Raw genomic sequence first — 56543 nt, forward strand, 5'->3', positions numbered from 1 at the left:
CAACAAAGAGCTCCGCGACGCCGTCTGCGACTTCGCCGGCGACTCCCGCCGAGCCAACCCCTGGGCCGCGAAGATCTACAACGACGCCCTCGCCCGCGGCAAGGACCACCCCCACGCCACCCGCATCCTGGCCCGCGCCTGGCTCGGCGTGATCTGGCGATGCTGGCAGAACCAGACCGCCTACGACCCCCACCAGCACGGCGCCCTCCAGGCACTGCTCAGCGGTGTCGAAGCGGCCTGACGTTGACACAGGGCTACTCATCGCAGGCCGAGCAGCCGCAGCACGTGCTCGAAGAGCGTCTTGATCAGGCCGTCGCCGAAGCCGCCGCTGAGCAGCTTGAACAACAGGCCGGCGAACCCGGCGCCGGCTGCGGTGGCCACGGCGTACTCCGCGGTGGTGACGCCCCGCTCGGTGCGCTCCTGGCGGAGCCGTCGGATGGTGCGGGTCATGGTGTCCTCTCCCTTCGTCGGTGGCCACGGGCGTGGCCGGGTGCAGCAGCCTGCGCGGAGGCGGCGACGGGCCCGTCCGTCGGCTGCCCCGGCTGTGGAGGGGCGGGCGCCGTCCACAGCCTCCGGCGCTGCAGGTGGACGCCGGCGTGACCGGCGGGACGCCTGGTCAGCGGGTGATCGTCGTCGCGAGCGAGACGGCCAGCGGCACGATGCCGAGGAGCAGGAAGGACGGCAGCAGGCACAGCCCGAGGGGTACGGCGGCGCGGACCCCGACGGCGCGGGCGCGGTCCTCGACCTCGGCCCGGCCGCGGCGGGCCAGCTCCTCGCCGAGGCGCTCCACGGCGGCGACGACCGGCGCACCGCTGCGCTGCGCCCGGGCGAGGGTGCGGCCCAGCGGTGCGACCTCGGGGTCGGTGCCGAGCGCTGCCCACACGACGGCCGGGTCCGCGCCCAGCCGCAGCCGGGCGGCGACCGGGACCAGACGGTCGGCGGCCGCCCCGGGCAGTGCCCGGCAGACGAGCTCGACCGCGTCGGCAGCAGCCACGCCGGACTGCAGGGCGGCGGCGAGCAGGGACACGACGTGGGGCAGGTCCCGTCGTACCTCCTCACGCCGACGGCGTACGACGGTCGGCTCGATCCGTCCCGCGACGACGCCGACCACGGCCCCCGTCGCGATCCCGGCCGGCAGCGCCAGCAGGCCGCCGAGGAAGGCGCCCGCACCGGCACCGGCGAGCGCAGCCCACAGCCAGCGGCCGCGCCGCAGCAGGCCGTCGGGGTCGGGCTGCTCGGGCGCCGGTGTGGCCGGTGCGCCGACCGGGGGCGTGGCGGACGGACGCGGCCGGACGAGGAGTGCCACCGCGGTCGCGGCGAGCACGGCGATGACGGCGACCACGGCCTAGCCGCCGTCCACGCCGCGGGCGATGGCCTCGACCCACGCCAGCCCGGCCCAGGCGAGGCCGAGGCCGGCCGCGAGGCAGGCCAGGCCGGCCGGGTGGCCGAGCAGGAACGCCCACGGCTCGGCACCGGCGCCAGCACCCATCGCCAGCGCGAGGAACGGCAGCACCGCGAGCAGCCGGGCGGTTGCGCGGGCTGAGGCGAGCTCGCCGGCGACGACGCGCCGGGTCTGCTCGACGGCACGGAGGTCGTCAGCGACGCGGCCGAGGGCGTCCGCGAGGCCGTGGCCGGTGCGGTGGGCGACCTGCCAGGCGGCGGCGACGACGCGCAGGGACCCGGCGCCGGGCTCGGTCGCAAGCTCGCGCAGTGAGGCGGTGACGTCGCCACCACTGGCGGCGGCGCGGGCGGCCGGCCCGACGAGCGGCCAGTCCGCAGCGGCCCGGTCGAGGGCCTGGGCGGCGGTCTGACCGGCGGCGAGCTCGGCCTGCAGCGCGTCGCAGAGCTCGACGACCTGCGAGTGGTGGGCAGCGGCGACCCGGGCCTGCCGGGCGCGGCGGACCAGCCGGAGTGCCCCGGTGACGACGCCGACGGCGATCAGCGCGAGCACACCCGCGCGGGGTGACGACGCCGCGACGGCGCCGACCACGGCGAGGATGGCGAGGCGGGGTCCGAGGCGTCGTACCGACGGCGGGGCGGGACCGCCGGCCGGGGCCGCAGGGAGCGCCCCCGGCCCCCGGAGCACGAGGAACACGGCGAGCGCGGTGAGGGCCACCGCCACGGCCACCCCGGCGCTCACGGGCCCCGCCGCCCGTCGAGCAGGGTCAGCAACCGGCGCGAGCCCGGCCCGCGGCTGACCCGGCCGTCGGCGTCGAAGGCGACCGCCACCCGGGTCTCGACCCGGCCGGAGTCCTGCCGCTCCAGCACGGCGACCTCGCCGAGCCGGCGCCGACCGGTGGCGCGGTCCCGCTCGAGGTGGAGGACGACGTCGAGCGCCGAGGCGAGCTGGCTGTGCGCCGCGTCCCGGCCGAGGCCGGCCGTCAGGGCGAGGGCCTCCACACGGGCGGGGACGTCGGTCGCGGAGTTGGCGTGCAGGGTGCCGCAGCCACCCTCGTGCCCGGTGTTCATCGCGGCCATCAGGTCGACGATGCTGGTGTCACGCACCTCCCCGACCACGAGCCGGTCGGGTCGCATCCGCAGGGCCTGCCGCACGAGGTCGCGCAGCGGGACGGCGCCGGCACCCTCCAGGTTCGCCGGTCGCGACTCGAGGCCGACGACCTGCGGGTGGTCGGGACGCAGCTCCGCAGCGTCCTCGACGACCACGATCCGCTCGTGGGGGTCCACCGTCCCGAGCAGCGCCGAGAGCAAGGTGGTCTTGCCGGTGCCGGTGCCGCCGGAGACCAGGAAGGCGAGCCGCCGCGTGACCACCTGGCGGAGCAGGTCGAGGCCCTCCTCGGTGACGGCACCGGCGGCGTGCAGCTCCGCGAGGGTGAACCCGCCGCGGCGCGGCACCCGCAGCGAGATCGCCGTGCCCGGCTGGGCGATCGGCGCCAGCACGGCGTGGCACCGTGTGCCGTCGGGCAGGCGTACGTCGGCCCACGGGGCGGCGTCGTCGATCCGGCGCCCGCCGCTGGCGACCAGCCGCTGGGCCAGGCGCCGGCACTCGTCCTCGGAGCCGATCACGACGTCGGTCTCCTCCAGGCCGCGCCCGCGGTCGATCCGCACCGGGCCGGGGCCGTTGACCAGCACGTCGGTGACCCCGGGCAGGCCGAGCAGCGGTTCCAGCGCCCCGGCACCGAAGACCTCGCGACGTAGCCACTCGTAGACCGCGAGCACGGTCGCGTCGCCGACCGGGCGACCGGCCGAGCGGAGCGCGTCGGCGACCCGGTGCGGCGTCAGCGCCCCCGGCTCCGCAGCCAGCCGTCTCCGGACCTCCTCGACCAGGACCGCGACCTCACCGGGGCTCCCGGTGGCGCTGCTGCCGTCGCGGGTCATGCCGCCTCCCCCGCACCAGCCTGCGGATCGGGCACGTCGCCGAGCACCCGCGCCACGGCCCGGGCCAGCGGGCCGCGGAAGGTCCGCAACGGGCCGAGCCCCAAGTCGACCGCCTCGGCGAGCCCGCGCTGGTCACGCATCTGCGCCAGCACCGGCAGCCCGGAGGCACGCTGCACGTCGGTGACCGAGAAGGCCTCACCGCGCAGCACGGCGCCGATGTCCGGGTGGTCCGCGAAGCGAGCCCGCATCCGGGCCGCGCCGGCCACGCCGACGACGCTGCCGACGGTCATCACCAGCAGCTGGTCGCAGCGGGCGGCCACCTCGTCGACCAGCGCGTCGGGCGAGCGGGGAAGGTCGACGACCACCACCGCGTGCCCGCGGCGGGCGGCCGACAGGGCCTCACGTACGGCGAACGCCTGCAGGCTCTGGACCCGCCCGTCGACGTACCACGACAGCACGCCGAGCTGGCCGGTGTGCGGGAGTGCGTCGCGCAGCGCCCGCGCCGAGAGCCGCCCGGTGGTCTGGCACAGCGCGTCCCAGCGGAAGCCCTCCCGTCGCTCGACCCCGAGCATCCGGTCCAGGCCCGGACCCTGCGGGTCACAGTCGATCACCACCGCCGGCGCCGACCGTGCCGCCCACTGGCCGAGCGCACAGGCGAAGGTGGTGGTGCCCGCACCCCCGGTGCCGCCGATGACGCCCACGACGCGGGCGCGGCCGGGTTGCCGCTCGGTCAGGTCGGCGAGCAGCTCGACGAACCACGCCGACGAACCCGGCAGCTCGACGAGCTGCTCCCCGCCGAGGCGCAGGGTGGTGCGGAACAGCTCGTGCGGTGCCGGACCTGTCGTGACCACGAAGCAGTGCGCCCGTGGCTCCGGCGCGTGGCGCACCATCTCCTCGGCGAGGTCCGCACCGACCAGGACGACGGGGGCGCGGGCCCAGGCACGCAGCGCGCTGAGCGGGTCGCGGGCGACGGTGGGCGCCACGTCGGCCGCGGCGGCGAGCGGCAGCAGCGTGGCCAGCAGGTGCTCATCGGCGGTCACCACCAGGACGGGGGCGTCGGCCGGCGCGGGCCGGCGGACGGTGGGGTCGTTTCGGGTCATGACGAGGTTGTCGCCGCGGGCCGACACCGGCATGCCGGCGCAGCACCGGGCGGTGGACAACCCCGGCTCGGCAACCCGCTGTGGACGCGGGGTGGCCGATCCTGTGACGCCTGAGACCTACGATGACTGCATGGCCCGACCGGGTGCGGCGCCCACAGCGGCGTTCTTCGACCTCGACAAGACGATCATCGCCAAGTCGAGCGTGCTCGCGTTCAGCAAGCCGTTCCAGGCCGGCGGCCTCATCTCGCGCCGGGCGGTGCTCCGCTCGGCGTACGCCCAGTTCGTCTTCATGGTCGGCGGGGCCGACCACGACCAGGTCGAGAAGATGCGGCAGTTCATGTCGCAGCTGTGCGCGGGCTGGGACGTCGCCACGGTCCGCGAGATCGTTGCCGACACGTTGCACAACATCGTCGACCCGCTCGTGTACGACGAGGCGGTGCGCCTCATCGAGGAGCACCACGCCGCCGGCCGCGACGTCGTCATCGTCTCCACCTCAGGCAGCGAGGTCGTCGAGCCGATCGGTGAGCTGCTCGGTGCGGACCGGGTCGTGGCCACCCGGCTCGCGGTCGAGGACGGCCGCTACACCGGCGAGATCGACTACTACGCCTACGCCGAGGAGAAGGCGAACGCGATCCGCGACCTCGCGGAGACGGTCGGCTACGACCTCGAGCGCTCCTACGGCTACTCCGACTCGGTCACCGACGTGCCGATGCTCGAGGCCGTCGGGTTCCCGCACGCGGTCAACCCGGACAAGGAGCTGCGCAAGGTCGCCGAGGCCCGTGGCTGGCCGGTCCTGGTCTTCAACCGGCCGGTCGAGCTGCAGTCCCGGCTGCACCTGCCGCCGCCGAAGCCCACGCTCGCCGCGATCGCCGTCGGTGGCGTCGTGGCGGTCGGTGCCGCCGTGTGGATCGGCGCCCGCAAGCGTGCGCTGAGCGCCTGAGGACGGCGCTGCGGGCGCGGCCGAGGTACGCCCTGACCCGCGCCGTCGACTGCTGGACGCGGTCAGTGGAAGGTGGCCAGGTGAAAGGTGGTCCCAACCGGCCAGCGTTCCCCGGATCAAGGTAAAAGACAAGCCTTGAAGGTGGCCGTCCAGCGGCGTACAAAGGACATCAAGAACTCAAGAGCAGCACGTGATCCCGGTACCCACGCGGCGATCCACCCTTCCTAACAGGGCGCTGATCCTTCGGAAGACTTCCGGGGCAGCAATAGATGATGCACGCCTGGTAGCCATGGTTCACGTGTCAGCGGTGGCACCCGAGACACTCGATGGCTCGGGTGCCACCTGCATGTTCGGGGCCGTTCAGGGAACGGGCAGCTCCAGCACGGTCACCGGACGCTCGAACTCGCTCAGCGGCAGCGATACCTGCAGGCGCCACTCGCCTCCGGAGGGCAGCACCGCGGGCGCCGAGTAGATGCCCGGGCCACGCGAGGTGGCCGGCAGGTCGCCGAGGTCCAGCTCCGCGCCGTCGGAGAGGCGCAGTGAAGGCGCGGACCAGCCCTCGGTCGGCTGCCCGTCGGCGTCGAGCAGCTCGACGGTGATCGTCACCGGACCGGTGGTCGGTGGCGCCAGGGTCGCGCGGACCTCGATGTCGCCGACCCGGGTGGTGTCGACGACCGGCTCCGTCGCCACGCCCGGCACCTCGGGCTCCCGCTCGGGGCTGCGGTCGACCAGGAACCCCGTCACGAGCAGCACGGCGACCAGCACGCCCGCCTCCGCCGCGGTCGTGCGGCCGAGCAGCCCGGCGCCGGCGCGCCGCTCCCGGCGACGGGACGCGTCCTGGAGGCGCGGCACGAGGGCGAACCGGTTCCAGCAGGCGATGGCGACCGCGACCGCCGCGACGGCCACCTTCACCATCAGCAGCCGCCCGTAGCCGGTCTCGAGGAGCACGCCCCACGACCCGGCGATCCGCCACGCCAGCAGGGCGCCGGTCAGCACCAGCGCAACCAGGACGCCCGCGGCCACCACCGAGAAACGGGCGAGCACCTCGGCGGCGAGGGTACGACGCCCGCCGAGGTCGGGCAGGACGAGCACCAGCGCGACCAGGCCGCCGAGCCACGTGCTGCCCGCGAGGAGGTGCAGCACGTCCGCACCGACGGCGAGGACCTCGGGCGTCACGCCGCGGGTGTGCCCGGTGAGGGCGGGAGCCCCGACGGCGACCCCGCACGCGACGAGCGCCACCGTGCGCCGGGCCCGGTCGACCAGGCCGCGGCCGAGGAGCACGACCGCGAGGACCACGCCGCCGACGACGGCCGCCGCGACGCCGTACTCGAGCGGATCGAGGGAGGCCCACGTTGCGCCGTCGCCGAGCGCACCGAGGCCGTCGCCGACCTGGTAGACCGCGGTGAGCGGGACCCCGATCGCCCACGCGAGGCCGGCGGTGACGGCGCCGGCGCGGGACGCGCGGACCAGCCGGGCGCGGGCGCGGTCGGCGAGGTGGTGGTCGGGCAGGAACAGCACGACGAAGGCGACGAGGCCGGTCGTCAGCAGGAGTGCGGCGTACCCGAGCCACGTGACGATGCTCAGCCCCCACGGCGGTCCGGTGGCCGGGTCGTCGGCGACCTCGGGGGCGAGCACCTCGGCGCTCGGGGCGCCGATGCTGAAGGCCAGGGAGCCGCTGATCGGGTGGCCGTCCTCGGAGACGACCCGCCACACCACGACCAGGGTGCCGGCGCCCGGGTCCTCCTCGAGCGTGACGGCCAGCTCCGCGCCGCGGGCGGTGGCGTCGGAGGCGATCTCGTCGCCCGCGGCGTCGAAGACCCGCACGCCCTTCGGCACGAGGGAGACCCCCTCGCTGAAGGTCAGCCGTACGACGTCGGGTGCGTCCTCGACCACGGCTCCCTGCGCCGGGTCGGTGCTCACCAGGGTGGCGTGGGCGTGTGCGGGCGCGGGGAGCGCGAGCAGGATCAGCACGGCCGTCAGGAGCGCCGCGGCAAGTCGAGCGGCACGCTGCACGCTCCCGCGCATCGAGGTCGTGCCGGGTGCGTGCTCCACGTCCGCCACTGAATCAGCGGGCTGAACTGTTGTCAAGGACATGAACTAGCGCTGCGCCGTTTCGCCACCTAGACTCAGTTCACCATCCCGAACCAAGGTCGTCAGCGTGGATCGACCGGTCTGCGTCCGGCCGCGAAAGGACCGTCATGCCCAACATCACCGTCGAGCTGCTGGCCGGACGCTCCCTCGAGCAGCGCCGCGCCTTCGCCGAGGCCGTCGCCGACAGCGCGGTCGAGATCCTCGGCGCGCGGCGCCAGGACGTCCGCATGGTCTTCACCGAGCTGACGCCGGACCTCGTCGCCAACGGCGGCGTGCTGGCGAGCGAGGACGACAGCCGGGCGGGCGTGGTCGCCGCGCTGGCCTCGGACGGCTGAGCCGTCACGACCCACAGCACACCAAGGCGCCCCGGCCGTTCGGCCGGGGCGTTCGCGCGTCCGGCGGTCCGTCGTACCGCCACGAGGCACACCTCGCGCCGCCATTCCTCACACCTCGCGCCGCCATTCCTCACACCTCGCGCCGCCATTCCTCACACCTCGCGGCGCCATGCCTGACACTTCGCGGCGCCATCCTTCACACCTCGCGGCGCCATTCCTCACACCTCGTCGGGAAATGGGCGTGGGCCCGGAGGGCGGTTGCCTCCGGGCCCACGGTTCTCTCTTCAGGAGTCGGGTCTCCTCCCTCCCCCGCCCCCCTCCCCCGCCCGCTCCCTCCCTTCCCGCCCACCGCGAGGGTGGCGGGAGGGTCGGGGTCGGGCAGGGGTCGGGGGTGGGGTGGGTGGTCAGCGGCGGACGCGGATGTGGGCCACCTTGGTCGCCGCCTTGAGGTAGGCGCTGCCGCGGTAGGTCACCCGGACCGGGATCCGGCCCAGACGCGTGGCCTTGCCCAGGCGGATGGTGACCTTGCCGGCCTTGTTGACCTTCTTGCTCACCACCTTGCCGTTGAAGCTGACCCGCACCACACCGCTCACCGGGACCCCGCTGGGGCGGACGACGGTGACGGTGACCGACGGGCGCGCGTTCCGCTTGACCGAGGCCGGGGCGGCCACCCGCAGCTTCGCGGCGGCCTTGCGGACCACGACCTTCACCGTGCTGCTCGACGCCGCGTGGGTGGCGTCGCCGAGGTAGCGGAGGGTGACGGTGCGCGTGCCCGGCTTCAGCGACCTGGCCGGGAGGACCAGGGTCGCCTTGCCGGACGAGAGCGCCCGCGACACCAGCAGCGTCGACCCGGAGCGAGCCTCCACCTTGCCGGTGGCTGCGGCGGGGCTGACGGTGACGGCGAGGCTGGCCTTCTTGCCGTAGACGACCGTCACGGCCTTGGCCTTCACGGTCGTGGCGACGGGGTCGTCCGCCTCCTCGACCGTGATCGTGACCCTCGCGGGCTCCGACTCGGCGGTGCCGTCCGACGCCTCGTAGGTGAAGGTGTCGGTGCCGGTGAAGCCGTCCTCGGGCGTGTAGGTGAACGAGCCGTCGGCGGCGAGGGTGACCTCGCCGTGCTCCGGCTGCGTCGCACCCGTGGCCGTCAGCGGGTCGTCGTCGGCGTCGGTGTCGTTGGCCAGGACGCCGGGCGCGTCGACGGTGAGGGTGGTGCCCTCCACGACCGAGTACTCGTCCGCGGCTGCCTCGGGTGCGGCGTTCGGGAACGGGTGCTCGTTCAGCTGGGTGACTTCCTCGGCCGTCAGCTCGTAGCCGAAGAGCCGGAAGTCGTCCATCAGGCCGTTCCACCGGCCGTCCGGCCAGCTGGTGCCGCCCAGCATGTTCGCCGTGGTGTGGCCGTCGACCCCGACGTCACCGATGCCGATGGTGAAGTCGGTGCGGGTCCCGACGAGCTCGCCGTCGAAGTACAGCTTCCCGGTGGAACCGCTCATCGTGAACACGACGTGCGTCCACTCGTTCAGTGGTACGTCGTTGCCGGGCCCGAGGACCAGGCGCTCCTGGGCGCTGCCCGGGGTGCCGGGTGCCTTGAACGTGGCCGCGAAGCCCGTGGGTCCGTTGGTCTGGGTGTTCGACTGCAGCAGGAAGAAGGTGTCCGTGCTGCTGCCGATCTGGACCAGTGGGACCCACTGCGGCAGCGTGCCCGGCCGCACCCAGAGCGAGACGCTGAACTGCTCGTCCATGCCCTCGGCGATGTCGTCCGGCAGGGCCAGGTGGTTGCCCGTCGCCGAGCCGCCACCGGGGAAGCTCAGCCCCTTGCCGTACTTGCCGTCCTGGGTCCAGCCCACCGCCCCCTGCAGCTGGGCGTCGCCGACCAGCGGGTTGGTGCCCGAGTTGGCGGCGGTGGAGCCGCTGCCCTCGTCGAAGGTGTAGTGGACCGGGGTTCCCTCGCCGACCGGGGGCCGGTCGACGGTGTGGGTCACCGAGTCCCGCGAGTCCCGCCAGCCGTCGGCCGCCTGGAACCGGACCTCGAGCTCACGCTCGCCGGGCGGCAGGGTCAGCGCCGGGAAGGAGACCTCCCCGCCGGACACCGCGACCGGCTGACCGACGCGGCTGCCGTCGACCCACAGCTCGGCCGAGCCCTCGGCGTCGCCGCCGGACTCGTCCTCGACCTCCGCGGACACCGTGAGCGGCTCGCCCCACGGCGACGGCGACGGCAGGTCCACGGACACCGAGGTGGTGGTCCGCAGGGCCGCGCCCTCGTCGTACAGCGCTGCGACGTCGTCGTCGCTGAGCGCGCTGGTGTAGAGCCGCACGTCGTCCATCCGGCCGTCGTACGCCGGGTCGGGGTAGCCGTTGCGCCCCAGCCAGTTGTTCGACGTCGGACCGATGTCGGTCATGTCGATCGTGAGGTCGGTGCGCTGGGCGACCTGCACCCCGTCGAGGTACAGGGTCCCGGTGGCGCCGTCGCGGGTGAACACGACGTGGTTCCACCTGCCGGCCGCGACGTCCTTCGTCGGTACGGCGTAGACCCGCTCCTGGTCGCTGGACCCCTTCGCCTTGAAGGTCGCTGCCAGGCCGGAGCCGCCGGGGGCGGCGTCGGTCTGCATCTGCACCTGGAAGAAGCTGCCGGCGTCGCCGAGGCCGTCGCCGATGTGGAGCAGCCCGATCCAGTTCGCCTTCGTGTCCGGGCGGACCCAGAACGACGTGCTGAACGCGTCCTCGCCCTGCAGCAGGTCGTCCGGCAGGTCGACGGCGTTGGCGTTGTCGCCGCCGGGGAGCTCGAGGCCCTTTCCGAACACCCCGTCGTCGGTCCAGCCGGCGTCGCCGGTCAGCACCGCGTCGCCGACGGAGGTGTCGGTCCCGGTGTTCTCGGCTGTGGTGCCCGAGCCCTCGGAGAACTCGTAGTGCACCGGCGCCTCGTCGACGCCCGGGTCGGTCGAGATGACCACCAGGTCGTCGAGCATCAGCCCGCCGCCGCTGCCGGACCCGGACAGGGTCAGCACCTCCGAGCGCGCTGTCGCGGTGAACGTGTCGACCCACGTCCTGTAGGTCACCGCGTTGCCGGACGCCGAGGGCGTGTCGGTCCCGGCGGTGATCGTGGTGTCGAGGTCACCGACCTGCACCGACCCGACCGCGGGCTCGGTGCCGGCGGACCGGCTGTCGCGGGCGTAGCGCATCGAGATGCGGTACTCCCGGCCCGGGTCGAGGCCGGCCAGCGTGCGCTCCACCTCACCGGCGTTGCCCAGCGAGAACTGGTAGCCGGTCAGGCCGAGGCCGCCCTGGTTGGCGGACGCGCCGCGCACCAGCTGGACCGGCTCGTTGATGCTCCACGGCGCCATCCGGCCGTTGCCCGGCTCGAGGTCGATGACCATCGGCGGGTTGGCCGAGCGCCACTCGGCGGGCAGCTTCGGGTACTCGAACTGGTCGACGACCTTCGGCGCACGCTGGTCGAGCTTCACCGCCGGGTCGACGTCCATGATCTTCGCGACCGACGGGGTGCCGTCGGCGTCGTGGACGAACAGCATGTACGCACCCGGAGGGGCGTAGGTCGCGTCCTGCGGCGCGGTGACCGTCAGGGTGCCACCCGACTGCGTGAACTCCAGGTCCTGGAAGTTCTGGTCGTTGTTGAACCCGTGGGTGACCGAGCCGTTGCGGACCAGGGTGACCCGCGAGACGGGGCCGCCGCTGACGCTGACGTCGAACGTGCCGTCGTACCCGATCTTCTTCGGGCCGGCGGTGATCTCCGGCCGCTCGGCGAGCTCGTCGCCGTCGAAGAGGTACGCCGGGGAGTAGTACTCGACGTCGGTGTAGTTGCGCGGGCCCGGGGCGCCGCCGCCGCCGATCATGACCCGGCCGTCGGGCAGGAGCAGGGCGGAGGAGTGGTAGAGCCGGGCGTGCGCGTAGGGCGCCTCGATCGCGGTCCAGGTGTCCGTGTCCGGGTCCCAGACCTCGGCCGTGGTGACGTAGCCGCCGTTGTCGGCGTTGTCGCGGCTGCCGCCGGTGACGAGGACGTCGCCGTCGGGCAGCACCGTGGCGGTCGCCCAGTGCCGCTGGTACTTCATCGGCGAGGTCGGCTCGACGACCGGGTTCTCCGTGCCGCCGGTGATGTCGACGGTGAAGCCGGCGCGGGCACCGGCGGGACCGCCGCCGTTGGCCCACCAGCCGCCGCCGACCTGCAGGATCTTGCCGGGCCGGTACATCGCAGCCGTGGAGGTCGCGCCGACCGGACGGCCGTTCGCGCCCTGGTCGGCGACGTTCGCCGGCAGGGTGCCGCGCAGGGTCAGCTCGCCGTCACCGCTCGGGTCGAGCTCGAACATCTGGGTGCCGGAGATGTTGAACAGCGTGCCGCTGCCGGGCGCGACGAAGGCCCGCGGGTACCACCAGCGGTTCTCGTCGGGCTGGCCACCGCCGCCGTCGCCGTACGCCGCCGCGCTGGTCGCGCCGGTCAGCAGCGTCCAGCCGTTGCCCTCGTCGGGCCGGTAGACCTCAGGCGTGAGCACACCGGGACCGCCCGGGCCGCCGCGCAGGCTGCCGCCCTGGACCACGATCGAGCCGTCGGGCATCGTCGTGCCGGTCGGGTACCACCGCGGGATGTTCATCGGCGCCTCGTCGCGGAGCCCCTGCTTCGAGGAGAAGCTGGTGACGCCGATCGCAGCGTCGTTGGGGGCGTTGCCGCCGAGGGAGTCGTCGCCACCGACGGTCATGACGACCTTGCGGTGCGGGTTCTGCACCTGCATCGAGCAGAACAGGTCGGTGTAGGTCGTGTTCGGCGAGAGCCCGTCGCGGTAGTTCTCGAGCGTGCGCTCGACCGCGGGGTCCCACACGTCGAACTCGGTCTGGCCGCCCTGGAAGACACAGCTGTTGCCGGAGAAGTCGAAGGGCGTCGAGTCGGTGCAGCCGGACGAGACGCTGCCGAAGGACTGCACCTTGCCGTCCGCGGTCAGCGTCATGTTGATGGGCATCAGCGGCCACGGCGTGACGCCGCTCCAGCGTCCGTGCTGGTCCTTCGCCGGCGGGGAGCAGTCGGCCGCCACCAGGCCGCTGGCGTAGGCCAGGCCGTTGCGCATCTGGGTCCGCATCACCGGCTCGGAGTAGGCGGTGCCCTCGTGGCCCATCGCGGTGTACCAGGACCGCCCCGAGTCGATCTGCTGGCACCACGTGACGGGGTGGTTCGTGCCCTGCTGGCCGGCGCTGTTGTAGGACGACTCGTCCACCGACAGGATCGTGCGCACGTCCTGGGCCGGGTTGACGGTCCAGTCGTACCACTCGTCGCTGCGGGTGAAGTCGCTCGGCAGCCCCGCGGCGAGCGGGTGCGTGGCGTCGTTGACGACGACCTTGCCGGAGCGGATGGCCGGGTTCTCCGGGTGGCCCTCCGACATCGCGCCGACGAGGCGCAGGTAGAACGGGTTGACGTCGTGCTCGCTCTGGCCGACGGACCAGCCCGCGTAGTGCAGGCCCATGTAGCCGCCGCCACCGCGGATGTAGTCCTCGAGCGCCGCGCGCTGCTCGGTGTTGAACAGCACGCCGCCGGTCTGTGCGAAGACCACGGCGTCCTTGGTGGCGAGGTTGTCCGCGTTGAACGCACCGGCGTCCTGCGTCTCCTCGACCTGGAGGGTCTGGCCGTGCTCGCTGGCGAGGTCCGCCGCGAGCTCGTTCACCGCCTGGCGCGCCTGCACGTGCGAGGCGTGGAAGTTGTCCTTGTAGAAGAGCAGGACGCTCAGTACGTCGTCCTCCTCCGCCGCGTGCGCGGGCGCCGTCGTCGCCGTGAGCGGCAGCGCCACCGACATCGCGACGAGTGCCGCGAAGGAGTGGGCTGCGAGCCGTCGGGAGCGATGGCGCAACCGCGACCGGAGTGACCGGCGTTGCACTGTCATCTGGGATCCCCTGTCTCGGGTGGGTGTTCCGCGAGGGCCCCGAGGGTGTGGGCCCCCTGCCGGGACCGTATGACGCCCGTCACACAAATACAAGAACTACGTCCAGATTCGTGAACAAATAGCATGATCCGTTCATGTTCGTGAACGGATCGTGGTGGATCAGGCGCGTCCGGTCAGCGTCGCGTCCGGGCGTCCCCTCCGGTCGCGAGGGCGCGGACCTCGTCGAGCGAGGCCATCGACGTGTCGCCGGGGGTGCTCATCGCCAGGGCGCCGTGGGCGGCACCGAGCTCGACGCTGGATGAGAGGTCCTCCCCGGTGAGCAGGCCCCACGCCAGGCCGGCGACGAAGCCGTCACCACCGCCGACCCGGTCCAGGACGGACAGGTGCGTGCGGACGGTCGACGCGCACAGCCCCGGGCCGGGCGCCCAGGCCAGGCCCTGCCAGTCGTTGTCGCCGGCCGAGTGCACGACTCTCCGGGTCGTCGCGACCACGCGCAGGGTGGGGAAGGAGCCGGCGAGCAGCTCGGCGGCAGCGGCCGGGTCGTCGGGGGGCGGGTCGTCGCTGAAGTCGGACGGGTTGCCCACGAGGACGTCGACGAGGCCGGCCAGCTCGCGGTTCACCTCGCGGGCCCGCGCCTGGCCGCCCCGGTCCGCCCAGAGGCTGGGCCGGTAGTTGGTGTCGTAGGAGACGACGGTGCCGTGGGCGCGTGCTGCTGCCATCGCCTCGCGGGCGACCTCGGCGGTTGTGTCGGACAGGCCGGCGAAGACGCCACCGGTGTGCAGCCAGCGCACGCCGCGGCGCCCGAACAGGTCGTCCCAGTCGAGGTCGCCGGGCACGAGCTGGCTGACGGCCGTCCCGGCCCGGTCGGAGACGCCGAGTGCCGAGCGCACGCCGTAGCCCCGCTCGGTGAAGTTGATCCCGTTGCGGGCCGCCCGGCCGACGCCGTCGAACGCGCGCCAGTGGACCAGCGAGGTGTCGACCCCACCGGCCCGCACCAGCGCCTCGACCAGCCGGCCGACCTCGTTGTCGACGAGGGCCGTCGCGACGGCGGTGCGCAGGCCGAAGACGCTGCTGAGGGCACGCGCGACGTTGTACTCCCCGCCGCCCTCCCACACCTCGAAGCGGCGCGCGGCACGGATCCGGGTCTCGCCCGGGTCCAGTCGCAGCATCACCTCGCCGAGCGCGACGACGTCGAGCTCGCACTCGTCCGCCGGCCGGAGCGGCACCAGGCTCACGGGTCGCTCACCCCCGCACCGTCCCGGGGACGAGCGGCTCGAGCGCGCCGGGTACGGCGGCGACGGTGGTCGCGCAGAGGTCGGTGACCTCGTCCCACCGACCGGCGCGGAGCAGGTCGGGCGGGACCATCCAGCTGCCGCCGACGGCGGCCACGGCGGGGTGGGCGAGGTAGTCGGGCGCGAGACGGGCGGAGATCCCGCCGGTCGGCACGAAGGTCACCTGGGGGAAGGCGGCGGCCAGGGCACTGATCGCGGGCAGGCCGCCGCTGGGCTCGGCCGGGAAGAACTTCACCAGGTCGAGCCCCTGGTCGAGGGCCCGCATGATCTCGCTGGCGGTGCTCACCCCCGGCAGGACGGGGAGTCCGAGCGCCCGGCAGCGGTGGACCACGGCCACGCTCAACCCGGGGCTCACCACGAAGCCGGCGCCCGACCTGTGGGCCAGGTCCACCTGCTCCGCGGTGAGCACCGTGCCGGCGCCGACCACGAGGTCTCCGCGGTCGGCGAGGCGGCGCAGGACTGCCGCGGCGTCCGGCGACCGGAAGGTCACCTCCGCCACGGGCAGGCCGCCGCGGACCAGGGCCTCACCGAGGCCGTCGGCCCGGTCGACGTCGCCGAGGACGACGACCGGGACGACGCGGTGACGCCCCAGCACCTCTGCGGCGTGCGTCATCGGAGCTCGGCGATGACCGTCTTGAGCTCGGTGTAGTCGTCGAGGCCGAACGCACCGAGCTCGCGACCCCAGCCGGACTGCTTGAACCCGCCCCGGGGCAGGGTGACGTCGTCGGCGTGCCAGGTGTTGAGCCACACGGTGCCGGCCCGCAGGCGGCCGCCGACGCGGTGCGCGCGACCGATGTCCTTCGACCACACGCCGGCAGCCAGCCCGTAGACGGTGTTGTTGGCCGCGGCGACGACCTCGTCCTCGGAGTCGAACGGGATGGCGGTGACCACCGGCCCGAAGATCTCGTCGGTCTGCACCGCCATGTCCTCGGTCACGGAGGTGATCAGGGTCGGCTGGACGAAGTAGCCGCGCTCCCCCACCCGGTCCGCGCTGCCCGCGGTGACCTCGGCGCCGTCGGCGAGGGCGCTGCGGATGTAGCCGAGCACCTTCTCGTGCTGCTCCTGGGAGACCAGCGGCCCCATGTCGGTCGACGGGTCGAAGCCGCTGCCGACGCGGATCGCCCGCGCCGCGTTGGCGACGCCCTCGACGACCTCGTCGAAGACCGCCCGGTGGACGTAGAGGCGCGAGCCGTTGACGCAGCACTGGCCCTCGTTGAAGTAGCCGCCCAGCACGGCCCCGGCGATGGCGGCGTCGATGTCCGCGTCGTCGAAGATGATGTTGGGAGCCTTGCCGCCGAGCTCGAGCGAGACCTTCTTGAGGTTGCCCGAAGCGGCCGCGGCGATCTTCTTGCCGACCTCGGTGCTGCCGGTGAAGGCGACCTTGTCGACGCCGTGGTGGTCGACCAGGGCGGCGCCGGTGTCGCCGAAGCCGGGGACGACGTTGACGACGCCCGCGGGGACGCCGGCCTCGAGCAGCAGCTCGCCCAGGCGCAGCGCGGTGAGCGGGGTCTGCTCGGCCGGCTTGAGGATGACGGTGTTGCCCGCGGTGATCGCCGGGATGATCTTGAAGGCGGCCATCAGCAGCGGGAAGTTCCACGGCACGATGCCGGCGACGACGCCGATCGGCTCGCGGCGGGTGTAGGCGTGGAAGTCGCGGTCGGGCACCGACATCGGGATGGTGGTGCCCTCGATCTTGGTGGCCCAGCCGGCGAAGTAGCGGAACAGCTCGGCGGTGGTGGCGACGTCGCCGTCGCGGGCGGCCTCCACCCTCTTGCCGTTGTCCAGCGCCTCGAGCTGGGCGAGCTCGTCGGCGTGCGCCTCGACGAGGTCGCCGATGCGCCACAGCAGGTGCGAGCGCTCGCGCGGCGTCATCCGCGCCCAGGGCGAGCCGGCCTCGAAGGCGCGGCGGGCCGCGGCGACCGCCCGGTCCACGTCCGCGGCGGAGCCCTGCGCGACCTGGACGAGCTCTTCCTCGGTCGCGGGGTTGAGGGTGGCGAAGGTGCGCCCGTCCTGCGCGTCGACCCACTCCCCGTCGATGAGCAGCTGCCGGGGGGAGGAGAGGAAGGAGCTGACGGACGGGAGCAGGCTGGCGGTGTCGTTGCTGACGGTGGTGGTCATGTCGCTTTCCTTGGCGTCGGGAGTACGGACGGGTGCGGGTGGTGGCCGCACCGGGGATCTCGGGTGGTTCCGGTGGGTGGGGGCGAGGAGCGCTACTTGATGACCATCACCTTCGAGCGGTCGAGCGTCAGGGCGACGGCGGCGACGATGATCGCGCCGTAGAGGATCTGCTCGTACGCCGACGGGACGCCCACGATGGGCAGCCCGACCCGGAGCAGGGTGACCACGAGCGCCCCGGCCAGGCTGCGCCACAGGCTGCCGTGGCCGCCGGTGATCGCGGTGCCGCCGACGACGATCGCGGCGACCGCCGGGAGCAGCAGGTTGTCGGCCATGGACGGGTTCCCGCTGAAGTTGCGCGAGACGAGCATGACCGCGGCGAGCCCGGCACAGGCACCGGAGATGCAGAACGCGCCGACCTTGACCAGGTCGACCGGGACGCCGGCGAGGCGGGCTGCGGACTCGGAGTAGCCGGTGGCCGTCACCCAGCTGCCGAGCGGGGTGAACCGGACGACGCTGGCGATGGCGGCGACGACGAGCACCGCGACGGCCACCGACATCGGGACGTGCGTGGCGACGTACAGGTTCAGCCACGAGATCGACGAGTCGTCGAGGACCGGCACGGTGCCGGCGTCGGACACGACGAGGGCGACGGCGGAGAAGATGCTCATCCCGCCGAGGGTCACGATGAACGACGGGATCCGCAGCAGCACGTGGGCCAGTCCCTGCACGGCCCCGATCGCCCCGGCGACGAGGATGACCGCCGGGGTGGTGAGCCCGCCGAGGTCGGGCAGCCACAGCGCGAGCAGGACCGTCGACAGCGAGGCCATCGCGGCGATCGACAGGTCGATGCCGCCGCAGAGCACGACCAGCGTCGCACCGGCCGCGAGCACGATGAGCGGTGCCGCCGTCATCGCCGCCGCGGTGAGGCTGCGCTGGGTGAAGAAGCCCGGGTCGGCGATCGAGAGGGCGGTCAGCAGCGCGACCAGGGCGATCACCGGCATGAACGACGTCAGCCGCTCGCCGACGGTGGGGTGGTGCGCCGCGACCGCCGGCTCCGCAGCCGGCCGGGGGATGACGGGGGTGGTCATACCATCTCCTTGACGAGGTCCAGCGGCGTCGGCTTGGCACCCGAGGGGCAGGAGACCTCGGTCGCCACCCGGCCGTCGTTCATCACGAGGATCCGGTCGGCCATGCCGATCGCCTCCTCCAGGCTGTCGGCCAGCAGCACCGTCGCGACGCCGCTGTTCGACAGCTCGCGCATGAGGCGGTAGACCTCCGAGCGGGCGCCGATGTCGAGGCCGCGGGTGGGGTGGTCGAGCAGCAGCAGCCGGATGTCGCCGCCGACGAGCCAGCGGGCGAGCACGACCTTCTGCTGGTTGCCGCCGGACAGCCGCTGGATGGCGGTGCCGCGGTGGGGGGTGCGGATCGATAGCCGCTTGATCCACGAGTCGACGAGCGAGGCCTGCTTGCGCGGCGCGACCAGTGGACCGGAGCAGCGGCTCTTCTGCCGGGTCAGGGTCATGTTGTCGGCGACCGACATCGGCCCGACCATGCCCTCGGTCTTGCGCTCGGCCGGGACGTAGCCGATGCCGGCGGAGCAGGCGGCCCGGGTGCCGGAGAGGTGCAGCACCTCGCCGTCGAGGGTGACCTCGCCGGAGGTCGTCGGCTCGGCACCGAAGAGCGCCCGGCACACGTCCTCCCGGCCGGAGCCGTGGACGCCGACGATGGCGACGATCTCGCCGGCGGCGACGTCGAGGTCGACGTCGCGGAAGGTCTTGCCGGACAGGCCCCGCACGCTCAGCCGCGGGCGCGGCTCGTCGGGCCGCTCGGCCAGGTTGTCGTGGTAGTGGTCGTCCGACCCGGTCGAGCCGATCATCATCCGGTGCAGCTCGTCGGGGGCGGCGCCCTCGGTGCTCACCTCGCCGACGGACTGGCCGCTGCGCAGCACGGTGACCCGGTCGCAGACGTCGAGCACCTCGTCGAGCCGGTGGGACACGAAGACGACGGAGGCGAACTCGCGCAGGCGTCGTACCTGCGTGAAGAGGGTCTCGATCTCCTTCGACTCCAGCACCGAGGTCGGCTCGTCGAGGATGATCACCGGTGGGTGCTGGCTGCGCTGCTCGATGCGCAGCACCTTCGCGATCTCGACCATCTGCCGGTCGGCGAAGGAGAGCGTGTCCGTGCGGGCGAGCGGGTCGATGCTGGAGCCGATCTTGTCGAGCTGCTCCTGGGCGATCTGGCGCATCGTGTCCCAGCGGTAGACGCCGCCGCGCACGCCGCGACCCTCGGAGCCGAGCACGATGTTCTCCGCGGCAGTCAGGTTCGGCACCAGGGACTGCTCCTGGAAGACCATGCCGATGCCCTTGTCCGCCGCGTCGACGACGCTGCGCAGGCGCACCTTCTCGCCGCGGACCCAGATCTCGCCGGCGTCGGGCTTCACGAGCCCGACGAGGGCCTTGAGGAGCGTCGACTTCCCCGCGCCGTTCTCGCCGGCGAGGCCGAGCACCTCGTTCTGCCGGACGACGAGGTCGACGCCGTCGAGCGCCTTGACGCCCGGGTAGTGCTTCACCAGGCCGCGCACCTCGAGTGCCGGCACGGTCGCCGGGTTGGGCACGCGGGCCTCCTTGTCGAGATGGATGGTCACTTCACCACCTGGTTCCTGCGTCGCTGGGGGATCACTGCTGCGGCCACCGCGGCGACCACGATCAGGCCCTGCACACCGCCCTGCCAGTAGGGGCTGATCCCGATCTGGACCAGGCCGTTGGTCAGCACAACGATGAGCAGCACGCCGACCGCGGAGTGCAGGACGCCGCCCCGGCCGCCGGTGAGGAGGGTGCCGCCGACGACGGCCGCGGTGATCGCGGCGAAGTCGTAGCCCTTGCCGGCCTGGACGAGCCCCGCGCCGAGCTGGCTGGTGACCATGACGCCGCCGAGGCCGTAGAAGGCCCCGGCGAGGGTGAACACGGCGACCTTGTACGGCGCCACGCGCACCCCGGACAGGGCGAGCACCTCCTCGGCCCCGCCGATGGCGTAGGCGTAGCGCCCCAGTCGGGTGTAGCGCTGGACCAGCCAGCCGGCGAGGACGCAGCCGACGGCGATCCAGGTCAACCACGAGAAGCCGAGGAACCGGCCGGTCGCCCAGCCCTCGAGCATGGTGTCGGAGATGTTGGGCTGGACACCGTTGAACATGAGGGTGGCGACACCGAGGCCGACGGCCGAGACGCCGAGCGTGGCCATGAACGACGGCACCTTGAGCAGCACCAGCGCGAGCCCGCTCAGGGCGCCGAGGCCGGCGGCCAGCAGCACCGCGATCGCGATGCCCAGCAGCCCGAGGTCGTTGCCGTTGCGGTTGTTCTCGACCAGCAGAGCGACGGCGAGGGCGGAGGCCCCCATCACCCCGGCGGCCGAGAGGTCGATCGACCCCATCATCAGCACGAAGGTGATGCCGCAGGTGACGACCGCCAGGACGGCAGCCGCGTCGGCGATGTTCTGGAAGTTCGCGACGCTGCGGAACTGCGGGCTGAGCGCCGCGAAGACCGCGACGACGACCAGGAGGGCAGCCGGTGGGCCGGCGTCCCGGAGCGACACCCCCCGCCGAGGCTGGGGGCGCGCCGCGACGACCTCGGTGTCCCGGGCGTGCTCGGCGGGGGATGTCATGGTCACGACAGCGGACCTGCCACGCGGTCGAAGACGTTGTCGCACTCGAAGTCGGCCGCGTCGGTGGCCGGCGTCGCGAAGTCGGCGACGTTCTCGTCGGTGATCAGGAACTGCTCGGCGAAGAACGCCCGGTTGTCGGCCGGCAGGTCGGCGACGTCGATCTCACCGGTCGCGGCGCAGAATCCGATGGCGAGGCCGATGCCGCCCTGCCACGGACCGTCGCTGGAGACGGTCGCGGTCATCGTGCCGTCCTGGATCGCGGTGAGGGCGTCCGGAACGGCGTCGATGCCGACGACGGCGACGTCGTCGCGGCCGGCCTGCTTGAGCGCCTCGAGCGCCCCGAGGGCCATGTCGTCGTTCGCGGCCCAGATGCCCTTGACCGCGTCGCCGTGCTTGGTGAGCAGTGTCTTGGTGACCTCGAGGGCCTCGGCGCGCGAGAAGTTCGCCGTCTGCTGGTCGAGGAGCTTCACGTCGGGGTTCTTCTCCAGCGAGGCCTCGAGGCCGGCGAACCGGTCCTTGGCTGCGGCGGTGTCGAGGACACCCTGGAGGGCGATGATGCCACCCTTGCCGCCGATCGCCTCGGCAAGCGCGTCGCCGATCTGCTGGCCGGACTCGACGCCGTTGTAGGTGATGTGGCTGACCCAGCGGTCGTAGTCGGCCGGGTCGAGGTCGGCGGGCTTGTTCCACTGCGTCACGAGGTACGCGCCCGCCTGGTCGGCGCCCTTGACGATGGGGGTGGTGTCGGCGTCGCCGTTGGGGAGCACGTTCATCACGAGGCAGTCGGTGTCGCCGGCCAGGAGCTGGCGGACCTGCTCCTGCTGCTTGGTGGAGTCGCCGTCGTACGTCAGGCGCTCCTGCTCCAGCCCGACGGACTCGGCGAAGGCGTCGCCGCCGTCGAGCCAGGCGGCTTCGTAGGGGTTGGACTCGTTGCGGACCTGGCCGACCAGCTTGACGTCGGACGGCTCGCAGGAGCCGGCGTCCGCGCTGGCGGTGGATTCACCCTCGCTGCATCCGGCGAGCGCGACGGCCGCGAGGCCGAGGCTGAAGAGTGCAGCGACGGGGCGGGAGGTGCGGGTCATCGTTGATCCTCGTTTCTTGGTGCCGTGTGGTTCCGGCGGGTGGGGTGGGAGGAAGCGGTTGGGCGCCCCGAGCGGCGTCGACGAAGGGTGGACGGGAGTGGACGTGGTGGACGCGGTGGATCGGGTCAGCGGGCCATCCAGCCTCCGTCGACGACGAGGACGTGCCCGTTGACGTAGTCGGAGGCGGGGGAGCTGAGGAACACCGCGGCCCCGGCGACGTCGGCCGGGGAGCCCCAGCGCCCGGCCGGGATCCGCTCCAGGATCTGCCGCGAGCGGTCCGGGTCGGCGCGCAGCGCGGCCGTGTTGTCGGTGGCCATGTAGCCCGGGGCGATCGCGTTGACCTGGACGCCGGCCGGCGCCCACTCGTTCGCGAGCGCCTTGGTGATCCCGGCGACGGCGTGCTTGCTGGCGGCGTACGCCGGGACGCGGATGCCGCCCTGGAAGGACAGCAGGCTGGCGATGCTGACGACCTTGCCGCTGCCGCGCTCGACCATCGGGCGGCCGAGCTGCTGGCAGAGGAAGAACAGTCCGGTGAGGTTGACGTCGAGGACCCGCTGCCAGGCGGCCGGCTCGACGTCCACGGCGTCGGCGCGCTCGATGGTCCCCGCGTTGTTGACCAGAACGTCGACGCGGTGGCGCTGGTTGACCTCCGCGCAGACCTGCTGCACGGCGTCGAGGTCGGCGACGTCGAGGTCGAGCACCTCCACGTCACGGCCGAGCTCGCGCACCGCCTTCTCGGTGTCGACCTGGCTGCCCGGCCGCCCGAGGAGGACGAGGTCCGCCCCGGCGCGGGCGAGGCCGAGGGCGACGCCCTGGCCGAGTCCGCGGCCGGCGCCGGTGACGACCGCCCGGCGACCGGTGAGGTCGAAGGGCGAGCGCGTGGCGGCAGTGGTCACAGCTCCTCCAGGGGGACCCCGGACAGGTCGGTGTAGACGTTGTTCTCGCCGGTCATCGCCCAGATGAAGGCGTAGGACCCGGTGCCGGCCCCGGAGTGGATGGACCACGGCGGCGAGATGACGGCCTGCCGGTCGGAGACGACCAGGTGGCGGGTGGCGCCCGGCTGGCCGAGGAAGTGGAAGACCCGGTCCTCCTCGTCGAGGTCGACGTAGAGGTAGACCTCGGTGCGCCGGTCGTGCAGGTGCGGCGGCATGGTGTTCCACACCGAGCCGTCGGCGATGACCGTGACGCCGAACTGGAGGCCGTAGGTCTGCAGCTGCTCGCCCCACGCGTAGCGGTACAGGTGGCGGGCGCTGGCACCGGCGTCGGTGCCGATGGCGACCGGCTCGACCTCGGCGTGCTTGACGACGGTGGTCGGGTGCTTCGTGCCCGCCGGTGCGGAGACGAAGTAGAAGGCGGCGTCCTCCCCGGCGAAGGAGACCTCGCTGCCGCACCCGACGTAGAGGCCGTCGAGGTGGGCGAGCTCGAACTTCTCGCCGTCGACCAGGACGTGGCCGGTCTCGGCGACGTTGACGATGCCGAGCTCGCGCCGGGCCAGGTGGGAGTCGGTGCCGAGCACGTCCCAGGCGGGGAGCTCGAGCGGGCCGTCGGCCGGCACCGCGCCGCCGATGACCAGCCGGTCGTCGTGGGTGTAGGTGCCGCGGACCTCGCCGGCCCGGAACAGGTCGTCGACGAGGAAGTTCTCGCGAAGGTCCGCGGCGCGTGCGGTCTCCACGCTCGACGGTGAGGTGGAATAGCGGACCTGGATCACGGGGGCTCCTCGATTTCGTGAACTGTGTTCGTATCTGTGAACCGGGACGCTACAACGTGACGCGGGTCACGGTCAAGGGCCTGAAGCTCGTCCATGTATGCGAACAGCCGCTAGAGTCGGGGCGAGGACGCGTTGTGGGACGCGTCGACCGCACACCCTTGGGGGACCCATGGCCCAGCAGGCGACCAGCACGTCGAACGGCCGCGCCGGTGGCGCCGGCACGACGAGCACCACGAGCACCGGCACCGGTGGCGCCGCCGCCGGACCGGTGAAGTCCGCGGCCCGCGCGCTGGACCTGCTCGACGAGATCGCCGCGAACGGCCCCGGTACCCAGCTCCAGCTCTCGACCCGGCTGAGCATCCCCAAGTCCAGCCTGCACGCGCTGCTGCGCACGATGACCGACCGCGGCTGGCTACAGACCGACCCGACCGGCAGCATCTACCAGCTGGGCATCCGCTCGCTGGTGGTCAGCTCGGCCTACCTCTCCGGCGACCCGGTGCTGGCCCGGGCGCAGGGGATCATGGACGAGATCGCGTCCGCGACCGAGGAGACCGTCAACCTGGGCCGCCTCGCCGGCGCCGACGTCATCTACACCGCGAAGCGCGAGTCGCTGCACCCGCTGCGGATGCACACCCCCGTGGGACGCCGCCTCCCGGCGTACTCCACCGCACTGGGCCGTGCGATCCTCGCCGAGCACAGCCGCGAGGCGCGCGAGGCGCTCGTCCCCGACGAGATCGCCGCGTTCACCGCGAAGACGGTGACCGACCGCGACGCGGTGCTCACGATCATCGACGACGCCGAGCGGCTCGGCTACGCCTCCGAGAGCGACGAGTCGTGCATCGGCGTGCGCTGCTTCGGCGTGGCGCTGCCCTTCGCCCGGCCGGTCCAGGACGGGATCAGCGTCGCGGTCCCGATCAGCCGGCTCACCCCCGAGCGCGAGGACCACATCGTCGAGACCCTGCTGAGCATCCGCGCCCGGCTCTCGGCGGAGCACGACAACAGCTTCGTGCGCTGACCTCGAGCGCGACCGGGTGACGAACCCGGTTCCAGTATGCGAACATCGTTCGGCCCACTGCCTCTGCGAAAGGGCCAACGATGTCCCCCACCCGTTCCGCGCTCCGCGCCGCCCGGCGTGCCCGCCACCTCCTGCGCGACCGGCGAGGGCCGCTCGCACCGGTCGCCACCGCGCTGCTCGTCGTCCTCGGACTGCTCGCCGTCGCGCCGGCGCGGGTGGCCGCTGACGAGCCCGCGCCCCGCACCTGGGTGGTCGACGCCGTCGACGACGCCGACGGCAGCCGGTGGGAGTCGGTCGACACCGGGGGCAGCACGATCACGATCCGCCCCGGCGACACCGTGGAGTGGCGCTTCGACGCGGCCGCGATGGAGCACGACCTGACCTCCGAGGACGTCCGCAGCCCTTGGTCCGAGCCGGTGCGTGAGTACCGGGTCCCAGGCGACCCGCCGGTGCGTCGTACCTTCACCGAACCGGGGACCTACCACTACGTCTGCTCGCTGCACGGCACGGTGATGTGGGGCGTCGTCATGGTCGAGGAGGCCGCGAACGCACTGCCGGCCGGGACGGCAACGGCCTCACCCGACCACGGCCCGGCCCCCCTGGAGGTCGAGCTCACCGCCGACGTGACGGACCCCGACGGCGACCCGCTCACGCACCACTGGGACTTCGGCGACGGTGACCCCGAGGCTCCCGGCGGCAGTGCGTGGACGCCGCATGCCGTTCACACCTACACCGCTCCCGGCACCTACACGGCGGTGCTGACCGTCGACGACGGCAACGGCGGCGTGTTCCGCCAGGAGCTGGTCGTCACGGTCGGCGCCGACCCGGGCGGCCTGCCCGACGTGCACGCCCACGCCGACCACGCACCCGGCGCTACGGCGCCCCTGCCGGTCGCCTTCACGACCGAGGTCGGCACGGCTGGTTCCTTCACCGCGTACGCCGACGGGGTCGACACCTTCCCCGACCTGTCGGGCACCGCACGACTGGTCCGCTCGCGCGGCCGGACCCTGGCCGCGCTCGACGTCACCGGCCTGGCGCCGGAGGCGGCGCACCAGGTGCACGTGCACGAGCAGCCGTGCACCTCGGCGACCCGCGGCGGGGCGCACTTCCGGTTCGACGAGGGCCGACCCTTCGCCGAGGAGAACGAGGTCTGGCTGCCGTTCACCTCCGACGCGAGCGGCGCCAGCGGCGAGGTCGTGGTGGCGCAGCCGGTCCGGGCGGGGGCGAAGGCGGTCTCGATCGTCATCCACGACCCGGTGAACCCGGCGCTGCGGATCGGCTGCGCCGACCTGGTGCCCGGCACGGCCGACCTCGACTACGCGTGGGACTTCGGCGACGGGCACACCGGGACCGGCCCGGACCCCAACCACACCTACACCTCGCCGGGAACGCGCACGGCCACGGTGACGGTGACCGCACCCGGCGGCGAGAGCACCGCGGCGAGCGTCGACGTGGTCGTGCTGCCCGACACGGTGGCGCCGCGCACCACGCTCAGGGGCGGGCCGACGGGGACGGTGCGCGCCCGCAACGCGCGCTTCCGGCTCTCCAGCAACGAGCCGGGGCGGTTCCGCTGCCGGCTCGACGCGGGTCGGTGGCGCGACTGCGCCGCCACCCCCACCTTCGGCGGCCTGCGCGACGGGCCACACGTGCTGCGCGTGCGCGCCGTCGACCGGGCGGGGAACGTCGACCCGTCCCCGGCGGTGCGGCGCTGGCGGGTCGACACCCGGGGGCCGGCGGTGGCGCGGTTGCGGCCGGTCGGCGGCACCCGCGACCGCACCCCCCTCGTGCGCGCCCGGGTGGTCGACCGCTGGTCGGCCGTGCGGGCCCGCAGCGTGGTGCTGCGCGTCGACGGGCGCCGGGTCGCCGGGAGGTACGACGCCCGCCGGGACGTCGTGCGCTGGCAGGCCCGCAGGGCGCTGGCTCCCGGTCGGCACCGGGTCCGCCTGGTCGTGCGCGACGCGCTCGGCAACGCGACGGTGCGCACGTGGACCTTCCGGGTCCGGCGCTGACCGGCGGCGGCAGCGACCGCCCGGCGGCGTCCTAGGCTGGGCGGCATGATCCCCAGCGTCGAGATCGAGAACGTGCCGGACCCGCTGCCCGAGGAGCTGGTGGTGCTCGACGTGCGCGAGGACGACGAGTGGGCGGCGGGGCACATCGACGGGGCCGTGCACATCCCGCTGATGGAGCTGCCGGCGCGGCTCGGCGAGTTCGTCGAGCTCGAGGCGCCGCAGACGCTCGTCGTGTGCAAGGCGGGCGGCCGGTCCGCGCGGGCGGTGGCCTACCTGGCGCAGCAGGGCTACGACGTGGTCAACCTCGTCGACGGGATGATCGGCTGGGAGCGGGCCGGTCGGGCGATGGTGTCCGACACCGGCCAGCCGGCCACGGTCATCTGACCGCCCCCCGAACGACGTCCGGCCGACCCCCGTCGGGGGCCGGCCGGACGATGGCGCTCGGTGCGCCGAGGTCGTGCCGAGGACCAGCGACTCAGTCGCAGGTCTCGTTCTCGTACTCCTCGTAGGCCTCGATCTTCTTCTTGTCGGCGTCGGACAGGCCGGCCTCGAACGGGTCCTCCTGGCTCTCGACGGCCTTCTCGAGGTCCTTGGCGTCGATGTCCTTGACGGCGTCGAGCTGGATCTCGAAGCCCTCGCGCGCGTCGTCCGGGATGCCCTTGGGCGTGCCGACCTCCTCGACCTCGTCGGCCTGCTCCTTGAGCAGGTCGAGGAGCTTGTCCCAGTCGCCCTTCGAGGCGGCCTCGAAGGCCTCCTCGCCACCGCCCTCGTCGTTGACGACCTTGCAGAAGTCGGCCTTCGAGGCGTCGGTGGGCGCGCCGTCGCTGCCGCAGGCGGACAGCGAGAGGGCGAGCAGGACGGCGGCGCCGGCGGCAGCCAGCGGTCGCTTGATCGGAGTCATTCCGAGGGGTTCCTTTCTGGGGGGCACGGGCAGGAGCGCCCGCACATGGAAGAGGGGCACGGACCGGCGCCGTTCCCGGCCCGACCCTGCCCCGTCGGGCCACCCTACGCACCGGACGGCTCCGCCTGCCCGCGATTTCGCGGACAACCCGCCCCGGAGCGGGCGACCGGACGGTGGTGCGCAGGACGGGCCCCGCGGTCAGCCCCGGTCGCCCCGGTCACTCGGCGGGCGACTCCGTGAGCTTCTCCAGCTCCGACTGCAGGCTCTCCAGCTCCTCCGGCGAGAGGTCGGTCGGGAAGTCGGACGGCACCTCGGTCGGGACCTCGCTCGGGTCGGGGGTGCCGAGGTCGCTCGGCGGCGGCTCGACCGGGTCGGACGTCGCCCCGCCCGGCTCCAGCGCGTCGGCGCACTTCTCCTCGACGTACTCGAAGAACGCGTCGGCGTCCTTGTCCTCCTCCTCCGACACCCCGGGGATGCTGTCGTCCTCGCTGGCGAAGACCTTCTTGGCCTCGTCGTAGTCGAGGCCGGTGATCGTGTCGACCACGACCTCGAAGCCGTTGCGCTCCGAGTCGCCGATGTCGTCGGGCGTGCCGACCTCGCCGAGGTCGTCGTAGGCGTCCTGGATCTCCTCCCACTCGTCCTCGGTGGGCTCGTCGCCCTGGACCTCGCTCGTGGTCTCGAAGATGTCCTGCACCGCGTCACAGAAGTCACGGGTCGACGCGTCGGTCGGCGCGTCTCCGCCGCAGGCGGTGAGCGCGAGGGCGAGCAGTGCGCCGGCGCCGGCAGCCGCGAGCGGTCGCTTGATGGGAGTCATCCGAGAGTTCCTTTCCCTGGGGGGCGCGGGACGGGACGTGCCCGCGCGGGGACGCCGGCAGGCGCGGCCGGGTCCCCCCGTCCCTTGCCCGGTCCGGCTCAGTCCATGCACGGAGCGCGGAACTCGGCGTGCGGGACGGCGAGCAGCGCCTCCAGCCCGCTGACGTACGACGAGCGCGGGACCTGCTCCACCCCCAGGCTCGCCAGGTGCGGGGTCGCCCACTGCACGTCGACGAGCCGCCGCCCCGCCGCTCCGTCGTCGTCCGCGGACAGCAGGCGGACCAGCCCGAGCAGCGCCACCTTCGAGGCGTCGGTCTCCCGGTGGAACATCGACTCACCGGCGAACAGGCCACCGATCGCCACGCCGTACAGGCCACCGACCAGGCGCCCGTCGCGCCAGGTCTCGACCGAGTGCGCCCAGCCGAGGCGGTGGAGCTCGGTGTAGGCGCGCTTGATGCGGCGATCGATCCACCCGTGCGGGCGGCGCGGGTCCGCGCAGCCGGCGAGCACCTCCTCGAAGGCGGTGTCGACACGGACCTCGAAGGTGCGCGCGGAGCGGCGCAGCGACCGCGACACCTTGAACCGGTCCAGCCGCAGCACGCCGCGCCGGGCCGGGCACCACCAGCCGACCGAGCGACCCTCGGGCATCGGGAACAGGCCGCGCCGGTAGGCAGCGAGCAGCGTGCCGGGCTCGAGGTCGGCCCCGACCGCGACCAGGTCGCTCGAGTCGTGCGCGGCGAGGTCGGGGTCGGCGAGCTCCGGGTCGTCGAGGTCGAGCGGCGCATCGAGGACGGGCAGCGCGGCCAGGTCCTCCCGGCTCGGGAGGACCCACGACGTCGGCGGGGGTTCGACGGGGCTGGTCACGGCTGCCTGTCAGGTGGTCACTGGGTGGTGACGGAGCCCTCGGGGTCGCCGGTGCCGAGCACGGAGGGGCACTGCTGGCCGGACCAGGCGAAGAACTCGCTGGCCTTCGCCTGGTCGTCGTCGGAGAGCCCGGGGACGCGACCGCTCGGGTCGTCGAAGGCCTCCTGCGCCTCGCGCCAGCTGAGCGAGGTGATGGCGCCGACCGCGGCGTCGCGGCCCTGCCGGTGGCGGGCGGTCGCGCCCTTCGGCAGGTCGGCGTCGCCGAGGGCGGCGTACGCCTCCTGGATCCGGCCCCAGTCCGCCTCGTCCGGCTCGCCCTGGATCGGCGCGACGACCTCGAGCACGCCCGACAGGGCGGTGCACAGGTCGCTGTCGGCGGGCTGCGGGGCGCTGGTGCTGCCGGGCTCGCCCGGCTCACCGTCGGTGGACGCGGCGCCGGGGCCGTCGGAACCCTCGCTGCCGTCCGACCCGTCGGCCGACCCGTCGGTCGAGCCGCCGTCCGACCCGCCGTCCGACTCCGTGGCACTCGCCGACGCTCCCGGCTCCCCGGGATCGTCGCCTCCCCCGCCGCAGGCCGTGAGGGAGAGCGCCAGCGCCGCGGCCGAGGCGGCAGCGGCGAGGGAGCGGACGGTCAGGCGCATGGCAGGAACCTCGGCGTCGGGGAGCGGGACGCCCCCCAGCGTAGGGCCCGGGTGCCCGCCCGCTCTCTAGGATCGACGCATGGCTTCCCGTCTGAAGAAGGGCCTCGCCGTCGAGGCCGCCCGCCAGCTCGCGCCGCGGGTCACGCAGATGGCGCCCGGACTGACCCAGTCGTTCGTGCGCGAGGCGCTGCACCGGGCGATCAACGGCGTCGGCCCCCTGCCGCCGGCGGCACAGGCTGCGGAGGAGCAGCTGCGCGAGCAGCACGGCAACGTCGACAAGGCCGTGCGCGAGGTCATCGAGAACCACGTGCTGTACGCCGGCGTGGGGGGCTTCGCGACGAACCTCGGCGGCCTGCTCACCGCTGCCGTGGTCGCGCCTGCGAACATCGCCGGCCTGGCCCTCATCCAGAGCCGGATGGTCGCCGGCATCGCCCACCTGCGCGGCTACGACCTCGACGACCCCCGCGTGCGCAACGCGATCCTCGAGACCATCCTCGGCGAGGACACGGTGCAGCGGATGGTGAAGAAGCGCCAGCTGCCGGCGCCGCCGATGGCCGTCGCGACCGCGCCGCAGCACGACCCCACGCTGGACCAGACGATGACGACGGTGCTGGCCAACGAGCTGATCGGCCGGGTGATCGGCAAGCGGATCGCCACCACCGTCGGCAAGCGGGTGCCCGTGGTCGGCGGCGCGGTCGGGCTGGGCGCCGACGCGTGGAGCACCTGGCGGGTCGGCCGCTACGCCGACAGGGAGCTGCGCCCGCGGGCCCGGCGGTAGACGCCGAGCGCCTGCCGTCCGCGCGGGCTGTCCTCGAGCCGGCGCACCGTCCACTCCATCGTGCGCATCAGCCGGGGCGAGCGTGAGCGGATCAGGTCGCGCCGGGCGTCCTCGAGCTTCGCCCGCAGCCGCTCCGCCTCGGCCTGCCGCTCGGCAGCCTCGACCAGGAGCGCCCGGATCGCGTCGAGCGCGGCCTTGTTGACCTCCCGCTCGCGCGGGCGGTCGGGGTCGGCCCAGGTCTCCGCGTCCGGCTCGTCCCCGCGCAGCTCGGCGAGGTCGCCGACGACGTCGTACCCCCGCTCGGCGAGCTCGGCGATCCACTGCTCGGTCAGCTCGGCGACCCAGGGGTACTCGCTCGGTGGCAGCCGCAGGCGCGGCGAGTCGGTGCGACGCGACAGGGTCTGGTGGGCGAGCAGCTCGCGCACCAGTGGCCGGTAGTGCACCGGCGGCAGGTCGCGGGTGCAGGCCTGGTTGATCCGGCGCAGCAGCGCGGACTCGGGCACGCCGAGGCTGGGGTTCGATCGCTCGGTGCCGAGGTCGAGGTCGAGGTCGTCGAGGCCGAAGACGCTGCTGAACCGCTGCCAGAGCACCTCCCTGGGCCCGCCGGGCCGCGGGACCGTGACGACGTGGACCCGCTCGGGCGGGATCGTCGCGCCCCAGCGGTCGAGGATGTCCGGGATCTCCTGCACGCCCCAGAACCACGCACCCACGCGGTGGTTGCGCTCGGGGTCGCGGATCAGCTCCAGGAAGCGGGAGAATTTGAAGCGCGCCCGGTGCTTGACGTTCTCCTGCCACTCGGCGGGGATCTGGCGCACGAGGTCGCGCACGGAGATGACCAGGTGCACCTCGGTGCCGCCACCGCCGGGCTCGTGGCCGAGCGAGGACAGCGCGCGCTGGACCTGGCTGCGCGACGCGGTCGCGAGGATCTCGTGGCTGATGATGGCGGTGCCGTCGTGCTCGCGGACCTGCTGCGCGAGCCGGTCCCAGGCGCCGACGGCCTCGCGCTCCAGCCCGCCCCAGCGCAGGCGCATGAGGTCGAGCGCGGCGAGGAAGTGCTCGTCGAAGCGGTCGGCGGGGTAGAGCACGCCGTTGCGCAGCAGGGTCGGCCGGTTCTGGAAGAGCACGTCCTGGAGGTACGACGTGCCGGTCTTCGGCGTCCCCACGTGGAGCAGGATGCGGTCCGCCATCCCTACGCGCCCTCCTTCTGGCTCGCGCTCACCGGGTCGAGGAGCAGCCCGAGCGCGAGCGCCAGCACCTCGGCGTCGACCGGCACGACGGGCTCCTCGGGGAGGTCGCCCGGCAGCAGCCGGTCGAGATCGCCGAGCACAGGGTAGCCAGCAGCGGCGAGGTCGTGGCGGGTGCGCTCGGCCATCGTGCTCAGCCAGACGGCGTGGCGGGGCGGCACGGTGAGCCGCGCCCCGCCCTTCCCGTCGAGGCGGCGGCCGAGGGTGGCGCGCAGCAGGCCGGGACGGCGGGCGTGGTCGACGAGCAGGCCGAGCGGCTCGCCGACGCGGCGGACCAGGTCGACCGCGTGCGCCCCGAGCCGCGGCGGCTCCTGCAGCCGCGGGACGCCGAGCTCGCTCGCGAGCTGCGTCGGGTCGAGGACGACGGTGACCCGGTCGGCGCCGTACTTGTGGGCGGCGGAGCGGGCCATCCGCGCGAGGTCGGCGCGCGGCGGCAGGTGGCCGAAGCTGGCGGAGTTGCGCAGGAACTCCGGCCACGTCGGGCCGCCCTGGTCGAAGGCGCGGGCGGTCCAGGCGTCGGCGAGGACGGCGCCGAGGTCGTCGGCGAGCAGGTAAGCCGTGGGCCGGCGGCCACCCTGCGGTCGCCCCTCGGCGGCGAGGCCCGCGCGCACCGAGTCCGCGCGCCACTGCACGCCCACGACCACGAACGAGCGCACCCACGGGCGGTGCACGGTGCGGACGCGCTCGCCGAGGCTGCGCTCGTCGACTGCCTCGTCCGCGGCCGCGGCGACGTCATCGGCGATGAGGGCAGCGGCGACGCGGAGCAGCTCGCCGTCGGGCAGCGCGTCGGGGTCGACGGGTCGGGGGCCGAAGGGGCCGGGCCGGTCGTCGCCGAGGACCGGCAGGTCGCGACGGCCGCGGCCGGTCAGGCCGGCGGTCAGCACGCGGTCAGAGGTGCCGGGCGGCAGCCGCCGGCCGGCGGCGTCGGCGGCGAGGTTCAGACGCCGGAGCAGGCCCAGCTGCTGCGCGCCCGGGAGCTCGTCGGCGAAGGCGGGGCCCTCACCGGACGCGTCGTCCGGCCACTCCTCCCACGGAGTGGTCGATCCCTCCCGCAGCGCGGCTGCCCATCCCCAGACGCGAGCTCGACCCATGGCCCAACGGTACGGGTGTCCGACTGCCGTGCTGCCGACAGGTCGGCCCGTCCGGCCCCGGGTGGGGGCCGGGCCACAGCGTCAGGCCGTGCCGAGGGCGCGGACGACGGCCGAGGGGCTCGGTCGTCCGAGCTGCCCGGCCATCCACGTGCTGGTCGCGACGACGGAGCCGAGGTCGACGCCGTGCTCGATGCCCAGGCCGGTGAGGAACCACACCAGGTCCTCGGTGGCGAGGTTGCCGGTGGCGCTCTTCGCGTAGGGGCAACCGCCGAGGCCGCCCGCGGAGGCGTCGTACGTCGTCACGCCGGACTGCAGGCCGGCGTGCACGTTGGTGAGCGCCTGGCCGTAGGTGTCGTGGAAGTGCAGCGCGAGCCGGTCGGCCGGCACGCCGGCGTCGACGAAGGCCGCGACGAGCGCGCGGACGTGGCCGGCGGTGGCGACGCCGATGGTGTCGCCGAGGCTGAGCTGGCCGACGCCGAGGTCGAGCAGCCGCTTGCCGACGGCAACGACCTGCTCGACGGGGACCGCGCCCTCCCACGGGTCGCCGAAGCACATCGAGACGTAGCCGCGCACGTCCATGCCCTCGGCGAGGGCACGGTCGATGGTGGGCTCGAACATCTCGAACTGCGACTCGAGGGTGCGGTTGAGGTTGCGCTCGGCGAAGGTCTCGGTCGCGGAGGCGAAGACCGCGACGTGGCGAAGGCCGAGCTCGACGGCGCGGTCGAGGCCGCGCTGGTTGGGCACCAGCACCGGCAGCTCGCGCGCCCGGTCGCCGAGGTCGGCGGTGAGGCCGGTCATCAGCTCGGCGGCGTCGGCCAGCTGCGGCACCCACTTCGGGTGGACGAAGCTGGTCGCCTCCACCACCGGCAGGCCGGCCTGCAGCAGCCGCTGCACGAACTCGGCCTTCACCGCGGTCGGCACGGCGACCTGCTCGTTCTGCAGGCCGTCGCGGGGCCCGACCTCGTAGATGGTGACCTTCGCCGGCAGCCCCGGCTCGGGGACGACCATCGGCAGCGGCGCCTGCACCGTCACTGTCCCTCCTCCACGACGAACAGCACCGCGCCCAGGGCGACCTGCTGGCCGACCGACGCGCTGACGGTGGCCACCGTGCCGTCGTACGGTGCCTTGAGCGCGAGCTCCATCTTCATCGCCTCGACGACGCCGAGGACCTGGCCCTCGGTGACCGCCTCGCCCTCGGCGACGCGGACGTCGAGGACGGTGCCGGGCATCGGGGCGACGATCGTGCCGTCACCGGCGGCGACGCCGTGGTCGGTGCTCGCGTCGGGGCGGGTGAACACGAACCGCTGGCCGTGGTGGGCCAGCTCGACGTGGTGGCCGGTGACCCGGGCGACGGTGCCGGCAGGGACCCGCGGGGCGGCGGTCGCGACCTCGTCGAGCTCGACGGTCGGCGCGGCGGCAGGGCCGCCCATCCGGAAGCCGTCGCCGGCGAACGGGCCGGACCGCTCGCTGTGCGTGTCCAGCCAGAGCCGGGCGGCGATCGCGCGGGCCGGAGCGGCGTCCGGCGCCGGCACCTCGTGCCGGTCCAGCCAGGCAGTGTCGATGCCGCCGGGCTCGGCGAAGGCGTCGCTCGCGGCGAGCTCGCGCAGGAAGCCGGTGTTGGTGGTGAGGCCGAGGATCGCGGTGTCGTCGAGCGCGGCGACCAGCGCGCGGCGCGCGGCCTCGCGGTCGCGGCCGGAGACGATCACCTTGCCGAGCATCGGGTCGTAGGACGTGCTGACGACCTGGCCGGACTCCAGCGCGTGGTCGACCCGCGCGGCCGCCGGCCAGTGCACGACGTCGGCGCGACCGGCCTGCGGCAGGAAGCCGCCGAAGGCGTCCTCGGCGTAGATGCGGGCCTCGATGGCGTGCTCGCCGAAGGCGATGCCGGCCTGGTCGAACGGCAGCGGGGCGCCGCCGGCGACGGCGAGCTGCAGGGCGACCAGGTCGGTTCCGCTGTGGATCTCGGTCACCGGGTGCTCGACCTGGAGGCGGGTGTTCATCTCGAGGAAGTAGAACTCGCCGGTGCCCGACTCACCTGCGTCGAGGAGGTACTCGATCGTGCCGGCGTTGACGTAGCCCACCGACGCGGAGAGGGCGACCGCGGAGGAGTGGATCCGCTCGCGCAGCTCGTCGTCGAGCGCGGGGGCGGGGGCCTCCTCGATGACCTTCTGGTGGCGCCGCTGCACCGAGCACTCACGGGTGCCGAGGTGCACGACGTGGCCGTGGGCGTCGCCGAGGACCTGCACCTCGATGTGGCGGCCGCGCTCGACGTACTTCTCGATGAGGATGGTGTCGTCGCCGAACGCGCTGGCCGCCTCGCGCTTCGCGGCGGCGATGCCCTCGGGCAGCTCGGCGGCGGAGCGGACCACGCGCATGCCCTTGCCGCCACCACCGGCGGCGGCCTTGACCAGCACCGGGTAGGCGAAGCCGGCCGGGTCCTCGTCGAGGGCGTACGACGGCACGACGGGCACGCCCGCGGCGACGGCGAGGTCGCGCGCGGCGTCCTTGCGGCCCATCTGCTCGATGACCTCGGGCGTCGGGCCGACCCACGCCAGCCCGGCGCCGGTGACGGCGCGGGCGAAGGCGGCGTTCTCGGACAGGAAGCCGTAGCCGGGGTGGATCGCGACCGTGCCGGCCGGGCCGGCCTCCTTCGCGGCGGCGAGGACGGCGTCGGCGTCGAGGTAGCTCGGCACCCGGATCGCGACGTCGGCGTCGTGCACGTGCAGCGCGTCGGCGTCGAGGTCGGTGTGCACCGCGACGGCGCGCAGGCCGAGGGCGCGGCAGGTGCGGAACACCCGGCGGGCGATCTCGCCGCGGTTGGCGACGAGGACGGACTGGATCTGGGTCATCGCTCGCTCACATCCGGAAGATGCCGTAGGACGGCTCGGGGGTCGGGACGGCCGTGGTGACCTCGAGCGCCATGCCGAGGACGCGCCGGGTGTCGGCCGGGTCGATCACGCCGTCGTCCCAGAGCCGGGCGGAGGCGTAGTAGGGCGAGCCCTGGGTCTCGTACTGCTCGCGGATGGGCTCCTTGAACGCCTCGTCGTCCTCGCGGCCGGCGACGGTGGCGAGCACGTTGGCCGCCTGGTCGCCGCCCATCACCGAGATCCGGGCGTTGGGCCACATCCACAGGAAGCGCGGGTCGTAGGCGCGACCGCACATGCCGTAGTTGCCGGCACCGAACGAGCCGCCGATGACGACGGTCAGCTTCGGCACGACCGAGCAGGCGACCGCGGTGACCAGCTTGGCGCCGTCGCGGGCGATGCCGCGGTTCTCGTACTCGCGGCCGACCATGAAGCCGGTGATGTTCTGCAGGAACAGCAGCGGGATGCCGCGCTGGTTGCACAGCTCGACGAAGTGCGCGCCCTTGAGCGCCGACTCGCTGAACAGGATGCCGTTGTTGGCGACGATGCCGACCTGGTGGCCGTGGATGCGGGCGAACCCGCAGACCAGGGTCTCGCCGTAGAGCTGCTTGAACTCCTGCAGCCGGCTGCCGTCGACGAGGCGGCGGATGACCTCGCGGACGTCGTACGGCGTGCGGGTGCTCGACGGCACGACGTCGTAGATCGTCTCGGGGTCCTCCAGCGGCTCCTCGACCTCGACCCGCTCGCGCGGCGCCGGGGCCGGCAGCGTGTCGACGATGCCGCGCAGGATGCGCAGCGCGTGCGCGTCGTCGTCGGCCAGGTGGTCGACGACGCCGGACCTGCGGGCGTGCACGTCGCCGCCGCCGAGGTCCTCGGCGCTGACGACCTCACCGGTCGCGGCCTTCACCAGCGGCGGGCCGCCGAGGAAGATCGTGCCCTGCTCCTTGACGATGACGGTCTCGTCCGACATCGCCGGCACGTAGGCACCGCCGGCGGTGCAGGAACCCATGACCGCGGCCAGCTGCGGGATGCCGCGGGCGGACATGTTGGCCTGGTTGAAGAAGATCCGGCCGAAGTGCTCGCGGTCGGGGAACACCTCGTCCTGCATCGGCAGGAAGGCGCCGCCGGAGTCGACGAGGTAGATGCACGGCAGGTCGTTCTCGGCCGCGATCGTCTGCGCGCGCAGGTGCTTCTTGACCGTGATCGGGTAGTAGGTGCCGCCCTTGACGGTCGCGTCGTTGGCGACGACGAGGCAGTTGCGGCCCTGCACGCGGCCGATGCCGGCGACGACGCCGGCCGACGGGACGGCATAGTCGTCGCCGGGCTTGCCGTACATGCCGTAGGCCGCCAGGGGCGCCACCTCGAGGAACGGGCTGCCCGGGTCGAGCAGGCCGTCGACGCGGTCGCGGGGCAGCATCTTGCCGCGCCCGGTGTGCTTGGCGCGGGCGGACTCGGTGCCGCCCTGGCGCACCCGGGCGAGGCGCTCGCGCAGCTCGGCGCTCAGCTCGCGCAGGCTGGGCTGCGCGCCGGCGTCGGCGCTGGTCTCGTCGCCGGCCGGGGTCTCGGTGCTGGTCTGGGACACGACCTCAGGTTAACGATCATTAACCTCTCCTGACAAGCCCCTCGCCCGGGCTGCGAGCGGTCCTAGCGGACCCGGAGCAACGCGCCGGGTCCGAACAACGGACCGGTGACGTAGACCTTCCCTCCGACGGCGTCCACGCCGCCGGGCAGGACCAGCTGGTCAGCGGCCAGCTCGCGGGCGTGGGTGTGCCCCCGGTGGCGCCAGAGCCGGAACAGGCCACCGACCTCGGCGCCGGCCAGGCCGAGCTCGAAGGCCAGCCAGCTGGCCTTCGACAGCTCGAGGGCCAGCACGCTGTACCGGTCCGCGGCCAGGTCGACGATCGAGGTCCGTCCGTCGGCGTACCTGCGGCAGGCGCCCTGGTGCGGCGCCTCCGGGTCGCAGGTCGCGTCCACGCTGCCGGGCCTGATCCGCCAGACCTGCGAGGTGCCGGGCGTGGCCGGGAAGCCGCGCAGCTCGCCGACGTACCAGTAGCCATCGGGACCGACGGCGACCGACGTGGCCACGGCCTCGGAGAGGATCGGCGTGCCGGCCGGCGGCAGCGGTCCGCCCTCCTCGGGCGGGATGTCCGGCAGCCCCTCGGGCACCTCGACGAGGCGCGGCTTGAGCCGCGCGACCGTGCGGATCGTGCCGTCGCGCCACACCCGGAGCAGGTCGTTGCCCGCCGCGTCGGCGACCAGGACGCTGCCGTCGCGCAGGGCCGCGAGACCGTAGGGGTTGCTGTCCTCGGGGAAGTCCTCCTGGTCGTCCGGGTCGGGGTCGGTGGCCTGGTAGGCCGCGATGTCCGCCACGGGCCGCGGCGCGCTCCACCCGGGGCGCCACTTGAACAGGGTCGCTCCCGCGGCGGGCTCGCCCGGCTCCCCGGAATCGTCCGGCTCCTCGGCGGAGCTGCGCAGGAGGCCGGCCGCCTCCTCCGGCGGCGGCCCGGCCGCCCCGGTCAGCAGGAAGACCGTCCCGTGGCGACCGAGGGCGATGGCCGGCGGGAAGTCGGTGGCCAGGTTGCCGAGGGGTATGACGCGCGCCGGCTTGCCGCGGCGCTCGACGACGAGGCTGAAGTCCCCGCCGGTCTCGGTGACCAGGGTGCGGCCGCCACCGAGGGCGTCCACGCCGCGCGGGCCGTCGAGAGCGGTGATGGTGCGTGGGGCGTGGCCGTTGCCGCTGCCGCCGGTGGTGCCGGCCAGGGCGGGGGCAGCGGCGGCGGCCAGCGCCAGCGCGACACCCCCACCCCGAGCCGGACGTTGATCGGTGCCATGTGGAGCTCCCTCCGAGGTGTCGGGGAAGCCTCCCTCCCCCACAGGCCTGCCTAGCAAGCCGGGACGGCCCGGGTCATGCCCGATCTGGGGCACGTTGGCCCCCGGTCCGGTGGCCAGCGGTCCCCCACCGCGCCGGTGAACGACCGCTAACCTGTGGCCATGAGCGAATCCCGGCGCGAGCAGATCCTCGCCACCGCGGCGGACCTGTTCGCGGCGCGCGGCTTCCACGGGGTCTCGGTCGCCGAGCTCGGCGCCGCCTGCGGGATCTCCGGACCGGCGCTCTACAAGCACTTCCCGTCCAAGCAGGCGATGCTGGCCGAGATGCTCACGTCGATCAGCGAACGGCTGCTCGAGGTCGGCCGCGAGCGGGTCGCCGCGGGCGGGGGCGACCCCGCCGCCGCGCTGCGCGGCCTGGTCGACTGGCACCTGGAGTTCGCGCTCACCCAGCGCGCGCTGATCGTCGTGCAGGACCGGGACTGGGAGTCGCTGCCCGAGGACGCCCGGGCCCAGGTCCGCCGCCTCCAGCGCTCCTACATCGCGCTGTGGGCCGACCAGCTGCGCGCGCTGGACGCCCACCTCGACGAGCCGTCGTCGTACGCCGCCGCCCAGGCCGCCTTCGGCCTGCTCAACTCCACCCCCCGCGCCGGCCACGCCGTCCCCGACGCCCGCCTGCGCGACCTGCTGGCCGCCATGGCCCTCGCCGCCCTCGGCGTCGCCCCCGCCCACTGACCCCTCAGCTCACCCGCCGTCCCCGGCTGGTGACAGGCAGGGCCGCCGGGGCGGTAGTCCCTGACGAAAAGCACCGTCGTACGGCGTGTCGCGGTGCTTTTCGTCAGGGACTACCGTCGTTCGCCGCCTCCCGCCGAGGGGTCTGGCCCGGGGTCCGGAGCGGGGTAGTCCCGGGTCAAAAGCACCGAAAACCCTGTGGAAAGGTGCTTTTGACCCAGGACTACCGCAGCAATTCCGCCCCGTCTCAGGCCCTGTCTCAGAACCCGGGCTCGGTGCGGTCGAGGATCGGGGTGAGGTCGAGGCCGGCGGGCAGGGTGCCGAAGGCGCTGCCCCAGTCGCGGGCGAGGCGGGTGGCGCAGAAGGCGTCGGCGACGGCGGCGGGTGCGAACCGGAGGAGCAGGCCGGCCTGGAAGACGACGGCGATCTGCTCGACGAGGCGGCGGGCGCGCAGCTCGATGTCGTCGAACTGGGTGAGCTCCTTCTTCAGCGAGGCCACCGCGTCGTCGTAGCGCGGGTCGGTGCCGACGGCGAGCTCGGCCTCGACGAAGAAGGCGTCGAGGGACTCGGGCTCGCGGCCGATGGCGCGCAGCGCGTCGAGGGCGGCGACGTTGCCGGAGCCCTCCCAGATCGAGAGCAGCGGCAGCTCGCGGTAGATCCGGGCGAGGTCGAAGTCCTCGGTGTAGCCGTTGCCGCCGAGGCACTCGAGCGCCTCGTTGGCCAGGACCGGTCCGCGCTTGCAGACGTAGTACTTGGTCGCGGCGAGGGCGAGGCGGCGCAGCGCGGCCTCACCGGCGTCGCCGTGGATCGCGCGGTCGTTGGCGCCGGCGAGCCGCATCATCGCGGTGGTCGCGGCCTCGGACTCGACCGCGAGGTCGGCGAGCACGTTGCGCATCAGCGGCTGGTCGATGAGGAGCTTGCCGAAAGCGGCACGGTGGCGGGCGTGGTGGGCGGCCTGGACGAGCGCGAAACGCATGCCGGACGCGGAGCCGATGACGCAGTCGAGGCGGGTCATGTTGACCATCTCGACGATGGTCTTGACCCCGCGGCCCTCCTCGCCGACGAGCCAGCCGACGGCGTTGTCGTACTCGATCTCCGAGGAGGCGTTCGACTTGTTGCCGAGCTTGTCCTTGAGCCGCATGAAGCGGATCGGGTTGGCGTCACCGCCGGGCAGCACCCGCGGGAGCAGGAAGCACGACAGCCCTCCGGGCGCCTGGGCGAGGGTGAGGAACATGTCGGACATCGGCGCCGAGGTGAACCACTTGTGCCCGACGATGCGGTAGCTGCCGTCGGGCTGCGGGGTCGCGGTCGTGGTGTTGGCGCGGACGTCGGAGCCGCCCTGCTTCTCCGTCATCGACATGCCGGCGATGAGACCGGCCTTGGCCTCGGGGTCGCGCAGGCCGAAGTCGTAGACCCGGTTGGTGAGCAGCGGCTCGAAGCGGGCGGCGAGCTCAGGGTTCGCCCTCAGGGCGGGTACGACGGCGTAGGTCATCGAGACCGGGCAGCCGTGCCCGGCGTCGACGTTCCAGGCGTAGAACTTCGCGGCGCGGGCGACGTGCGCCCCGCGGCGGTCGTCGGCCCAGGGCGCGGCGTGGACACCGTGGCTGACCGCGGTCTCCATGAGCTGGTGGTAGGCCGGGACGTACTCGACCTCGTCGACGCGGCGGCCGTAGCGGTCGTGGGTGTGCAGCCTCGGCGGCACCCGCTCGGCGAGCCGGCCCCAGTCCATCGCCTCCTGCGTGCCGGCGAGGCGGCCGAGCTCGCGGATCTCCGGCAGCGCCCACGCGGCGCCCTCGCGCTCGATGCCCTCGAGGAGCGCGGGGTCGGCAGAGGTGTCGTGGCCGACGAGCGGCGGGACCTGATTGGTGACGTCGTGCGTGCTGGACATGGTCATCCCTCGCTGCTGGTGTGCTGGTTGGTCACGTTGCTGGTGCGCGGGCCGTGGTCGTCGTACGGCGCGGCGTCGCGCTCACGCACCGCCTGGCGGAAGCCGACCTCGGCGGCGCGCTGCTGGAAGGCGTAGCCCTCGCGGGTGTGGCGGGCGACGCCATCGAGGACGGTGCTGATCATCTGGCTGTTCTGGACGCCCTGGGCGAGCAGCGCGGAGTTGAGCGCGAGCTTGACCATGACGAGCTGGTTGAGCGGCATCGCGGCGATGCGCTGGACCAGAGCCTCGGTGCGCTCCGCGAGCTGCTCGGGCTCGGGCGCCTCGACCGCCAGGCCCCACTCGGCGGCCTCGCGGCCGGTGAGCGTGTCGCCGGTGAGCAGCAGCCGCTTGGCGCGCTGGTCGCCCAGCCGGTGCGCCCACAGCCCGGCGGACGGGATGCCCCAGACCCGGGTCGGCGGGTAGCCGATCTTGGCGTCGGCCGCGACCACGATCTGGTCGCAGTGCAGCGCGATGTCGGTGCCGCCGGCCACGCAGAAGCCGTGGATGCTCGCGACGGTGGGCTTGTTCGCGTGCAGCAGGCTCGCGAAGCCGCGGGTGAAGCGGCTCATCATCGCGTAGTCGACCATCGGGTCCCAGGTGCCGGCCGGGTCGTGGTTGTGGGCCTGCACGGTCGGGTCGAGCACGGTCCCGACCTGCGGGGCGCCGCCCACGAGCCCGCCGTCCATCAGCCCCTCGGCCGAGGCGGCGAGGTCGTAGCCGCCGCAGAAGCCCTTGCCGCGCCCGCTGAGCACGATGACGTGCACCCGCGGGTCGAGGTCGGCGCGCTCGACGGCGTCGGCGAGCTCGACCGGGGTGTCCGGGGTGATCGAGTTGCCCTGCTCGGGGCGGTTGAAGGTCAGCCGTGCGACCCGGCCGTCGACCTCGTAGGTCAGCGTCCGGTAGGCGGGCACCTCCTCGCTCGGCGGCGGGGCGTCACGGTACGGCGAGTCGGGGCCCTCGTGCGCAGGCCGGCGCCACCCGGCGGGTTCGGTCATGGCACGACATTACGCGTCGGGAAACAGTTGTGTCGAGATCTGTAGCGTGGAAGGATCCCGGCCGTGGCCGTCGACCTCGCCCCGCTGCCGGCCCGCTCGGTGGTGCTGAGCCTGCTGCTCGGGTCGCACCCGCACCGGATGTCGTCGGCCGAGCTGGTCCGCGCCGGCGAGCACTTCGGCGTCCCGGCCTCCACCACCCGGGTCGCGCTCACCCGCGCGGTCGCCGCCGGGGACCTCTACCGCGAGGACGGCGACTACGTGCTGGGCGAGCGGCTCGCGCGGCGCCAGCGCCGGCAGGACGAAGCCGTCCTCGACGCCGAGACGCCGTGGGACGGCAGCTGGGAGCTCGCGGTCGTCGTGGTGGCCGGTCGCCCCGGGCCGGAGCGCGCGGCGCTGCGGGACCGGCTGGCGTCGTACCGCCTGGCGGAGCTGCGCGAGGGCGTCTGGACCCGGCCGGCCAACCTGTCGCGGCCGCGGGGGTACGCCGACGACCCGGTCCTGCGCTGCTTCACCGCCGTCCCCGACGACGACCCGGCGGCGATGGCGTCCGGGCTGTGGGACCTGCCCGCGTGGGCCGCGACCGGCCGCGAGCTGCTCGACGCGCTGGGGTCGACCACGGACCCGGCCCCGCGGCTGGCCGTCGCCGCGCAGGTCGTGCGCCACCTGGCCGGCGACCCGCTGCTCCCCGCCGCCCTGCTGCCGCACGGCTGGCCGGCCGCGCAGATGCGGGCGGCGTACGCCGGCTACCAGGCCGAGCTGCGCGCGCTGGCGATCGGGCGGTAGGGCTGGGCGAGTCCGGGACGTCGCGACAGTTTCGCCGGTCGACCGGCGAAACTGTTGCTTGACCGACGAAACTTCGTCGGTCAGGTGTGAGTTTTGCCGGTCGACCGGCGAATCCTGTGACTGGTGGGGCGATCTGGGCGCGCCGGCTCAGGCGTCGTCCGGCTCGCCGAAGTCGCGCAGCAGGGACTGGGCGCGCAGGGCGGCGTCGACCGCGAGCTCGACGTCGTCGGCGAGCTCGCCGACGACCGGGGTGGCAGAGCCGTCGGGCTGGTCCGCGGCGCGGGCGTGGAGGGCGGCGAGCAGGGCCTCGCGGTGCAGGCCGCGCAGGGCGAAGAGGACGAGCGGGTCCTCGTCGACCAGCCAGCCGGCCTGGACGAGGACGGCGATCGCGTGCTTGCAGGGGTCGAGGTAGTGGTCGCAGGTGCAGCGGGCGGCCAGCTCGCCGCCGTAGGGCAGCAGCTCGACGCCGACCTCCTCGGCGTGCTCGACGAGGTCGTGCGGCAAGGTGCCGGAGAGCAGGTCGGCGATCCGGCCGGACTCGGCGGCGACCACCTCGACGAGGGCGGTGCGCACCTCCGGCTCGAGGACGGGGACGTCGACCTCGACGGTCCAGGCGTCGTCGCCGTCGCGGACGGCGGCGAGCAGGGAGCCGTCGTCGACGCTGATCCCGCCGACGTCGCCGCGGCGGGCGGCGGCGCGGCCGGGCTTGAGCTCGGCCTCGGAGTACGCCGCCTCCTCGACCGCACGCTGCCACGCCTTGCCCCACCAGGTGCGGACCCCGCGTGGGGGCTGGGAGAGGCGGGCGTAGGTCGTGCGCATCAGTCGGCGTCCTGCTCGGCCAGCAGCGCCTCGCGGCGCTGCTCCTTGCGGAGGGTGACGAGGTCGCGCAGCTCCTCGTTGCTCAGCTCGGTCAGCGCCGCCTCGCCGCGGGCGAGCACGGCGTCGGCGAGCTGGCGCTTGCGGGTGAGCAGCTGGGCGACCCGCTCCTCGATGGTGCCGCGGGTGACCATGCGGTGCACCTGGACCGGCTTGGTCTGCCCGATCCGGTAGGCACGGTCGGTGGCCTGCTCCTCGACGGCGGGGTTCCACCACCGGTCGACGTGGATGACGTGGTCGGCGCGGGTGAGGTTGAGGCCAGTGCCGCCGGCCTTGAGGGAGAGCAGGAAGACGGGCACGCCGTCAGTGGCGTCGGCGTCCTGGAACCGGCGAACCATCGCCTCCCGCTGCGCGACGGGGGTGCCGCCGTGCAGGAACTGGTGTGGCACCCCGACGCTGGTGAGGTGCTGCTCGATGAGGCGGGCCATGGCGACGTACTGCGTGAACACGAGGACGGCGCCGCCCTCGGCGAGGACGGTGGCGACCAGCTCGTCGAGGAGCTCCAGCTTCTCCGAGCGGCCGGTGAGGCGGACCGCGCCGGACTGCTTGAGGAACTGCGCCGGGTGGTTGCAGATCTGCTTGAGCCCGGTCAGCAGGGCGAGCACCAGGCCGCGGCGGCTGTCGGGGTCGGCACGCTCGATGCGCTCCATCGAGTCGCGGACGAAGGCCTCGTAGAGGACCACCTGCTCGCGGGTGAGGCCGAGCAGGTGGTCGGTCTCGGTCTTCGGCGGCAGCTCGGGCGCGATGCCGGGGTCGGACTTGCGGCGGCGCAGCAGGAACGGGCCGATCAGGTCGGCGAACTGGCGGGCCTTGGTCGGCTCGGTGCCGGACTCGATCGGCGCACCCCACACCCGGCGGAACGCCTGACGGCTGCCGAGCAGGCCAGGGACGCACCAGTCGAGGATCGACCACAGCTCAGTGAGGTCGTTCTCCACCGGCGTGCCGGTGAGCGCGACGCGGGCGCGGTTGGGCAGCTGCCGCAGGGCACGGGCGGTGGTGGTGCGGGAGTTCTTGACGTGCTGCGCCTCGTCGGCGACGACGAGGTCCCACTCGACGCCGGCGAGGGTGGCGGCGTCGCGACGCAGCGTGCCGTACGTCGTCAGCACGAACCCGCCGCCGAGGTCGTCGAGCGAGCGGGAGCCCCCGTGGAACCGGCGCACCGGCACGCCGGGGGCGAACTTCTCGACCTCGCTCTCCCAGTTGCCGAGCAGGCTCGCCGGGCACACGACGAGGGTGGGACCGTCGCCGGCGAGCCCGGCGGCGCGGCGGTGCAGGTGCAGCGCGATGAGGGTGATCGTCTTGCCCAGGCCCATGTCGTCGGCCAGGCAGGCGCCGAGGCCGAGGCGGGTGAGGTCGGCGAGCCAGGTCAGCCCGTGACGCTGGTAGTCGCGCAGGGTCGCGGCCAGGCCCGGCGGCTCGGGCAGCGGGTCACGGGTGGCGGCGGCGAGCACCTGCTCGCGGACCTTCAGCAGGCTGGCGCCGACGACGACGACGGCCGTGGCGGGCTCGTCGTCGACGGCGGGGACCTCGGTGGTGCCGGTGAGCGCGGCGGCCAGGGCCTGCGCGCCGGTCGCCTTGCGGATCAGCCGCTTGCGGGCGCGCAGCGCCGTCGTCGGGTCGACGACGGTCCACGCGCCGCGCAGCTTGACCACCGGGCTCGCGGCCCGGGCGAGCTCGGCCACCTCCTCGTCGGTGAGCGGCTCGCCGTGGAAGGCGACCTGCCAGGAGAAGGCGAACAGCCCCTGCGCCGAGAACGGGCTCTCCTGCAGCGGCAGCTCCTCGGGACCGCGCTCCCCCGCCTTCGGGTCGCGCTGCCGGTCGAGGACCGCGCGGGTGGTCAGCTCGGGGCCCAGCGAGCGGGGCCAGTGCACGTCGACGCCGACCTCGCGCAGCGCGCCGACCCGCTCGAGGAGGCTGGAGATCTCCTCGCCGTCGAGGGCCAGCTGGTCGGGCACCGACAGGGCGAGGAAGCGGTCGAGCACCGGCCACACGTCGGCGGCGGCGCGCAACGCGATGCTGGCGTGGATCCGCGCCCGGGCACCGAACCCGTGGTCGTCCTCGGAGCCGGTCCACAGCAGGGCGGCGTCGCAGACGTGCAGCGGATCGCGCTCGTCGTGCACCTGCAGCACCACCCGCACCGCGCCGGCGACCAGCTCCTCCTCGTCGGCCTCGACCCGCAGCGAGACCCGCACCAGGTCGGGCAGCTCGGCACGACGCGAACGGCGCTCGGCCTCCTCCTCACGCGCCGCCCGCTCGGCGAGCCGCTTGCGGACCCGGTCGGCGAACTCCTCCGGGTCACGGACGGCCGCCGCCGCGGAGGCGGCCGTCGTCGCGGCAGCACTAGCTGCTGACCGGCCCGGCCGGGTGCGCAGTGCCGGGGCCGCGCGGGGCATGGCGTCGGCGACCGCGTCGAGGACGTCGCGGACCAGCCGGGCTGCGTCGTCGGCGGAAAGGCCGTCGTGGGCACGGGCAGCGGCGAGGCGTCGTACGGCGTCGCGGTCGGCGTCGTCGAGACCCTCGACGCGCCACCCGGGCCGCTCGTCATCGGTGGGCGCGACCTTGCCGGCAGCGACCAGGCGCAGCCCGAGCAGCGCGGCGCCGCTGAGGAGCGCGACGCTCGGGTGGGTGTCGTCGCGGGTGTGCGCGCGGCTGAGCACGGGCAGCGCGGCGCGCACGGGCAGCGACACGCTGCGGCCGGCGGGCGCGGCGTCGGTGAACTCGATCAGGGCCGGGCCGTCCTCGTCGCCGGCCCGGAAGGTCGCCGGGCCGGTGACGGGAACGAAGCTCACATGGGGACGTTAACGCCCGGGTCAGACAGTTGGTTCCGCGGTCAGCTCGGAGGCGGTACGACGCCCGCGGACCCGCGCGAGCAGCGCGGCCCCGATCAGCACCACACCGCCGGTGGCGGCCAGCACCGCGGCCCACACCGACGGACGCTCGACCGCCAGCGCCGCCGCCGTGAGCGGCACGAGCACGCCGGCCGCAGCGATCGCGAGGATGCTGAAGCCGGAGTGGTTGGACAGCGCAGCGGCCAGCGCCCACAGCACGATGAGCAGCGCGAAGAGCGCGACGACCCACCACACGTCGGACTCCTGGAAGCCGGCCCGGCCGAAGAGGTCGGCGTCGCCGAACCCACCCAGGCCGCCGCTGTCGTCGAGGCCGCCCGCACCGCCGGTCTGGTCGGAGGTCCCCGGCAGGTCGCCGAAGCCGCCGAGGAACCCGCCGAACAGGCCGCCCAGGAAGCGGGTGACCACGAAGGACGCCACGATCCCGACGAACACGGCGAGCCCGAACCCACCGACGACCACGCCGGTCACCGCCCGGGTCGGCAGCGCCCAGCCGAGGAGGGTCACCACGACCACGAACAGCGCCACCAGCACGGCCATCACGACCTGCGGGTGGCCGTCCCCGACCGCGTCGGAGACCACGCCGTCGAGCGCGACGCCGTAGACCAGCGCGAGGCCGAGGATCGCGAGCAGCACGAACGCGGCCCGTCGGGCGGCGAGGTAGCCGAGCGCACCGAGCACCACGAGGACGGCGCCGATGAGGTAGGCGACCCAGTCGTCGTCCTTGTCGATGCCGATGCCGATGCACAGCGCGGCGCCGAGGCTGCCCACGACACCGGGCCAGGTGACGACCTCCTCGCGGGCGCGGCCGCCGGCGCGGCGGCTGGACACCGCGCCGAGGACCGCGATCAGCAGGAGGCCGGCGCTGGCGCCCAGCGCGACGGCGTAGTGCGACCAGTCGATGTCGCCGTTCTCGTCGCGGGCGTTGAAGCAGGCGATGACGATCGCCGCGGCCAGCAGGCCGGTCCCGATCGCGACGACCGCGCCGGTCAGCCCCGCCCGCGAGGCCCGCATCGGGAACTCGGGCCGCACCGGCCCGCCGGCGTGGCCGGGCGGCGTGCCGTCGTACCCCTCGGCGGGGGTGCCGTCGGGCGCCGTCGGCACCATCGTGGTGGTCGGGGAGGCGGGCGGCGCCGGCTGCGCGAGCTCGGTGTCCGGTGCGTCGGCCGGGGTCATCATCGGCGGGGGCGGCGGCGGGCCGTCTGCACGGATCGGCTGGGTCTCGCCGCGGTCGCCGGGGTCGCCGGCAGCGTCAGGGGTGGCGTCGGGCGTGACCTCGGGGGTGTCGTCGCCGTCGTCGATCGCGCCCGAGGGCGGCTGCGGCTCCCGCGGGCGCACCACCGTCTTGTCCGGCTCGAACGGCGGCGGCCCGTCGCCACCTCCGGCCGTCGGACGGGACGCGGGCTTGTCCTGGGACGGGGAGTCGTCACTCATGCGCGTCAATCTAGGGCGTGGCGGCGCCGGGGCGGGGGAGGTCGGGGTGGGCTCGCGGGTCAGGTCGCGGGGCACCCCAACCGTCACACCAGTCACAAGTTTCGCCGGTCAGCCGGCGAAACTCACACCTGACCGTCGAAGTTTCGTCGGTCGAGAATTAGTTTCGCCGGTCGACCGGCGAATTTGTCGGGACGCCCGGCTCAGGCGTTCACCGCCAGCACGAGCGGTACGACGCCCGCCGCTCCGGCCTGGTGCAGCGCGACCGATGCGAGCGTGGTGGACCAGCCGGTCACGACGCGGTCGTCGACGAGCAGCACCCGGGCGTCGCGGACCGCGTCGGGGGTGTCGAGGCGCAGGGCGCAGCGGCGCTGGACCGCGGCGACGCGCTGGGCGGAGTTGGTGGCGCCGCGGTCGGGGCCGACGGTGGGGTCGACGACGGCCCACTGGCCGACGACCGGGACCTGCAGGAAGCGGGACAGGCCGGAGGCGAGGTCGGCGACGAGCTGCGGGCGCTGCTCGGACTCGGCGACCACGATGGCGTCGACCCTGGGCTGCCAGTCCTGCAGCATGCCGACCATCGCGCGGGCGAGGGAGTCGGGGACCGGACCGTCGTAGCGGGTGCCGTCGGGGCCGGGCGTGAACAGGGCGCGCAGGGCGGGGCCGTGGCCGAGGTCGGTGAGCCGGGCGATGGCGCGGCCCTCCTCGGCGGGCGGGTTGATCCGGCCGGAGAGGTCGATGCCGATCGCCTTCATGCCGGTCGGCCAGAGCTTGCGGGGCTCGATCGGGACGCCGGGGCGGGCGAGCCGGTCGGCGGCCTGGGCGACGGCCTCGGTCGACACGTCGACGGACAACGCCAGGCCGCCGCAGTTGTCGCAGCGGCCGCAGCGCCAACCGGGGTCGGCGAGCACCTCGGGGTCGTCGAGCTGGCGGCGCAGGTAGAGCATCCGGCACTCGTCGGTCTCGAGGTAGTCGAGCATCGCGCGCTGCTCGACCTCGCGGGCAGCGCTCACCCGGGCGTAGCGCTCGGCGTCGTACTCCCACGGCCGACCGGTCGACTCCCAGCCGCCGCGCACCCGGCGGACCGCGCCGTCGACGTCGAGCACCTTGAGCATGGTCTCGAGCCGGTTGCGCGACAGGTCGACGCGCGGCTCGATGGCGGCGGTGCTGAGCGGGCGACCCTCCTCGGCGAGCACGGCGAGGGTCTCGCGGACCAGCTCCTCGCGCGGGAAGGCCAGGGACGCGAAGTAGGCCCAGATGTCGCGGTCCTCGACGGCCGGCAGCAGCACGACCGACGCGCCCTCGGGCGGCAGGTTGCCGCCGCGGCCGGCGCGGCCCACCTGCTGGTAGTAGGCGACCGGGCTGTTGGGTGCGCCGAGGTTGACCACGAAGCCGAGGGAGGCGTCGAAGCCCATGCCGAGCGCGCTGGTCGCGATGAGCGCCTTGACCTCGCCGTTGATCAGCGCCTGCTCGAGGGCGAGTCGCTCGGTCTGCTCGGTCTGGCCGGAGTAGGCCGCCACCTGGTGCCCGCGACTGCGCAGGTAGTCGGCGACCTCCTGGGTGGCCGCGACAGTCAGGCAGTAGACGATGCCGCTGCCGGGCTGCTCGGAGAGGTGGTCGGCGAGCCAGGCCAGCCGCTGCTCGGCGGTCGTGAGCCGCACCACGCCGAGACGCAGCGACTCCCGGTCGAGGCTGCCGCGCAGGACCAGGGTGTCAGCACCGAGCTGCTCGGAGACGTCGTCGGTCACCCGCTGGTTGGCGGTCGCGGTGGTCGCGAGCACCGGGATGCCGGTCGGCAGGTCCTGCAGCAGCGTGCGGATCCGGCGGTAGTCAGGCCGGAAGTCGTGGCCCCAGTCGGAGATGCAGTGCGCCTCGTCGACCACCAGCAGGCCGCAGGTCGCGGCGAGCCGGGGCAGCACCTCGTCGCGGAAGCCGGGGTTGTTGAGCCGCTCGGGGCTGACCAGCAGCACGTCGACCTCGCCGGCCTGGATGGAGGCGTGGATCTCCTCCCACTGCTCGGTGTTGGTGGAGTTCACCGTCACCGCGCGGATCCCGGCGCGTTCGGCGGCCTGGATCTGGTTGCGCATCAGCGCGAGCAGCGGCGAGATGATCACCGTCGGCCCGCTCCCCTGCTCGCGCAGCAGCAGCGTCGCGACGAAGTAGACCGCCGACTTGCCCCACCCCGTGCGCTGCACGACCAGGGACCGGCGCCGCTCCACGACCAGCGCCGCGATCGCCGCCCACTGGTCGTCGTAGAGCCGCGCGTCGGGCTTCCCGACGAGCGCGCGCAGGTGCTCCTCGGCGCGGTCGCGGGTGGCGCTGGGCGCGGCGTCGGAGCTCATGCCCCGTGTCTACCAGCGGGGCCCGACAGGCCCGTCACCTTGTCCACAGATCCGATGCCTGACGAATTTCTGCGAAAACCCTGACAAGCCCGGCGCGACCTACTAACTTCTTCCTTGCAACCGCTGGTGACCCGAGACGCCGGCGGTTGCACTTATTTTTCCCTCGCCCGTCCGAGCCTTCACCGGCATGGTCCCGGTGCCGCTGGAGATGATGGCCGCCATGACGCCAGGTGAGCCGCGGTACGCGGCCTACGAGCCGCCCGCCGCCTCCGCGCCCGAGGGGCCGGCGCCGCTGGGCCACCCGGCCGCCGCCGGTACGACGCCCGAGCCCGCCGGGTGGCTGCTGTGGCCGGCGCGCGTGAGCGCGCTCGTGGTGGTGCTGCCCGTGCGGGCCGCGTGGGAGCTGCTGCGTCGTGCGTCCGCTGCCGTGGGCAGGGCGGTCGAGCGCTTCCTCTCCGCGCTGGGCCGGGCGCTGGCCGCCGTGCTGCGCCCGGTGCTGTCGGTCCTGTGGGTACCGGTGCGCTGGCTGGGCCGGACCGTGCTGCTCCCCGTCGTCGCCGTCGTGTCGGCGGTCGGGGTGTGGCTGCTCGACCACCTGGTGATGCCGGTGGTGCACGCGATCGAGGCAGTCGCCCGGGCGATCGGCCGTGCGGTGCGTGGGCTCTGGCAGCACGGCCTGCGGCCGCTGCTGCGCGGCCTGGCGCATCCGTTCGTCTGGGCGTGGCGCACGGCGGGCCGCGTCCTCGCCGCTGCGTGGCGGGTCGTCACCTGGCCACTGGTCCGGGCCTACCGGCACGTGCTCACGCCGGTCGGGAACGCGGTCCGGGCGGCCTGGCGTGCGGTGGTCGTCGCCCCCGCCCGCGCCGTACGACGGGCCGTGGCTGCCGTGCTCAGGCCGGTGCGCGACGCGGTCCGTGCCGCGCGCGAGCAGGTGCGCGGCCAGGTCCGGGCGCTCCTCGGCCGCCCCCGCTGACCGGCGGGGCGGCCCGCGACCCGGGCCTGCCGGGCGGATCAGTGCGGGTCAGTGCGGTCAGTGCGGGTCAGTGCGGACGCGGCTCGACGCCGAGCTGCGCGCAGGCCTGCTCGTAGAGCACGACGACCTCGCGGCGGATCTCGGCGCGCTCGGTGATCGGTCCGCCGGGCCACGGGATGCGCCGCTCGCCGACGGGGCCCTCGGGGCCGATCACGGTCCAGGTGCCGGCCTCGCCGTCGAGGCCGCTCATCGACGCCGCGGTCGCCTCGGTGTCACCGGCGGCGCGGACGATGAGCAGGTTGTCGTCGAGGTGGTCGTCGTTCATGTGCGCGAGCACGGCGTCGACGACGGCGGGGTCGAACTGGTGGGCCATGCCGCCCACCTTGGCAGGCGGGTGGTCACGTCCCGACACGACCCCCGGACCGGTCAGTCGTCGCGCCAGCTCTTCCAGGTGAGGTCGTCCTCGACCTCTCCGGCGAGGTCGGACCAGAGCACGACGCCGCCGTGGTCGACCTCGGTGACCTTGAGGTAGATCCAGTGGTCGACGTCGTCGCGCGGCCGCTCGACGTGCGCGAGGCTGCGGCTGATGTCGCCGTCCGAGCGATCGCGGGCCTGCTCGTCGAGCTCGACCAGCACCGTGGGGTCCACGTCGGCGAGGTCGAAGGGCTGCCGGCCCTCGTCGGGCGTGTAGGCGGCCCACTGCTCCAGCGTGGTGCCGTCCCAGCGCCACTCGCCGGCCAGGTCGCCCGACTCGCCCGGCGGCGCCTGGAACCTGATCTCGTCGTCGCCCTCGAACCAGGCGTCGAGCACTTCGGTGGACCCGACCTGCTCCCGCATCGCGACGAGGAGCCGGTCGAGGCCGTCCGCGGTGAGGATCGGCTGGTAGGTCTCCTCGTGCGGGTACGGCTCGGGCCCCGCCGCCAGCGGTCCGCCCTCCCGGGTGAGCAGGAAGACGGCGCCGCCGGCCACCACGGCGGTGGCCACGGCGACCACGGCCCACCTCCGGCCGCGGGACCTGGCGGGCGCCGCGCTCGGCGGAGTCGCGACCTCGACCGGCCGCGGGAGCGGGTGGCCGTCCCGGTCGCGGTCCTCGCGCTCGACCTCGTCGGCGTCGGGCTGGCGGTAGGTGCGCCAGGTCGGCTTCCCCCCGCCGCCCTTGCGCTGCGGCGTCCCGCTCACCAGATCCGGACGCGGGCGTCCGGCTCGAGCCAGAGGCCGTCACCGGGCTGCGTGCCGAACACCTCGTGGAACTCGTCGAGGTTGCGCACGATGTTCGCGCGGAACTCCGGCGGGCTGTGCGGGTCGATGGTGAGGTACTGCTGCTCCTGCTCGGTGCGGCGCTTCGTGCGCCACACGTAGGCCCAGTTGAGGAAGAGCCTCTTGCGGTCCTCCGCGCTCGGCTCGCGGCCCGCGGCCGCCTCGGCGATGAGGTACGCCGTGTGCGCGATGGTCAGGCCGCCGAGGTCGCCGATGTTCTCGCCGACCGTGAGCGAGCCGTTGACCTTCTCGTCGGGCAGGTTGCGCGGGGAGAAGCCGTCGTACTGTGCGACGAGCGCCTTCGACTTCACCTCGAACGCGGCCTTGTCGTCCGGGGTCCACCAGTCGTTGAGGTTGCCCTCGCCGTCGTACTGCGCGCCCTGGTCGTCGAAGCCGTGCCCGATCTCGTGGCCGATGACCGCGCCGATGCCGCCGTAGTTCTCCGCCGGCTCGGCGTCGGGGGAGAAGAACGGCTTCTGCAGGATGCCGGCGGGGAAGCAGATCTCGTTGGTGCCCGGGTTGTAGTAGGCGTTGACGGTCTGCGGGAGCATGAACCACTCGTCGCGGTCGACCGGCGCGCCGATCTTGGCGAGCTGGCGGTCGGTCTCGAACGCCGCAGCGGCCTGGGCGTTGGCGACCAGGTCGTCGGGGACGACCACGAGCGCGCCGTAGTCGCGGAACTTCTCCGGGTACCCGATCTTGGGGCGGAAGGTCTCGAGCTTCTCGTAGGCCCGCTGCTTGGTCTCCTCCGTCATCCAGTCGAGCTTGCTGATCGACTGGCGGTAGGCCGCGAGCAGGTTGGCGACCAGCTCGTCCATCATCGCCTTCGACGACGGCGGGAAGTGGCGGGCGACGTACTCCTTGCCGACGGCCTCGCCCATCGCGCCCTCGACGAAGGACACCGCCCGCTTCCAGCGCGCCCGCAGCTCGGGGGTGCCGGACAGGGTGCGGCCGTAGAAGTCGAAGTTGGTCTGCACGAACTCGTCGGAGAGGTACGGCGCGGCGGAGCGCAGCACCCGCGAGAGGAACCAGTCACGCCACTGCTCGACCGGGATCGAGTCGAGGACGCCCGACAGGTGCTCGAGGTACGACGGCTGGCGGACCACGACCTCGCCGAGGGTCGCCGTCTCGCCGCTGACCCGGCCGCCCAGGTTGGTGATGTAGGCGTCCCAGTCGAACGACGGGCACAGCTGCTTGAGGTCGTCGCCGGTCAGCAGGTTGTAGGTCTTCTGCACGTCGCGGGTCTCGGCCCGCTCCCAGTGGCCCTTCGCCAGCTCGGTGTCGAGCGCGAGGATCCGCTGCGCGGCGCCGGCGGGGTCCTCGTGCCCGCCGAGCGTGAGCAGCCGGTTCAGGTAGGCGACGTACGCCTCGCGGATGTCGGCGAACTTGTCCTCGCGGTAGTAGGACTCGTCCGGCAGCCCGAGCCCGCCCTGCACGACGTGGAACAGGTAGCGGTCGGACTGGCGGTCGTCGGTGTCGACGTAGGAGCCGAACAGGCCGTAGCCGCCGATCCGCTCGAACTCGCCGAGGAACGCCGCGACGTCGCGGACGTCGCGCAGCCCGGCGACGGCGTCGACGAGCGGCTGGGCCGGCGCGATGCCGGCAGCCTCAACCCGCTCGACGTCCATGAAGGAGTTGAACAGGTCCGCGATCTTGCGGGCGTCGTCCGAGCCGGTCGGCGTGCCGGCGGCGACCGACTCCGCGAGCTCGGTGATGATCGCACGCACGTCCTCCTCGGCCTGGTCGGCCAGCTGGACGAACGGGCCCCAGCTGGACCGGTCCGAGGGGATCTCCACCTCGCGCAGCCAGGTGCCGTTGACGTGGCCGAAGAGGTCGTCCTGCGGGCGGATGTCGGGGTCCATGCCGGGACGGGCGTCGTCGAGGATGCTCACGGGGCGAGCCTAGGGCGTGGCGTCAACCGCGTTCGCGCCCCCTCGGCATCCCCCCGGCATCTCCTCGGCAACCCCCTCGGCAACGGGTCCGGTCGGTCGGACACGCCGGGACCAACGGCCCAATTCGGGCGCCGGACGCTCAGGCAGGGACGGCGCCGCGCCGATCCGCCGTCCATGGCAAGGATCACGCGACTGGTCCCCGGCCGGGTGCCCGGGCTGGTGCTGGGCATGGCCCTGGGGCTGGCCCTCACCATCGTCCCCGCCGGGCTGCCCGCCGCCGCCCCGGCCGCGCAGGCCGCGGCCGCGGGGCCGTCCGTCGGGGCACTGCGGGCCGCACCCGGGCTGCAGGGCGTCGTACCGACGCGGCTGCTGGTCCAGCGGCTCCTGGAGGACCGCGTGCTGCGGCTGACCAACGTCGAGCGCCGCAAGCGCGGCTGCGCGCCGCTGCGCAGCAACCGGCACCTGCGCAAGTCCGCCCGGTCGCACACGGTGCGGATGGCGATGCGGAACCAGATGTCGCACCAGCTGCCCGGCGAGCCCTACTTCAGCCGCCGCATCACCAACGCCGGCTACCGCGGCTGGCGGCTCGTCGCGGAGAACGTCGCGCACGGCTTCAGCGGTCCGCCGGCCGTCGTCCGGGCGTGGATGCAGAGCCCCGGGCACCGCCGCAACATCCTCAACTGCCGCCTGCGCGACCTCGGCGTCGGTGTGGTCCTGTCGGGCGGCCAGCTGTGGTGGACGCAGAATTTCGGACGGCGCTGAGCCGATCTCACAACCCCCTTTCGAGGGGTGGTGACCGCATCCGGTCCACCCTGGGAGCGATCTTGTCTGGAATCTGCTTGGTGATAGTTCCTTCGGACTACCGAAGCGGGGCCGGAGCCTCGATGTGGCACCCCCACCTGCTCACGGAGCCTTGATGTCATGAACCGGGGGATTCTGAGGCTCGTCGCTGTCACCATGCTGTTCCTGGCCGTCGCTGTCGCACCGTCCACCACGCCGGTGGCCACGGCCGCGGGCACGCCGACCACGTCGGTGGTGATCCGCAGCGCGAAGCTGCAGCTGACCGTCCGGGCCCTCCTGGAGAACGACGTGGTCGCCCGGACCAACGCCCAGCGCGAGCGCGCCGGCTGCCGCCCGCTGCGCAAGAACCGCGAGCTGCGCGTCGCCGCCCGCCGCCACTCGAAGCGGATGGCTGCCGCCAACACGATGTCGCACCGCCTGCCGGGTGAGCCGACCCTGGGTCGGCGGATCACCCGGGCCGGCTACCTGCGCTGGACCCGTGTCGCGGAGAACGTGGCCGCCGGCTTCAGCACGCCGTCCACCACCACCCGCGCGTGGTGGGGCAGCCCCAGCCACCGCCGCAACCTCACCGACTGCTCGCTGCGCGAGATCGGCGTCGGTGTGGTCTTCAACGGCGTGCGGATGTTCTGGACCCAGAACTTCGGCCGCCGTCGCTGACCGGTCGCTGACCGTCGCGGCCCGCTGCTCGCCGCTGCTGGCCGCCGCTGACCGTTCGCACCGGGACGCGGGCAAACGCCTGCGGAGCAGGTGACGCAGCCACCATGATGTGCCGCGTGCGCCTCCTGCTGCTCCTCGGGCCCCTCAGCGTCCTGCTCGCACTGACCGGCACCGCCGGCGTACCGCCGGCCGCGGTGGCGGCGCTCGACCGCGGCGCCACCGGCGTCGACCCCGTCCGGCTCTCCGCCCGCGTCGGCGCGGTGCAGGCGCTCGAGCAGGACGCGGTGGCCGTGGTCAACCGGGCCCGTGCCCGCGCCGGCTGCCGCGCACTGAAGGTCTCCGCACCGCTGCGGGTCTCCGCCCGCCGGCACAGCGCCCGGATGGCGCGGCGGGACCGGCTCACCCACCGCCTGCCCGGCGAGGCCGTCCTCGCCCGCCGCGTGGTCCGGGCCGGCT

General features: G+C 73.9%; 48 protein-coding genes (1 of these 48 running past the window's edge). 13 read left to right on the top strand and 35 right to left on the bottom strand.

Annotated elements, in window-relative coordinates:
- Nucleotides 1-241 (top strand): hypothetical protein (locus tag NOCJ54_RS29975; RefSeq protein ID WP_028655970.1); only part of this gene is annotated, 241 nt, incomplete at its 5' end.
- A 17-nt stretch (nucleotides 242-258) separates the two neighbouring features.
- Here the strand turns inward: NOCJ54_RS29975 and NOCJ54_RS0113865 are convergent.
- The 5 genes from NOCJ54_RS0113865 to ssd form a co-directional block, all read right to left on the bottom strand.
- Nucleotides 259-450 carry a DUF4244 domain-containing protein gene (locus NOCJ54_RS0113865; RefSeq protein WP_028655971.1) on the bottom strand — a complete coding sequence of 64 codons (192 nt, stop codon included), beginning with the start codon at nucleotides 448-450 and terminating at the stop codon, nucleotides 259-261.
- A gap of 166 nt (nucleotides 451-616) precedes the next feature.
- On the bottom strand, nucleotides 617-1342 hold the full coding sequence (locus NOCJ54_RS0113870; RefSeq protein WP_028655972.1) for a type II secretion system F family protein: 726 nt from the start codon (nucleotides 1340-1342) through the stop codon (nucleotides 617-619).
- A 3-nt stretch (nucleotides 1343-1345) separates the two neighbouring features.
- Complete coding sequence (locus NOCJ54_RS25845; RefSeq protein ID WP_051485847.1) at nucleotides 1346-2140, bottom strand: type II secretion system F family protein; 795 nt, start codon at nucleotides 2138-2140, stop codon at nucleotides 1346-1348.
- A complete protein-coding gene (locus NOCJ54_RS0113880; RefSeq protein ID WP_036518007.1) occupies nucleotides 2137-3336 on the bottom strand; it encodes a TadA family conjugal transfer-associated ATPase in 1200 nt (399 codons plus the stop codon). Before NOCJ54_RS0113880 ends, NOCJ54_RS25845 begins: the two co-directional genes overlap by 4 nt.
- A complete protein-coding gene (gene ssd, locus NOCJ54_RS0113885) occupies nucleotides 3333-4436 on the bottom strand; it encodes a septum site-determining protein Ssd (protein ID WP_051485859.1) in 1104 nt (367 codons plus the stop codon). The genes NOCJ54_RS0113880 and ssd overlap by 4 nt, the downstream gene beginning before the upstream one ends.
- 130 nt (nucleotides 4437-4566) lie before the next feature.
- Between ssd and NOCJ54_RS0113890 the strand changes: the two genes are divergently transcribed.
- Nucleotides 4567-5376: an HAD family hydrolase gene (locus NOCJ54_RS0113890; protein ID WP_028655975.1), complete on the top strand. Its 810-nt coding sequence runs from the start codon at nucleotides 4567-4569 to the stop codon at nucleotides 5374-5376.
- Between the two features lie 360 nt (nucleotides 5377-5736).
- Here the strand turns inward: NOCJ54_RS0113890 and NOCJ54_RS0113895 are convergent, their stop codons facing one another.
- Nucleotides 5737-7428 carry a copper resistance CopC/CopD family protein gene (locus tag NOCJ54_RS0113895; RefSeq protein WP_232221786.1) on the bottom strand — a complete coding sequence of 564 codons (1692 nt, stop codon included), beginning with the start codon at nucleotides 7426-7428 and terminating at the stop codon, nucleotides 5737-5739.
- 146 nt (nucleotides 7429-7574) lie between these two features.
- On the opposite strand from NOCJ54_RS0113895, the gene NOCJ54_RS25850 reads away from it, so the two are divergent.
- On the top strand, nucleotides 7575-7802 hold the full coding sequence (locus tag NOCJ54_RS25850) for a tautomerase family protein (RefSeq protein ID WP_036518009.1): 228 nt from the start codon (nucleotides 7575-7577) through the stop codon (nucleotides 7800-7802).
- Nucleotides 7803-8206: 404 nt separating this feature from the next.
- Here NOCJ54_RS25850 and NOCJ54_RS25855 read toward each other — a convergent pair whose 3' ends face one another.
- The 10 genes from NOCJ54_RS25855 to kduI all read right to left on the bottom strand — a co-directional run bounded on the left by NOCJ54_RS25855 (nucleotide 8207) and on the right by kduI (nucleotide 23493).
- Nucleotides 8207-13642: a LamG-like jellyroll fold domain-containing protein gene (locus NOCJ54_RS25855; protein ID WP_232221787.1), complete on the bottom strand. Its 5436-nt coding sequence runs from the start codon at nucleotides 13640-13642 to the stop codon at nucleotides 8207-8209.
- Nucleotides 13643-13848: 206 nt separating this feature from the next.
- Nucleotides 13849-14910, bottom strand: coding sequence for a sugar kinase (locus tag NOCJ54_RS0113910; protein WP_028655977.1), 1062 nt, complete (start codon nucleotides 14908-14910; stop codon nucleotides 13849-13851).
- A 7-nt stretch (nucleotides 14911-14917) separates the two neighbouring features.
- Nucleotides 14918-15580: a bifunctional 4-hydroxy-2-oxoglutarate aldolase/2-dehydro-3-deoxy-phosphogluconate aldolase gene (gene eda / locus NOCJ54_RS25860; protein ID WP_051485849.1), complete on the bottom strand. Its 663-nt coding sequence runs from the start codon at nucleotides 15578-15580 to the stop codon at nucleotides 14918-14920.
- Nucleotides 15577-17085, bottom strand: coding sequence for an aldehyde dehydrogenase family protein (locus NOCJ54_RS0113920; RefSeq protein WP_028655978.1), 1509 nt, complete (start codon nucleotides 17083-17085; stop codon nucleotides 15577-15579). Before NOCJ54_RS0113920 ends, eda begins: the two co-directional genes overlap by 4 nt.
- A 92-nt stretch (nucleotides 17086-17177) precedes the next feature.
- The gene (locus tag NOCJ54_RS0113925) at nucleotides 17178-18173 is read right to left on the bottom strand and encodes an ABC transporter permease (protein ID WP_028655979.1); all 996 of its coding nucleotides are present in this window, start codon (nucleotides 18171-18173) and stop codon (nucleotides 17178-17180) included.
- Nucleotides 18170-19729: a sugar ABC transporter ATP-binding protein gene (locus tag NOCJ54_RS0113930; protein ID WP_036518010.1), complete on the bottom strand. Its 1560-nt coding sequence runs from the start codon at nucleotides 19727-19729 to the stop codon at nucleotides 18170-18172. Before NOCJ54_RS0113930 ends, NOCJ54_RS0113925 begins: the two co-directional genes overlap by 4 nt.
- On the bottom strand, nucleotides 19726-20742 hold the full coding sequence (locus tag NOCJ54_RS0113935) for an ABC transporter permease (protein ID WP_232221792.1): 1017 nt from the start codon (nucleotides 20740-20742) through the stop codon (nucleotides 19726-19728). Before NOCJ54_RS0113935 ends, NOCJ54_RS0113930 begins: the two co-directional genes overlap by 4 nt.
- 2 nt (nucleotides 20743-20744) lie before the next feature.
- Complete coding sequence (locus NOCJ54_RS0113940; protein WP_028655982.1) at nucleotides 20745-21821, bottom strand: sugar ABC transporter substrate-binding protein; 1077 nt, start codon at nucleotides 21819-21821, stop codon at nucleotides 20745-20747.
- A 125-nt stretch (nucleotides 21822-21946) separates the two neighbouring features.
- Entirely contained in the window at nucleotides 21947-22717 is a 771-nt protein-coding gene (gene kduD / locus NOCJ54_RS0113945) for a 2-dehydro-3-deoxy-D-gluconate 5-dehydrogenase KduD (RefSeq protein ID WP_028655983.1), read from the bottom strand.
- On the bottom strand, nucleotides 22714-23493 hold the full coding sequence (gene kduI / locus NOCJ54_RS0113950) for a 5-dehydro-4-deoxy-D-glucuronate isomerase (protein WP_232221788.1): 780 nt from the start codon (nucleotides 23491-23493) through the stop codon (nucleotides 22714-22716). Before kduI ends, kduD begins: the two co-directional genes overlap by 4 nt.
- A 205-nt stretch (nucleotides 23494-23698) precedes the next feature.
- Between kduI and NOCJ54_RS0113955 the strand changes: the two genes are divergently transcribed.
- The 3 genes from NOCJ54_RS0113955 (at nucleotide 23699) to NOCJ54_RS0113965 (ending at nucleotide 26937) form a co-directional block, all read left to right on the top strand.
- Complete coding sequence (locus NOCJ54_RS0113955; protein WP_028655985.1) at nucleotides 23699-24544, top strand: IclR family transcriptional regulator; 846 nt, start codon at nucleotides 23699-23701, stop codon at nucleotides 24542-24544.
- 80 nt (nucleotides 24545-24624) lie between these two features.
- Complete coding sequence (locus NOCJ54_RS28355) at nucleotides 24625-26553, top strand: PKD domain-containing protein (protein ID WP_051485850.1); 1929 nt, start codon at nucleotides 24625-24627, stop codon at nucleotides 26551-26553.
- A gap of 45 nt (nucleotides 26554-26598) precedes the next feature.
- Entirely contained in the window at nucleotides 26599-26937 is a 339-nt protein-coding gene (locus tag NOCJ54_RS0113965) for a rhodanese-like domain-containing protein (protein ID WP_036518013.1), read from the top strand.
- A gap of 91 nt (nucleotides 26938-27028) precedes the next feature.
- On the opposite strand, the gene NOCJ54_RS0113970 is transcribed toward NOCJ54_RS0113965, so the two are convergent.
- The 4 genes from NOCJ54_RS0113970 to NOCJ54_RS28360 all read right to left on the bottom strand — a co-directional run bounded on the left by NOCJ54_RS0113970 (nucleotide 27029) and on the right by NOCJ54_RS28360 (nucleotide 29772).
- Entirely contained in the window at nucleotides 27029-27454 is a 426-nt protein-coding gene (locus tag NOCJ54_RS0113970; protein WP_028655987.1) for a hypothetical protein, read from the bottom strand.
- Between the two features lie 217 nt (nucleotides 27455-27671).
- Nucleotides 27672-28268 (bottom strand): hypothetical protein, encoded by a 597-nt coding sequence (locus NOCJ54_RS0113975; protein ID WP_028655988.1) that lies wholly within the window; start codon nucleotides 28266-28268, stop codon nucleotides 27672-27674.
- 98 nt (nucleotides 28269-28366) lie between these two features.
- Nucleotides 28367-29131, bottom strand: a complete 765-nt coding sequence (gene aat / locus NOCJ54_RS25870; RefSeq protein WP_232221789.1) for a leucyl/phenylalanyl-tRNA--protein transferase — start codon at nucleotides 29129-29131, stop codon at nucleotides 28367-28369.
- A 17-nt stretch (nucleotides 29132-29148) separates the two neighbouring features.
- Nucleotides 29149-29772, bottom strand: coding sequence for a hypothetical protein (locus NOCJ54_RS28360; RefSeq protein ID WP_051485851.1), 624 nt, complete (start codon nucleotides 29770-29772; stop codon nucleotides 29149-29151).
- Between the two features lie 79 nt (nucleotides 29773-29851).
- Between NOCJ54_RS28360 and NOCJ54_RS0113990 the strand changes: the two genes are divergently transcribed.
- Nucleotides 29852-30550 carry an EcsC family protein gene (locus NOCJ54_RS0113990; RefSeq protein WP_051485852.1) on the top strand — a complete coding sequence of 233 codons (699 nt, stop codon included), beginning with the start codon at nucleotides 29852-29854 and terminating at the stop codon, nucleotides 30548-30550.
- Here the strand turns inward: NOCJ54_RS0113990 and NOCJ54_RS0113995 are convergent.
- From NOCJ54_RS0113995 to NOCJ54_RS28365, 6 genes are all read right to left on the bottom strand, one after another.
- Nucleotides 30511-31737: a hypothetical protein gene (locus NOCJ54_RS0113995; RefSeq protein WP_028655990.1), complete on the bottom strand. Its 1227-nt coding sequence runs from the start codon at nucleotides 31735-31737 to the stop codon at nucleotides 30511-30513. The two genes, NOCJ54_RS0113990 and NOCJ54_RS0113995, sit on opposite strands and share 40 nt — an antisense overlap.
- A 2-nt stretch (nucleotides 31738-31739) precedes the next feature.
- Entirely contained in the window at nucleotides 31740-32885 is a 1146-nt protein-coding gene (locus NOCJ54_RS0114000; RefSeq protein ID WP_028655991.1) for a hypothetical protein, read from the bottom strand.
- Between the two features lie 81 nt (nucleotides 32886-32966).
- On the bottom strand, nucleotides 32967-33917 hold the full coding sequence (locus tag NOCJ54_RS0114005; RefSeq protein ID WP_028655992.1) for a hydroxymethylglutaryl-CoA lyase: 951 nt from the start codon (nucleotides 33915-33917) through the stop codon (nucleotides 32967-32969).
- Nucleotides 33914-35734, bottom strand: a complete 1821-nt coding sequence (locus tag NOCJ54_RS0114010; RefSeq protein ID WP_028655993.1) for an ATP-binding protein — start codon at nucleotides 35732-35734, stop codon at nucleotides 33914-33916. The genes NOCJ54_RS0114005 and NOCJ54_RS0114010 overlap by 4 nt, the downstream gene beginning before the upstream one ends.
- Before the next feature lie 7 nt (nucleotides 35735-35741).
- The gene (locus tag NOCJ54_RS0114015; RefSeq protein ID WP_198020227.1) at nucleotides 35742-37262 is read right to left on the bottom strand and encodes a carboxyl transferase domain-containing protein; all 1521 of its coding nucleotides are present in this window, start codon (nucleotides 37260-37262) and stop codon (nucleotides 35742-35744) included.
- Between the two features lie 131 nt (nucleotides 37263-37393).
- Nucleotides 37394-38623 (bottom strand): ScyD/ScyE family protein, encoded by a 1230-nt coding sequence (locus tag NOCJ54_RS28365; protein ID WP_198020225.1) that lies wholly within the window; start codon nucleotides 38621-38623, stop codon nucleotides 37394-37396.
- Between the two features lie 117 nt (nucleotides 38624-38740).
- On the opposite strand from NOCJ54_RS28365, the gene NOCJ54_RS0114025 reads away from it, so the two are divergent.
- Nucleotides 38741-39310, top strand: coding sequence for a TetR/AcrR family transcriptional regulator (locus NOCJ54_RS0114025; RefSeq protein WP_036518014.1), 570 nt, complete (start codon nucleotides 38741-38743; stop codon nucleotides 39308-39310).
- A gap of 256 nt (nucleotides 39311-39566) precedes the next feature.
- Here NOCJ54_RS0114025 and NOCJ54_RS0114030 read toward each other — a convergent pair whose 3' ends face one another.
- On the bottom strand, nucleotides 39567-41195 hold the full coding sequence (locus tag NOCJ54_RS0114030; protein WP_028655996.1) for an acyl-CoA dehydrogenase family protein: 1629 nt from the start codon (nucleotides 41193-41195) through the stop codon (nucleotides 39567-39569).
- 2 nt (nucleotides 41196-41197) lie between these two features.
- Nucleotides 41198-42229, bottom strand: a complete 1032-nt coding sequence (locus NOCJ54_RS25885) for a crotonase/enoyl-CoA hydratase family protein (RefSeq protein WP_051485854.1) — start codon at nucleotides 42227-42229, stop codon at nucleotides 41198-41200.
- A 63-nt stretch (nucleotides 42230-42292) separates the two neighbouring features.
- Here NOCJ54_RS25885 and NOCJ54_RS0114040 point away from each other — a divergent pair, with 63 nt between their 5' ends.
- On the top strand, nucleotides 42293-43012 hold the full coding sequence (locus tag NOCJ54_RS0114040; RefSeq protein ID WP_232221790.1) for a PaaX domain-containing protein, C- domain protein: 720 nt from the start codon (nucleotides 42293-42295) through the stop codon (nucleotides 43010-43012).
- 147 nt (nucleotides 43013-43159) lie between these two features.
- On the opposite strand, the gene NOCJ54_RS0114045 is transcribed toward NOCJ54_RS0114040, so the two are convergent.
- The 4 genes from NOCJ54_RS0114045 to NOCJ54_RS0114060 form a co-directional block, all read right to left on the bottom strand.
- A complete protein-coding gene (locus tag NOCJ54_RS0114045; protein ID WP_036518016.1) occupies nucleotides 43160-43831 on the bottom strand; it encodes an SWIM zinc finger family protein in 672 nt (223 codons plus the stop codon).
- The gene (locus NOCJ54_RS0114050; protein WP_028655999.1) at nucleotides 43831-46677 is read right to left on the bottom strand and encodes a DEAD/DEAH box helicase; all 2847 of its coding nucleotides are present in this window, start codon (nucleotides 46675-46677) and stop codon (nucleotides 43831-43833) included. Before NOCJ54_RS0114050 ends, NOCJ54_RS0114045 begins: the two co-directional genes overlap by 1 nt.
- Before the next feature lie 21 nt (nucleotides 46678-46698).
- On the bottom strand, nucleotides 46699-48168 hold the full coding sequence (locus tag NOCJ54_RS0114055; RefSeq protein WP_028656000.1) for a hypothetical protein: 1470 nt from the start codon (nucleotides 48166-48168) through the stop codon (nucleotides 46699-46701).
- A gap of 200 nt (nucleotides 48169-48368) precedes the next feature.
- Nucleotides 48369-50507: a RecQ family ATP-dependent DNA helicase gene (locus NOCJ54_RS0114060; protein ID WP_028656001.1), complete on the bottom strand. Its 2139-nt coding sequence runs from the start codon at nucleotides 50505-50507 to the stop codon at nucleotides 48369-48371.
- Between the two features lie 187 nt (nucleotides 50508-50694).
- Between NOCJ54_RS0114060 and NOCJ54_RS28370 the strand changes: the two genes are divergently transcribed.
- On the top strand, nucleotides 50695-51480 hold the full coding sequence (locus NOCJ54_RS28370; protein ID WP_051485855.1) for a hypothetical protein: 786 nt from the start codon (nucleotides 50695-50697) through the stop codon (nucleotides 51478-51480).
- Nucleotides 51481-51547: 67 nt separating this feature from the next.
- Here NOCJ54_RS28370 and NOCJ54_RS0114075 read toward each other — a convergent pair whose 3' ends face one another.
- Genes NOCJ54_RS0114075 through NOCJ54_RS0114085 form a run of 3 tightly spaced genes read right to left on the bottom strand, consistent with a single transcriptional unit; the run spans nucleotide 51548 to nucleotide 54629 of the window.
- Nucleotides 51548-51853 carry a DUF2470 domain-containing protein gene (locus NOCJ54_RS0114075; protein ID WP_028656002.1) on the bottom strand — a complete coding sequence of 102 codons (306 nt, stop codon included), beginning with the start codon at nucleotides 51851-51853 and terminating at the stop codon, nucleotides 51548-51550.
- A 53-nt stretch (nucleotides 51854-51906) separates the two neighbouring features.
- The gene (locus tag NOCJ54_RS0114080) at nucleotides 51907-52659 is read right to left on the bottom strand and encodes a hypothetical protein (RefSeq protein ID WP_028656003.1); all 753 of its coding nucleotides are present in this window, start codon (nucleotides 52657-52659) and stop codon (nucleotides 51907-51909) included.
- The gene (locus NOCJ54_RS0114085) at nucleotides 52656-54629 is read right to left on the bottom strand and encodes a M13 family metallopeptidase (protein ID WP_028656004.1); all 1974 of its coding nucleotides are present in this window, start codon (nucleotides 54627-54629) and stop codon (nucleotides 52656-52658) included. The genes NOCJ54_RS0114080 and NOCJ54_RS0114085 overlap by 4 nt, the downstream gene beginning before the upstream one ends.
- Nucleotides 54630-54803: 174 nt before the next feature.
- Here NOCJ54_RS0114085 and NOCJ54_RS0114090 point away from each other — a divergent pair, with 174 nt between their 5' ends.
- The 3 genes from NOCJ54_RS0114090 to NOCJ54_RS25900 form a co-directional block, all read left to right on the top strand.
- Nucleotides 54804-55391, top strand: a complete 588-nt coding sequence (locus NOCJ54_RS0114090; RefSeq protein WP_084255212.1) for a CAP domain-containing protein — start codon at nucleotides 54804-54806, stop codon at nucleotides 55389-55391.
- Between the two features lie 159 nt (nucleotides 55392-55550).
- Nucleotides 55551-56087, top strand: a complete 537-nt coding sequence (locus NOCJ54_RS25895) for a CAP domain-containing protein (protein ID WP_084255215.1) — start codon at nucleotides 55551-55553, stop codon at nucleotides 56085-56087.
- Between the two features lie 116 nt (nucleotides 56088-56203).
- On the top strand, nucleotides 56204-56543 hold the 5' portion of the coding sequence (locus tag NOCJ54_RS25900) for a CAP domain-containing protein (RefSeq protein WP_198020226.1). 191 nt of this gene lie beyond the right edge of the window; only the first 340 of its 531 coding nucleotides appear in the window; it begins with the start codon at nucleotides 56204-56206; its stop codon lies off the right edge, out of view.

The organism is Nocardioides sp. J54, from assembly GCF_000519005.1.
GTDB lineage: Bacteria > Actinomycetota > Actinomycetes > Propionibacteriales > Nocardioidaceae > Nocardioides.

Excerpts from the sequence above, each read along its gene's own strand:
- NOCJ54_RS0113865 (WP_028655971.1), bottom strand. The coding sequence starts at position 450 with ATGACCCGCACCATCCGACGGCTCCGCCAGGAGCGCACCGAGCGGGGC.
- NOCJ54_RS0113880 (WP_036518007.1), bottom strand. The coding sequence starts at position 3,336 with ATGACCCGCGACGGCAGCAGCGCCACCGGGAGCCCCGGTGAGGTCGCG.
- ssd (WP_051485859.1), bottom strand. The coding sequence starts at position 4,436 with ATGACCCGAAACGACCCCACCGTCCGCCGGCCCGCGCCGGCCGACGCC.
- NOCJ54_RS0113890 (WP_028655975.1), top strand. The coding sequence starts at position 4,567 with ATGGCCCGACCGGGTGCGGCGCCCACAGCGGCGTTCTTCGACCTCGAC.
- NOCJ54_RS25850 (WP_036518009.1), top strand. The coding sequence starts at position 7,575 with ATGCCCAACATCACCGTCGAGCTGCTGGCCGGACGCTCCCTCGAGCAG.
- eda (WP_051485849.1), bottom strand. The coding sequence starts at position 15,580 with ATGACGCACGCCGCAGAGGTGCTGGGGCGTCACCGCGTCGTCCCGGTC.
- NOCJ54_RS0113920 (WP_028655978.1), bottom strand. The coding sequence starts at position 17,085 with ATGACCACCACCGTCAGCAACGACACCGCCAGCCTGCTCCCGTCCGTC.
- NOCJ54_RS0113925 (WP_028655979.1), bottom strand. The coding sequence starts at position 18,173 with ATGACCACCCCCGTCATCCCCCGGCCGGCTGCGGAGCCGGCGGTCGCG.
- NOCJ54_RS0113935 (WP_232221792.1), bottom strand. The coding sequence starts at position 20,742 with ATGACATCCCCCGCCGAGCACGCCCGGGACACCGAGGTCGTCGCGGCG.
- NOCJ54_RS0113940 (WP_028655982.1), bottom strand. The coding sequence starts at position 21,821 with ATGACCCGCACCTCCCGCCCCGTCGCTGCACTCTTCAGCCTCGGCCTC.
- NOCJ54_RS0113955 (WP_028655985.1), top strand. The coding sequence starts at position 23,699 with ATGGCCCAGCAGGCGACCAGCACGTCGAACGGCCGCGCCGGTGGCGCC.
- NOCJ54_RS28355 (WP_051485850.1), top strand. The coding sequence starts at position 24,625 with ATGTCCCCCACCCGTTCCGCGCTCCGCGCCGCCCGGCGTGCCCGCCAC.
- NOCJ54_RS0113965 (WP_036518013.1), top strand. The coding sequence starts at position 26,599 with ATGATCCCCAGCGTCGAGATCGAGAACGTGCCGGACCCGCTGCCCGAG.
- NOCJ54_RS0113970 (WP_028655987.1), bottom strand. The coding sequence starts at position 27,454 with ATGACTCCGATCAAGCGACCGCTGGCTGCCGCCGGCGCCGCCGTCCTG.
- NOCJ54_RS0113975 (WP_028655988.1), bottom strand. The coding sequence starts at position 28,268 with ATGACTCCCATCAAGCGACCGCTCGCGGCTGCCGGCGCCGGCGCACTG.
- NOCJ54_RS28360 (WP_051485851.1), bottom strand. The coding sequence starts at position 29,772 with ATGCGCCTGACCGTCCGCTCCCTCGCCGCTGCCGCCTCGGCCGCGGCG.
- NOCJ54_RS0113990 (WP_051485852.1), top strand. The coding sequence starts at position 29,852 with ATGGCTTCCCGTCTGAAGAAGGGCCTCGCCGTCGAGGCCGCCCGCCAG.
- NOCJ54_RS0113995 (WP_028655990.1), bottom strand. The coding sequence starts at position 31,737 with ATGGCGGACCGCATCCTGCTCCACGTGGGGACGCCGAAGACCGGCACG.
- NOCJ54_RS0114000 (WP_028655991.1), bottom strand. The coding sequence starts at position 32,885 with ATGGGTCGAGCTCGCGTCTGGGGATGGGCAGCCGCGCTGCGGGAGGGA.
- NOCJ54_RS0114010 (WP_028655993.1), bottom strand. The coding sequence starts at position 35,734 with ATGACCCAGATCCAGTCCGTCCTCGTCGCCAACCGCGGCGAGATCGCC.
- NOCJ54_RS0114025 (WP_036518014.1), top strand. The coding sequence starts at position 38,741 with ATGAGCGAATCCCGGCGCGAGCAGATCCTCGCCACCGCGGCGGACCTG.
- NOCJ54_RS0114030 (WP_028655996.1), bottom strand. The coding sequence starts at position 41,195 with ATGTCCAGCACGCACGACGTCACCAATCAGGTCCCGCCGCTCGTCGGC.
- NOCJ54_RS25885 (WP_051485854.1), bottom strand. The coding sequence starts at position 42,229 with ATGACCGAACCCGCCGGGTGGCGCCGGCCTGCGCACGAGGGCCCCGAC.
- NOCJ54_RS0114045 (WP_036518016.1), bottom strand. The coding sequence starts at position 43,831 with ATGCGCACGACCTACGCCCGCCTCTCCCAGCCCCCACGCGGGGTCCGC.
- NOCJ54_RS0114055 (WP_028656000.1), bottom strand. The coding sequence starts at position 48,168 with ATGAGTGACGACTCCCCGTCCCAGGACAAGCCCGCGTCCCGTCCGACG.
- NOCJ54_RS0114060 (WP_028656001.1), bottom strand. The coding sequence starts at position 50,507 with ATGAGCTCCGACGCCGCGCCCAGCGCCACCCGCGACCGCGCCGAGGAG.
- NOCJ54_RS28370 (WP_051485855.1), top strand. The coding sequence starts at position 50,695 with ATGGTCCCGGTGCCGCTGGAGATGATGGCCGCCATGACGCCAGGTGAG.
- NOCJ54_RS0114075 (WP_028656002.1), bottom strand. The coding sequence starts at position 51,853 with ATGGCCCACCAGTTCGACCCCGCCGTCGTCGACGCCGTGCTCGCGCAC.
- NOCJ54_RS0114090 (WP_084255212.1), top strand. The coding sequence starts at position 54,804 with ATGGCAAGGATCACGCGACTGGTCCCCGGCCGGGTGCCCGGGCTGGTG.
- NOCJ54_RS25895 (WP_084255215.1), top strand. The coding sequence starts at position 55,551 with ATGAACCGGGGGATTCTGAGGCTCGTCGCTGTCACCATGCTGTTCCTG.